Below are 57671 nucleotides of genomic sequence, written 5' to 3'. Positions count from 1 at the left end.
GCCGGGCGGGCCGGTCGGGTGACACAGGCGTCAGTAGATCCGCGTGGACGTGTAGATCAGGGTGAAGCCGGTGTTGGTCAACGCGCCGGCGGAGTCGAAGCACGCGATCCAGACGTGGGTCTCGTCGGCACGGCTGTAGTCGTTGAGCTGCATCACGCTGCAGTGGTTGCCGCGGCCGTGCGCGGTCACGTGGACGGTGCTGCGGATGTGGCCGTTGGTGAAGTACGCCTTGTACTTGCCGGTGGACAGCCGGTCCAGCGTCATCGGGGCGTTGCCCGACGCCCACCTCGTGGTGATCACCGGCGCGCCCGAGGTCGGCGAGTCCTCGGCGACGAGGTAGTCGCCGACCGGCTTGCGCGGGTCGTCCAGCAGGTTGCCCTCGACGGTGAACGCGGCGGTGAACGCGGTGTCCGCCGGCGAGCCGTCCGGCGCCGTGCACGCCAGGTCGGCGAGGTGCCCGCGCCTGCCCACCACCGCGCAGTGGCGCAACGCCGGGCCGACCGCCGTCACCTCGACCGCGCCGCCCGACGAACCGGGGAACTCCGCCGTGTACCGGCCGACACCCGTCCTGGTGACCGCGCCCGCGTTCACGCCGTGCCGCCAGTCGGGGACGAAGGTGGCCGCGGTGGGCTGGTCGTCGAAGACGAACCCGCGCCTGGCCGAGGCGGACCCGGCCAGGTACCGCACGAAGAACGGCACGTCGTCCGGGTTGCCGGCGCGGTCGAAGCACACCACGTCGACCACCTCGTCGGCGCCGTCCTGGAACCACCCCGCCGGCTGGCACGACACCCCTGGCCGGTAGCCGACCGAGCCACCCCAGGCGGCGAAGTCCTGGGTGGTCACCTTCACGCTGCCGCCGGGCGCGCCGACGGCGGGCAGCCGGATCCGCTGCCTGCCGACGGCGACGTGCGTGGCGGTCGGGTGGCCGACGGCCGGCTTGGTCATCTCCCACGGGCCGTAGGTCCAGTTCGCTTCGTCGTTGTCGGGCACGGGCCCGGACAGCCACCGGGTGGTCCCGACCGCGCCGTCGACCGGCCAGACGCGGACGTGACCCCACGTGGCCGGGATCGTCGGGCGGGTCGTGGTGGTGGTCGTGCCGGTCTCGGTCTTGGTCGGCGGGTATCCGGGCCGGCCCGTGTCGTGCCCACCCGGCCCTTCCCGGTCCTCCGGCACGCCACCCGCTGTGGTGCCGTTCGTCGGGGCCGGTGCGGTCACGGGGCCGTCCGGCGCGGTGGTGGTGGGGCCGTCGGTGACGTTCGTGCCCGGCGGCTGACCCACCACCGCGGCGGTCGGTGGCATGGCCGTGGCCTGGTCACGGCTGCCGGACGCCGACATGGTGGCCAGCACGAGCCCCGCCACCGCCACCATCGACACGACCCCGCGCACCACGGCCGGGTTCTCCTGCACCAGCCGTGCCAGCTGGACGCCTCCCGGCGTGCTCGTCAGCACGCCGACGCACGCGTCCCGCGCCGCCTTGGCCGACGCCGCCACCGTGCCGCCCGCCTCGGCGATCCTGGCCAGTAGAGCGTCCACAGTGGACAACGGCTGCCGCGCGGACAGGTGCTGGACCTCCCCGTCCAGCTCCCGCACGCGGGACGCCAGCCGCTCGTCCTGGTCGTCGCCGATCAGGCTCACCGCGCCGGCCAGCAGCTCGGCGGCCTGCCTGGTGTGGCCGTCGTTGAGCCGGCACACGGCCAGCGCGTAGCGGAAGGACAGCTCGTCGCGCACCGAGCCGGCGCCGACCGCGGCGCGCAACCCGAGCCCGAGCACGATCGCCAGCGCGCCCCAGTGCCGGGTCCACGCGAGCGCGGCGGACGCCGTGCGGGCCAAGGCCAGCGCGGTCTCGTGCAGCTCCGCGTCCAGGGTCCGCTCCAGCGCCCGTTCGACGACGTGGATCTCACCGGCGACGGCGGCGGGTCGCGCGCCCGCCACCCACTCCGCGACGCGTTCCACGAGCGGGACGAGGTCGGCTCCGGCGAACGGCGGCACGACGCCGCTGACGCGGTAGCCGCCGTCCTCGAAGTGCGCCAAGCGCTTGCGCGCCAACAAGGCCGCACCTTCGGCCTCGGGCACGCCGCAGACGGCGGTGAGCAGTCCCACGCCCCACCGCACGTCCCCGAGCGCGGCGAGCGTGCGCAGGGCGCGATCGGCCTGATCGGTGAGCGAGTCGAGGACGACGGCGACGCCCTGCGCGAGCACCTCGGCGCTCGACACGCCCTCGGGCACCGTGCCGAGGCGGCGGGCGGAGTCCCGGACCGCGGCGCGCTCGATGACGTCCAAGGGGTTGCCGTCGCACGCCCGCCAGTCCTCTGCCACCTCGTCGGCGTCGACCTGGTCGCCGAGTTCGTCCCGCGCCATGAGGAGCGCGTCGTCGAAGGACAGCCCGCCCAACGGCCGCCGCCGGCCCGCCACCCACAGGTCGTCGCGCCGGGACGTCAGGACGAACACGCTGCGGGGCATCGCGGACAGGAGCAGGAGCGCTTCGTCCGGGGGCAGGTCGACGCCGTCGAGCACCACGAGCGCCCGGACGTCGCCGAGCGCCCGTCTCGCCAGGTCGTCGGGCACGACCGCGTCCGCGTCGACCTCGAAGCACTCGTGCAGGAGTTCCCGGACGGCGTGCGCGGCGGTCCGGAACCGCCCGGTCGACCACACCACGCCCACGTCGGAACCGAGCACGCGCCCGGACAACGCCCCGGTGTTCGCCGCGTGCTGGAGCAGCAGGGTCTTGCCCGAGCCTCTCGGTCCCGTCACCACCACGTGGCTGCCGGCGGCCACGGTGTCGCGCAGGAAGGCCAGGTCGTCCTCACGCCCGCGCAGCGGCGAGCGGGGCGTCTGCTCGACGGTCGCCGGCAGCGCCCGTCGCACGAGGTCGCCGCGCCTGAGCACCGGCCGCCGATCGACCACCTGGTGGACGTGGATGTCCCGCCCGGCCTGCAGGACCTGGGCGGCTCCGAACGCCAGGGCCCGCTGGCCGGGCACCCTCCGCCCGATCCCGGGCCATCGCCGAGTACCCACCGCCAGCCATGGTCCTACGACCTCCCGAAGCGGAGGCCGCAACGATGCGGACCAACCGGGAAATGCTCGGTCCACCGGATCTCAACGGCACGCGCGGTCGGCCGGACGAAGAGGTGTGGCGTCGCGGTCGACCGCGTGCCGGGCCGCGGCGGTCCAGGTGGCCCCGCGCCTCAGCGTGGCGTGGTGGGGCACCAGGACGCGCGGCGGAGGTCGACGTCCTGGCGGTTCGGGTAGTCGCCGCACGACGCCAGCACGGTGGGCGCCTTGCCGTCCGCCACCCGCAGCACGGCCACGAACTTGTCGATCGGCACCTGGCCGTCGCCGAAGTCGATCACCCCGCTCTCGCCGGACAACGCCCGCGCCCCGCCGACGTCGCTCATCTCCTTCCAGATGTGACCGGGCGAGACCGGGATGTTCCCCAGCTGGATCATCGCGTGCACGTACAGGTACAGGGTGTCGTAGGTGAGCGCGGCGTGGCCGTCCAGCGACGGGTTCGCGCCACCCTCGCACTCCTCCGGCATGAGCTCCCGCAGCTTCTGGTGCATCTCGGTGGCCGCCGCGCAGTCCGGCGAGCCGATCGCGAACGACACGTACTCGAACGGGATCTCGGGGTGCTGCCCCCGCAACGTGTCGTTGGCCGCGTAACGGGCGATGTCGTCACCCGCGAGCAGCGCCGGCGGGTCGCTCTTGCACCCGGCGCTCAGCCCGTCCATCAGCTTGCCGAAGTCCGCCGGCCGGCCGGCGAAGAACACCACCTCGTCCTCGCCGACGCCGCACAGGTCCTGGCCGAGCCGCCTGGCGTCGGAGCCCTGCCCGTCCGACGCCGGTCGGTACGACTCCTCGCGCACCCGCAGCCCCTGTTCGGCGAACCGCTCCGCCACGTCGAGGCGCAGGTTGGCCGCGTAGGAGTCCGCCTCGTCGCTGGAGTGCACGATGACCACGCCCCGCTTGGCGGGGTGCGCCGCCCGCACGTGCCGTGCCGCGACCTGCGCCTGGCGGTCGTTGGTCGGCGAGACCTGGAAGTACATCCGGGTCGCGGTGGGCATCGCGTCGTCCGAGAGCGTCGCGGCCACCACCGGCAGCCCGACCTCGCCCAGCTCGGTGATGGTGTTCCTGGTCGGCGTGCTGCTCAACGCCATGCCGAGCACGCCGATGATGCTCTTGTCCTCCGCCAGCATGGGCCGGAGCTTCTCGGCCAGCACCTCACCGTGCTGCATGGCCGAGCCCGCGTTGCTGAGCAGGACCCGGATCAGGGGCTCGTCGGAGTCGGTGCGGTCGAGCAGCCTCGCCTGGCGGGCCGCGACGCCGACCAGCCGGGCGGTGTTGCTGGCCAGCGCGTCGTGGCTCGCGCTCATGGCCGACACGTACACGACGGTCGCGTAGGGACGTCCGGGGTCGCGCTCGTGCGCCTCCACCACCCGCCGGTTCTGGTCCACGATCAGCTGCTGGATCCGGTTGAAGCGCGTGAGGTCGTCGCCGGCGGGCGCTTCGAGCAGCGGCACGAGACCGGTGGTGACGCCGACGCAGTCGTCCCCGATCCGCTGCAGCGTGTGCGCGTCGGGGTTGTCGCGGTCCAGCCCGCAGTGCGCGTGGCGCCAGGACTCGTCCGCCGCGACGATGTCGCGCACGTGCCGGTAGCCGACCGTCGCCACCGACGCGAGCAGCAGCACCACCACGATCGCGAGCACCGACGTGCGCGACCAGACCGGCGCCTGCCGCACGGACAGCGTGGCCGTCGGCGGCACCTCCCCGCGCACGACGCTCACGTCGGGCACCTGCAACGGCAGGAACCACGCGGTGGGCCGGCGGGCCCGGCTGTCGGTGGCCAGCTTGCGCGCCCACGTCTCGTAGGCGTGGCCCGCCTGGCTCACCGACGCCGGTTCGCGCTCGGCGGTGGTCTCCGCGTCCGGCGGCACCTTGGCGCTGCCGGAGATGATGACCAGCGGGTCGAACGCGCCGGTGTCGTTGCGCACGTCGTTGATGATCTTCAGCACGGCGTAGCCGCCGTTGTCGCGGCGGATGCCGTCCAGCAGCACGACCGGGTACACCGTGCGGCGGGCCGACCTGATCCGCCACCACGACCGGCGGTACGCGCGGCGCACGTCCTCCAGGAACGCGTTGACCAGCAGCTTGGCCAGCTGGCCGGTGTCCTCGCGCGGCTCGGCGCTCTCGCCGGGCACGAGCGCGGAGGTCAGCCGCTCGGCGAAGCCGATGAACGTGCCAGGGTCGTGCGGCGCGAGGTAGGGCTGGCGCAGCAGCCACCGGTACTCGCTGCCCGGCACGAGCCCGCGCAGCTTCGCCCGGAACAGGAACGACGGCGCGAGCCGCACCACCAGCCGCACCCACCACGGCGCGGTGCCGGTGGCGTCGTCCAGCACGTCCTTCAGGTCGTCGCCGCTGCGGCGGCCGAGGTCGCGCTCCCGTAATCGGGTCAGCAGGGTGGCGGCCGACTCGGGGTCGGCGCCGTCCATCCGCTGGTTCATCAGCCAGTAGACGAGCTCGAAGCGCCGGAACTCGTGCCGCCCGTAGCGGTCGTTGGCGCCGTGGGCCAGTTCGCGGGCGACGTGCACCAGCACCGAGCCGACCGCTTCCAGCGTGCCGGTCTCGGGCTTGTCGGCGTCGGCGGCCGGTTCGGCGAAGCGGTGGTAGGCGTGCGGCACGCGGCCGGGGTGCGCGCCGCGCAGGTGGGCCTGGAGCGCCTGGAGCAGGCCGTCGGCCGGCTTGCCGCGGACGAGGCAGACCAGCGGGATGCCGCGGTCGCCGCTCGCCCGCGCGCCCGCCCGGCGGCCGGGCAGCTCGCCGAACCGGGGTCGTTCGGTGAGGTCCTGCAGGAGCTTCACCAGCTCGTCCACGACGTCGACCGACGACAAACGCTCCCCTGCACCGTGTTCGGCCACCGGACTCCTCGCGGACCAGCCTCGTCCCACCCTCGGCGGCGTGACGCAGGACTTCCGACTTTAGCCGTCCGGAGGGTCCGGTTCGGGCGGTTCCGCCAGGATCGCCCCACGTCACCGCACTCTTGCGGACCAAGACGGGCCGTGGTCCGGGCATCAACGTCGGCGGCGGAGCCGGGCCGGTTCGACCTCGACCGCGACCTCGACCGCGACCGCGCCGCGCCCGACGTCCGCAACCTGAGCCTCGGGCCGGCGCGACACCTACAACCCGCCGACGGGCACCGATGGCTCCCGTGTTTGCGCCGTTCGAGGCCGGTCCCTCCCACGCCCACTACCCTTCTCACCCGTTAGTGGCACACAGAGCAACAATCGGTAGTGGTTGCTCGCCACAAACGTGACGAGCGTCACCCATTAACGCCCATGCCTTGCCTCCGCAAAACACGAACGGTTACGTTCTCGGCCGCAGATCACGGTTCCATCACCGAAGGGACACGGGCCCGACATCCCCCGATACGGCCCAAGTCCACCTGGATCCCCCGCCAGGTCTCCGGTGACGGAGTTCCCCGACCGCAGGAGGCTGCACCCTTGGCTCGGCACGTCCGTCACAAGAACAAACGTGGGCAGACCACCTTCCAGGTACCCCCGCCGCCGCCCGGCTACAAGGGCGCGCACCGGGCCGAGGCCGAGCGGGTGCTCCCGCGACGCATCGCCGGTGTCGCGGTGGCCGTCGGCATCGTCTCCGGCGCCGGAGCGGCGGCGCACGCGATGACCGGGACGTTCAGCCCGGTGGCCGGTGGCGCGGACCTCGGCGGCGTGCCGGACGAGACGGTGCGCACCGGCAAGGTCGACACGGTGCACGCCGTGGACCTCGGCTCGGAGACCGCCCGGATCATCCGCCAGGAGCAACTGGCCGCGCTGCACACGTTCAACCAGGCCAGCGGCATCGCGCAGGACGGCTACACGGCCCGCAAGGCGGCCGAGGAGCAGGCGGCGCGCGAAGCCCGCGAGGCCGAGGAGGCGCGCAAGCCGCCGAAGCAGCGCCAGGTCGAGGGCTGGATCCGCGAGGCGATCGCCGTCCTGGCCGCCAACGGCACCGCGATCGACGAGAGCAGCGTCGACGAGATCTACACGATCATCATCAAGGAGTCCAACGGCAACCCGAACGCCGTCAACACCTGGGACTCCAACGCCGCCCGCGGCACACCCTCCAAGGGCCTGATGCAGTGCATCGACCCGACGTTCCAGTCCTACAAGCTGGCCGGGTACGACGACATCTACGCGCCGGTCGACAACATCATCGCGGGCGTCCGCTACACCTACGCGCGCTACGGCGGCTTCGCCCGCCACCCCGGGCTCGTCGGCATCAACGCCGGCACCGGGTACGTCGGGTACTGAGCGGGTCGAGCCGGTCGCCGTCCCGGTGGAACGGGTCACGCCGACGCACCGCGACGAACGGGTGCACGAGAGCCGCGGCCGACCGCCGTGCGCGGCGACCGGTTCGACGAACGCCTGGTCCGACGAACGCCCGAGCCGCGGGCCGTCGCGGTGACCGGACGTTCCCGATCGGCTCCCGCGTCGCGCCGGGTCACCCGACCGACCCGGCTCAGGGGCCCTCTGGCCGAGGACCCCTGACCGAACCTCAGCCCAGGCGGAAGTCGGCGACCCGGATCGGCGACGGCGTGGTGCCGCTGGAGCGCTGTTGGTACTGCACCGACAGCACGCCGTCCGCGGCCAGCCTGGACGTGTCGACGTTGACCTCGCCGAACGCGTTCATCGACGACCGGTCGAAGACCAGGGTCCAGTCGGTCCACCCACTGGCCTTGCTCGCCGACACGATCCGGCCGCGCGGCATCACCAGGTAGGCGTTGTCGGCGCGGTCGAAGACGAGCTTCGTCCTCTGGGTGCTGCCCGGCGCCACCGGCACCTCGCGCTTGGTCCACGTGCCGTTCGAGTTGCGCACCACGTGGAACGTCCGCCCGTACTGGGTGCGCTGCTGCGAGTAGTTCGAGACGCACTGCGTGAACCGGCCAGGCACGTAGCTGATCACCACGTGGGGCGTGCCCGCCGAGTCCGCGTTCTGGCCCTCCTGGTTCATCAGGCCGTGGTTCGGGTCCAACGGGTCCGCGACCAGGCCCGGCGAGATCACCGACACCCGCGTGCCGCCCGTCGTGCCGACGACCGCGCCCGCCCCGTTGCGCCAGGTCCGACCGAGGTCGTCGCTGTAGACGTAACCGGTGTCGTGGTTGGTCAGGCCGCCCGGGCTGCACAGCACGCCCGAGTTGCCCTCGCGCCAGGTGAACGCCGCGTGCAGCCGACCGCGCCGGTCGTAGGTCAGGCCGTGCAGGTACATGTTGCGGGTCGTGGACACGACACCGTTCGGCCCCTGGTAGTTGCCGGTGGCCGACGACCACCCGCCCAGCCGCCGCCACGCGCCGCCGGTGTACTCGGCCAGCTCGTTCACGCCGTTGCCCGACCTGCCGGTGCGGAAGCTGAACTGCAACGCGCCCTCGGGCGTGACGACGAACTGCGGGTACGTCATGTTGCCGAGCTCCACCCCGCCCAGGGTCCGCTGCACGGCGCCGAACACCGACGGCGACCAGGCGTGCGAACCGGGCTGCGAGGCGAGCCCGGCGACCGACTTCGAGTAGTACAGCCGCGTGTCGTGGGTGTCCATCGCGACGTGCAGCGTGCCGTCCTGGGGCGAGATGCCCAGCGAGATCACGTTGTGCGAGTCGTCGGCGCTCAGCCGGTGCGGCAGCACCGCCTTCTCCCAACTGCCGCCCAACGCCCGCCGCGCGATCACGGCGTTGCGCGTGGAGGTGTACCAGGCCGCGTACTGGTGGCCGTTGTAGGTGACCAGCGCGTCCTGGAACGCGTTGTTGTTGACCAGGCCGTCGTAGGACACGAAGTACAGCGCCGACTGGTCGAGCAGCGTGTCGGACAGCAGGGTGACGCCCGGCGCGGCCTGCGCCACGCCGGGCTGGACCAGGGACGCGGCCAGCACGATGGCCGCCGCGAGTGGTGCCTTCCTCATTGAAGACCTCGGGGATCGGTTGTCGGTGACGACGGCGGACCACGACTGTGACACAGGGCTGAAACGTTTCACAAGAAGTGGTCCACCGGGTGCCGATCACCCACCCGCGGTCGGGCCGCGCGGAAGCCTGTCGGCGGACGTGTCAGGGGCGCAGGCCGGCGCGCACGACGAGCGCGTCGTGGTCGGTGTGCGTGGTCGGCTCGATCTCCAGCACGGGCGCGGCGAGGGTGCCGTAGGCGTGCTGGATGCCGGGCGCCTGCGTGGCGGCGGCGTCGGTCAGCGTCCAGTGACCCCGCGGCGCGCAGGAGGCACGCCGGTTGACGTCGCCGGCGAAGAGGGTCGGTCGCCCGCGGGAGGCGAGCACCCCGGTCAGCTCGGCGCACTGGACCGCGTTGGGGGTGCCGGGCGCCTCGCCGCCGGTGGACAGGTGGGTGGTGCACACGTCCACGCGGCGGGCGGTCGTCACGCACAGCCAGCGCCGTTGCTCAACCCCGTTGAACACCGAGAACGGCGCGTCCTCGGCGGCGTGGATCGCCTCCTTGGTCAGCACGGCGTTGCCGAACACGCCCCGGCCCTCCGGCGACTTGCAGGCCAGCGGGGCGCCGCGGTAGATCACCGTCGCGAAGCGGTGGTGGTAACCGGTGCGCGCGGCGATCTCGGCCACGTCACCGCTGCACGCCTCGTTGAGGGTGACCGCGTTGACGTCGTTGGCCTCGATGCGGGCGACCACCTCGGCCACGATCTTCGGGTACTCGGTCCTGGCGTAGCAGCCGGCGTACCCGCTGGAGCAGACATTCATGTGCAGCAAGGAGTAGGGCGGGCGCGCGCCCGGCCCGTCGGCCTCGGCCACCCCGGGTGACAGCAGGCCGATGGCCACCAGGCAGGCGAGCAGTGCGGCGCGCGAGCGCGCGGTGCGTCGTGGGATCACAGCGGGATTGTGCGGACCGCGCACCGGGATCCCGAAGGCCCTTCGGCAACTGTTCACCGCGGCGCCCGCCGCCGGTCAGCGCCCGGTCGTCATCGGGGCGCCCACGGACGGGTCCTTGGTGTTGACGAGGTAGTCGGTGGGCGGCAGGGAACCGTCCGGGGCCCGGGGGCCTTCGGCGGTGGTCGCGTCCAGGCTGCGCAGCACGTGGGTGCCCCAGTCGGGCAGGTCCCAGGTGTTGCCGTCGGCGGGGACCCGGCGGGCGGGGACGACCTGCTCGCGGTTGCCGAAGGAGAAGTTGCGGCGCACCGCGGAGTTCGAGGAGCCCAGGGCGAAGCCGTCGCCGGCGTTGCGCAGGGCGCTGTTGCCGGTGAACTCCTTGGGCGGCGAGCCGCCGGCGGCGAAGCCGTCGCCGTTGTTCTTCCACGCGGCGCTGCGGGTGACGACGTGCGCGCCCAGCTCGCCGAGGTCGAAGCCGCGGCCCGAGCCGCCGACCGAGGGCAGGGACCAGCGGTTGACGCCGTTGCCCCAGGACCAGGTCGAGTCCACGGTGACCGGGTCGGTGAAGCCGTCGACCACCAGCCCGTCGTCGACGTTGTGGAACGTCCGGCAGCCGCGCACCACGTTGCCCGCGCCCGAACCGGGACCGAGGACCAGCCCGTCCGCGTCACGGCCCGCCGGGTCGTGGTTGTCGTGGAAGTCGCTGTCGAGCACCTGGTTGTCGGCGGTGCCGGGTCCGTGCAGGTGCAGCCCGGAGCCGAGGTTGCCGTGCACCGACAGGCCCTGGAACACCGTGGCGCGGCACGACCGGCACGAGTACGCGACGCCCGGCGCGCCGGTGATCTCCAGCCCCCGCACGACCCAGTGCGCGGCTTGCTGCGTGACGAACGGCCCGCCGCCGCGCACCAAACCGCCGTCCAGGACGGCGTGCTCCCCCGCCGCGCTCATCAGCGTGATGGGCTGGTCGGGCGTGCCGCTGGTGGTGATCTCCACCGGGGAGGCCGGGCGGTGCGTGCCGCCGCGCAGGTAGATCGTCTGACCGGGCCGCACCACGGACACCGCGTGGCCCAGCGAGGCGAACGGCTCGGCCTCGGTGCCCGCGCCGGCGTCGCTGCCGCCCGGTGCGACGTAGAGCGCCACCGGGACGTCCGTGACCACCGCCGACGTCGTGGTCGCGGTGGCCGGCCCGGTCGTCGCGGCCGCCGTGGTCGAGAGGGTGGGCAGGGCGATCTCCTCGCGCCGCTCGTCCGGCGGCGTCGGCGTGACCCACACCGTCAACGCCACGGCCGTGCCGCCGACGATGGGCACGGCGGCCAGGACCGGTTTCGTCCACACCAGGTCGAAGAACCGCCGCACCGCCTCGACCACGCCGGCGTGCGCGGGCACGTGCGGCAGCACCGACGGCACCGCCAGCAGGCCGATGCCCAGCGCCAGCTGGTCGGACGAGGTCCGCGGGACGCCGACCGCCGCGCACACGGCGCAGCCGCGCACGTGGCGGGCCAGGCGCTTGAGCCACCGCCGCTCGGGGACGCCGGCCCAGCCCCGGCCGGTGTCGGCCAAGCCGGGGCACCGCGGCGTGGCCCGCCACGCGCGCAGCACGGTGCGGGCGGTCAGCAGCCGTTCCTTCACGCGCCGCACCCGCACCGCGGCGTGCGCGGGGCTGACCGACAGCGCCTCGGCCACCTCGGCCCTGGTCAGCTCCCCGTTGACCTCCTGCCACCACAGCGCCAGCACGCGTTGCTCGTCCGGCTCGAGCCACCGGGTCGCGGCGAGCATGTCCCGCCGCTCCTGCTGCGCCATCACCCGGTCGACCGCGTCGTCGGCGACCCGCGCGCCGAGGTCGGAGGGGTCCGCGAGGCCGTCGAGCGGCAGTCGGCGCGCGAGCGCGGCACGGCGGCCCCGGGCGTGGTTGCGGACCTGCCGGATGGCGGTGGTGACGACCCACGCGCGGAACCGCTCCGGGTCGTCGAGCGCGGGCAGGCCCCGCACCACCCGCAGCATCGTCTCCTGCACCACGTCGTCCGCCTCCGGGTCGCCGGGCAGCGCGCGGTGGACCACGTTGGCGACCAGGGGCAGGTAGGCCGCGAGCAGGTCGTCCAGCGCGCGCCGGTCACCGGACCTGGCCGCCGCGACCACCTCGGCGTCGACCGTCGTGCGCACTCGTGGCCTCCCCTCGACCGGCCGCACGCTGCGCGCGCGACGCGGGCGCAAGAGGCTCGCACAGGTGGTGAAACGTTGTAAAGATCGTCGAACCGTTCGACGCCCCGGCCCGTGCCGCTCGTCCGAACGAGTGAACCCGGCCCGTTTCTGTTATCGCTAACAAGCCGCTGTGTCTGTGCACCGGAGCCTCGTCCCCGGTCGGGACGGGGCCTCACCGTCATCGATGCCGGTCCGAGGAAGGAACCCCCTGTGCAGGGCAGCAGAAGTGAAGGAGCCGACGGCGTTCGGCGGACGTGGTGGCCGGTGTGGTCGCCGGTGGTCGCCGTGCTGGCGTTGGCCCTCGGCGCGACGGTCCTGACGTCGCCCTCCGCCACCGCGGCCACCCCCGTGGCCAACACCACCTACACGGTCGCGGTGAAGAACAGCGGCAAGTGCCTCGACGTGCCCTACGGCGAACCCGTCGACGAACTCAAAGTCCAGCAGTGGACCTGCTCCAACGGCACCATGCAGCAATGGACCCTCCGCGACGCCGGGTCCGGCCTGTTCACCATGACCAACGTCGCCAGCGGCAAGTGCCTCGACATCCCCCACGGCGAAGCCACCCTGTTCCTCCAAGCCCAGCAATACACCTGCTGGGACGGCCAGATGCAGAAATGGCGCCTCACCCCCTCCGGCACCGGCACCTACCAGATCATCAACGCCCAAACCGGACTCTGCCTCGCCAACAAAGACGCCGCCCAGGACAACGGCGTCGCCATCGTCCAGGAAACCTGCACCGCCAACAGCAACAAGCAATGGCTCTTCACCCCGGTCGGCTCGACCGCGCAGCCGACCGTGGCCGCGGACGGCACGGGCCGGTACCGGACGGTGCAGGAGGCGGTCAACGCCGCGCCGACCAACAGCTCCGCCCGGACCGTGATCACCATCAAGGCGGGCACGTACCGCCAGGTCGTGACGGTGCCCTCGACCAAGACCAACATCACGTTCCAGGGCCTGGGCTCGTCGCCGTCGCAGACCGTGCTGGTGTTCAACAACAGCGCCTACACGCACGGAACGTTCAACAGCGCCAGTGTGTTCGTGCAAGGCAAGGGCTTCGAGGCTCACAACCTGACGATCTCGAACGACTTCGACGAGAACTCGACGTCGAGCGGTCACCAGGCGGTGGCGCTGCACCTCAACGCCGACCGCGCGGTGTTCAAGAACGTCCGGCTGCTCGGCGACCAGGACACCTTCCTGGTCAACGACAACACCCGCGCCTACATGGCGGACTCCTACGTCGAGGGCACCGTCGACTTCATCTTCGGCGGCGGCACCATGGTCTTCCACCGCACCACCGCGCACGAGAAGCGCACCAGCGGCGGGCCGATCACCGCGGCCAGCACCCCGGCGGCGAAGAAGTACGGCTTCCTGTTCTACCGGTCGACCGTCACCGGCACGGCGAACAACGTCACGCAACTGGGCCGCCCGTGGCGCCCGGACGCGCAGGTGCTGTACCGGGAGTCGACCCTGAACGCGACCGTGAAGACGGCGCAGCCGTGGACCGACATGTCCGGCAACTCGTGGAAGAACGCGCGGTTCCTCGAATACCGCAACACCGGCTCGGGCTCGGGGGTCAACAGCAACCGGCCGCAGCTGTCGGACGCCCAGGCGGCCGAGTACACCCCGCAGAAGTACCTCGCGGGCAGCGACGGCTGGAACCCCGTGAGCTGACGTCGACCACCACCCCTCCGTTCCCCACAGAAGGACTACCGATGCGCAAGAAGATCCTCGCGCTGCTCGCGGCCTCGGTCGCGGTGGCGGGCGCGGTCGTCGTGGGCGGATCGTCCGCCCAGGCCGCCGTGCCGGGCGCGAACACCACCTACACGGTCGCGGTGAAGAACAGCGGCAAGTGCCTCGACGTGCCCTACGGCGAACCCGTCGACGAACTCAAAGTCCAGCAGTGGACCTGCTCCAACGGCACCATGCAGCAATGGACCCTCCGCGACGCCGGGTCCGGCCTGTTCACCATGACCAACGTCGCCAGCGGGAAATGCCTCGACATCCCCCACGGCGAAGCCACCCTGTTCCTCCAAGCCCAGCAATACACCTGCTGGGACGGCCAGATGCAGAAATGGCGCCTCACCCCCTCCGGCACCGGCACCTACCAGATCATCAACGCCCAAACCGGACTCTGCCTCGCCAACAAAGACGCCGCCCAGGACAACGGCGTCGCCATCGTCCAGGAAACCTGCACCGCCAACAGCAACAAGCAATGGCTCTTCACCCCGGTCGGCGGCCGGTCCTGGTCCGACACCGCCGACGGGTTCGCCACCGGGACCACCGGCGGCGCGGGCGGCCAGACGGTGACCGCGACGACCTACGCCGACCTGGTGCGGTACGCCGGGTCGAGCACCGCCCACACCATCCGGGTCGACCGGGCGATCACCGTGACCCCGTACGGCACCGAGATCAAGGTCGCCTCCAACAAGACGATCATCGGCGTCGGCACGGCCGGCCAGATCGTGAACGGCGGGTTCAACCTCAACGGCGTGTCCAACGTGATCATCCGGAACCTGACCATCCGCGACACCCGGATGAGCGATGACGACCCGGGTGACGACGGGTACGACTACGACGGCATCCAGGTCGACGCCTCCCGCAACGTCTGGATCGACCACAACACCATCCTGCGCATGAACGACGGCCTCGTGGACCTGCGCAAGGACAGCACCAACGTGACGGTGTCGTGGAACCGCCTCGGCGAGAACAACAAGGCCTTCGGCATCGGCTGGACGACCAACGTCACCGCGCGCATGACCATCCACCACAACTGGATGCACAACAACAACTCGCGCAACCCCAGCACCGACAACGTGGCCAACGCCCACCTCTACAACAACTACCTGCAGAACGTCACCGGCTACGGCAACTACGCCCGCGGCAGCACGAAGATGGTCATCGAGAACTCCTACTACGACTCGGTGAAGGACCCGTACTACCGCGACGACGCCGCCCAGCTGCGCCAGTCCGGCAGCATCGTGGTCAACTCGACGGGTCAGCGGGAGACCGGCGGCTCCGCCTTCGACCCGCGGTCGTTCTACCCCTACACCCTCGACGCGGCCGGGGACGTGCCGAACCTGGTGCGCACCTACGCCGGTCCGCAGGCCACCATCGGCCGGTGACCCCGCGCCGGGCGGGCCGGCCCTCCGCCCCCGGCCCGCTCGGCGATCGGCCCGCCCGCAGCACCCCTCGCACCGGCGCGCAACCGCCTGTCGGCCGTACCCGAGCGATGCTCAGTCGGCTGAACGATTGATTGCCTGCTGGTCCGCGCGCCACCACGATGGGGTCGAGCCGAACGTGAAGGGGTGTCCTGGTGGGGCGATACCGGTTGCACGTCAACGGCGAGCGGCGGGAGGTGGACGTTCCCGGGCAGACGCCGCTGTTGTGGGCGTTGCGGGAACAGCTGGGCGTGCTCGGACCCAAGTACGGCTGCGGGGTCGGTGCGTGCGGCGCCTGCACGTCCCTTGTGGACGGTCAGGCGGCACGGCCCTGCATCACGCCCGTCAGCGAGGCGCAGGGCAAGCGCGTCACCACCATCGAGGGCCTGTCGGAGGACGGCGACCACCCGGTGCAGCGGGCGTGGCTGGAGCTGAACGTCGCGCAGTGCGGCTACTGCCAGGCCGGCCAGATCATGTCGACGGTCGCGCTGCTGGCCGCCAACCCCGACCCGGACGACGCCGAGATCGACGCCGCCCTGCGCGACAACGTGTGCCGCTGCGGCACCTACACGCGGGTGCGGGCGGCCGTCCGACGTGCCGCCCGACTGGCCTCGGAGCAGCAGCGACCGACCACCGGGGATGAGCGATGAAGATCAGCCGGCGCACGTTCCTGGGTGGCGTGCTGGTCGTCTCCGTCCCGGTCGCGCTGCCCGGTCCGGCCGAGGCGGTCGAGGAGTTCGCGCCCAACGTCTTCGTCCGGTTGGACGACCGCGGCCGGATCACCGCGACCGCGCCCAAGCCCGACTCCGGGCAGGGCGTGCGCACCGTGGTCGCCCTGCTGGTCGCCGAGGAGCTGGCGGTCGGCCTGGACGACGTCCGGCTGGAGCAGGCGCACGGCGACACGGCCCGGTACGGCTCGCAGGGCGTCGGCAACTCCTTCTCCGCCCGGCAGCTCTACGAGCCGATGCGCCGTGCCGCCGCGACCGCCCGTTGCCTGCTGGTCGCGGCCGCCGCGCAACGGTGGGGCGTGCCGGTCGAGGAGTGCACCACCCGGGACGGCGCGGTCCACCACGGGCGGCGCGTGCTGCGGTACGGGAGCCTGGTGCGGGACGCGGCGGCGTTGGACCCGGCGACCGTGCCCGTGACGACGACGCCGCCGGAGCGGTGGCGCCTGCTCGGCCGCACGCGGGCCGGTGGCGTGGACGCGAAGGCGATCGTGACCGGCCGGGCCCGGTACGGCATCGACACCCGGCCACCGGGAGCGCTGGTCGCCGTCGTGCTCCGGCCGCAGTGGATCGGCGCGCTGGTCGACGCGGTGGACGACAGCGCGGCCCGAGCGGTGCCGGGCGTGGTCGCGGTGACGGCGCTGGACCCGGCGACGTCCGGCCAGGGCGGGGTGGCGGTGATCGCCCGGTCGATGCCCGAGGCGCTGCGCGGGCGGGAGGCGCTGCGCGTGACGTGGCGCGGCGGCACGCCGACCGCGGACAGCAGGCAGTGGCTCGCGGACCTGGAGGCCGCGCTGCCCGCCGTGCCGACCGCGCCGGGCCCGGTGGCGTTCGAGGCCACCTACAAGCTGCCGCTGCTGGCGCACGCGCCGATGGAACCGATGAACGCCACCGCGCACCTCACCGACACCGGCCTCACCGTGTGGACGCCGACGCAGGACCCGGGCTCGTTGCGGCAGGCCCTGGCCGGTCAGCTCGGGCTCGACCCGGCGACCGTGCGGGTCGAGCCCACGTTGAGCGGCGGCGCGTTCGGCCGGCGCATCGAGTCCGACCCGGTGCTGGAGGCCGTCGCCTGCTCACGGGTGGCGGGCGCGCCGGTGAGCGTGCTGTGGACCCGTGACGACGACATGCGGCACGACTCGTACCGACCGATGTCGGTGCACCGGCTGTCCGCGGTCCTCGACGCGTCGGGCGTGCCGACGTGGCGGGCGCACGGCGTCGCGACCTGGCCGCTGAACATCCTGCCGTTCTTCAACAACCCCGCCATCGTCAAGGCCAGCGGCGACCACTTCCCGTACTCGGTACCCGGCCGGGTGGACGTGGCCCTGCGGGAAGCGCCGCTGCGCACCGGGTTCTGGCGCGCGGTCTACGCCGGGCACTTCCAGTACGCCGAGGAGAACTTCCTGAGCGAACTCGGCCACCGCGCCGGGCTCGACCAGGTCGACCTGCGACGCCGGCTGCTGCCCGCCGACTCGCGGCTGCGACGGGCGCTGGACGCGGCGGCGGCCCGCGCGGGCGCCGTCCGACCGGGCTCCACCCGGGGAGTCGCGTGCCACGACGACTACGGCTCGGTGATCGCGGTGATCGCCGACGCCGCCGAGGGCAAGGTCCGCCGCGTCACCGCGGCCGTCGACGTGGGCCCGGTGCTGCACCCGTCCGGGGTGCGCGCGCAGGTCGAGGGCGGCGTGATGGACGCGTTGTCCACGGTGTCGGGCGCGCAGATCACCGTGCGGGACGGGCGGGTCGTGCAGTCGTCGTTCCGCGACTACGCGTGGGCGCGCATCGACCAGGCGCCGGACGTCGACGTGGTGCTCGTGCGGTCGGACGCGCCCATCGGCGGCCTGGGCGAACTGGCCTTCCCGCCCGCCGCGGCGGCGATCGCGTCCGCCACGGGGCGGCCCGTCACCGGCATGCCGGTGAACGCGGAGGTGGGCTGAACCGCGGCTCGCCGAAAATCCGGTGGTGCCGCGGGGAGGCCCACCTACTCTCTGCGCCATGGACATGGTGGACCTGTGGCGACCGACCGGACGTGCCGAGCTGGACCTCGTCGCGGCGGCGGGGTGGCGGGCGTGGCCGCCGCGGCTGCCCGACCAGCCGATCTTCTACCCGGTGGCGAACCGCTGGTACGCCACCAAGATCGCGCGCGAGTGGAACGTGCCCGACAAGGGCGTCGGTTTCGTCACGCGGTTCCGCGTGCGGCGCGACTTCCTCGACCGGTACCCCGTGCAGCAGGCCGGCGGGCGTGACGTGCTGGAGCACTGGGTGCCCGCCGAGGACCTGGAGGAGTTCAACGCCAACATCGTCGGCGAGATCGTGTGCGAGGCCGAGTACCGGGGCCCGGTGGCGGACGAGGAGTTCGACCGCGCCGAGGCCGCGCTGGGACGTCCGCTGCCGGCCGCGTGGCGGCGCTACCTCCAGGGCGAGTCGTGGTTCCGAAGTGGGTGGCGTGGCGACACGTTCGTCACCCTCTACCCGCCAAGCGAGACGCTGGCGGCCACCGAGCACGCGGGCGCGGCGGTCATCGGCGACGACGGCGCACGGGGACGGCTCGCGTTCGACCTGACCGCGGACCCCGCTCCCGTGTCGCTGCTGGGGGCCAGGTCGGACGCCGTGCCGGTGGCCCCGGACGCCGACGCGTTCACCGCGCGGGTGGAGTCCGGCGACCTCTCCTGGTGACCGCGCACGAGCCGCCGGTAGTGCATTCGGGTGGCCGAACACCCTTCCAAAAGACGCTGACCGCACCGTGACGGGTGGCTAGCGTCGAGGCGTCGGGGGCTTCGTCACCTTCCGGTTCCACCGCCACCGCGGGTCTGCGACGCCCCCGGACCGCGCGATCCTCGCGCGCGCCGAATCCGGGAGGTACGTGTGTTCAGACCACGAAAGCGCGGTAAAGCCCTGGGAGCCGCCGTCCTGGCGTTGGGGCTCGTCGCCGCACCGACCACGGGGGTGGCCGGTGCGGACACCGCGGGCGCGGAGCCCGCGGCGGGCATCCAGCCGCGGACCGTCACCCTCGTCACCGGCGACCGGGTCGTGGTGACCGGCGAGGCGGTCGGGTCGCTGCGGCCCGGTCCGGGTCGCGACGACGTCACCTTCCACTCGACCTATCGGGACGGTCGGCTCAACGTCGTCCCCGAAGACGCGCTCAAGGGCATCGCCGCGGGCAAGCTCGACCCGCGGCTGTTCGACGTGACGGGCCTGATCGAGGCCGGCTACGACGACGCGGGCAGCGACCACGTGCCGCTCATCGTCACCGGCACGCCGACCACCGGCCTGCGCTCCGCCCGCGCGCTGCCCGGCGCCGTCGCCACCCTGGCGCCCAAGGCGGACGCCGGGGCCGTGTTCCGCGACCTGCTCGCCGACCCCGGCGTCACCAGGGTGTGGCTCGACGGCGTGCTGCGCCCGTCCCTCGACCGCTCGACCGCCCAGATCGGCGCGCCGACCGCGTGGCAGGCGGGCCTGACCGGCAAGGGCGTCCGGGTCGCCGTGCTCGACGGTGGCGTCGACGGCGAGCACCCCGACCTCAGGGGCAAGGAGGTCGCCGAGCGCAACTTCACCGCCGACCCGGACACCACCGACCGCACCGGGCACGGCACGCACGTCGCCGCGACCATCGCCAGTGGCAACCGGACCTACCGCGGTGTCGCGCCGGACGCGCGCATCCTCGACGGCAAGGTCTGCGGTGACAACGGCTGCCCCGAGTCCTCCATCCTGGCCGGCGTGCAGTGGGCCGTCGACGAGGGCGCGGACGTCGTCAACCTCAGCCTCGGCGGCTACGACTCACCGGGCGTCGACCCCCTCGAGGAGGCGATCAACCAGCTGACCGAGAAGACCGGCACCCTGTTCGTCGTCGCCGCGGGCAACGGCGGGCGGTCCAAGTCGATCGACTCGCCGGGCAGCGCCGACGCCGCGCTCACCGTCGGCGCGGTCCGGCACGACGACGACCTCGCCCACTTCTCCAGCCGCGGCCCGCGCAACGGCGACGACGCGGTGAAACCCGACATCACCGCGCCCGGCCTGAACATCGTCGCCGCCAAGGCCGCCGAGGGCACCCTCGGCACCCCCGTCGGCAGGCGGCACGCGGCCCTGTCCGGCACCTCGATGGCCACACCGCACGTCGCGGGGGCGGCCGCCCTGCTCGCCCAGCAGCACCCCGACTGGACCGGCGCGCAGCTCAAGGCCGTCCTGATGGCCTCCGCCAAGCCGAACCCGGGGCTGTCCGTGTTCGACCAGGGCACCGGCCGGGTGGACCTGCCGCGCGCGATCACGGCGAACGTCGGCGCCACGCCGGTGAGCGTCACGTTCGAAGAGCAGCTGTGGCCCCACCACGACGACACCCCCGTCACCAAGACCGTCACCTACCGCAACAGCGGTTCCGAGGCCGTCACGTTCGACCTCACCGCCGAGCTCCGCGGCCCGAACGGCGCCGCCGCGCCCGCCGGCCTGCTCACCGTGGCCCCGGCGAAGGTCACCGTGCCCGCGGGCGGCACGACCGCCGTGGCCGTCACGGCGGACACCAGGGTCGGCACGCTCGACGGCGTCTACTCCGGCGCGCTGGTCGGCGGACCGACCCGCGTCCCGGTCAGCCTCGCCCGCGAGGTCGAGAGCTACGACATCGCGATCGAGAACATCGACGCCGACGGCAACCCGGCCCTGGACAACTCGACCGCGCTCGTCGGCATGGACAACGACGTCTACGAGACCTTGTACGGCCCCGACGGCACCGCTACCGCACGCGTGCCCAAGGGCGAATACATGGCGCGGGCGGTCATCCGCTCCTGGCCCAAGACCTGGGTGCTCGCCCGGCCGACCCTGACCGTCGACGCCGAGCGCACCCGCTACACCTTCGACGCCCGCGTCGCGAAACCGGTGCAGGTCACCGCGCCCGATCCCACCGCGGCGCCGATGATCGGCGACATCAACGTGTCCCGGCTCCTCAACGGCAGGCGCGTCGTGCTCAACACGGCTTTCCTCGGCGGTTTCGGGGACATGGCGCTCGGTCACGTCGGCCCGACCCTGACCGACCAGGAGCTGACCGTCTCGATCGGCGCGCAGTTCCAGAGCCCGCCGGTCGACGGCACGCCGACGCACCACCGGTTCCGCTGGATGGAGCAGGGCGCGGTGCCCACCGGGTACACCCGCGCGCCGACCAAGGCCGAGCTGGCCGAGGTGCGGACCACGTTCGCGCCCGGCCCGGCCGACCGCCAGTACCTGCACAGCGGCAACGCCAGCCCGCCGGACGGCTCGGGCGGCTGGTCGGTGGGCCTGCCCGTGCCCTCGGGCGGCGCGGTGGTCGACCTGGTCACGCCCGACCGGCTCACCTGGAGCTGGGGCTTCCAGCGGCTGTCGCCGCAGTACCGGACCGAGGCCGACTACTCCTCGTTCAACCGCACCTACCGGCTGGGCGAGAAGCACTCGGAGCGGTTCGGGCACCCGGTGCTCGGGCCCGGCCTGTCCGGCTACTCGGCCACCTACCTCGGCGTGCACGAGGACCGCGTCACGGCGCAGGTCCCGCTGATCAACGACCGCGACGGCAACCTCGGCCGCGGCAGCCACGAGTCCGCGCGCACCTCGGTGTACCGGGACGGGCGGCTGGTCGGCCAGATCCGCGACCAGTGGGGCGAGTTCACCGTGCCGGAGGGCGAGGGCCGGTACCGGGTGGAGCACGACGTGGTCCGCGATCCGACGGCGCACGAGCTGACCACGCGGGTCAGCGGCGCGTGGACGTTCCGGATGGCGACCCTGCCCGACGGGCACGGCCGCCGGCTGCCGATGTCGGTGGTGCGGTTCAACCCGGAGCTGGACGCGGCCGGCGGCACGCCCGCCGGACGGCTGCTGAGCGTGCCGCTGGTGGTGGAGCAGCAGGACGGCGCGGACAACGGCGAGGTGGGCCAGGTCCGGGTGGACGTGTCGTTCGACGACGGCAAGACCTGGCGGCGCGTGCCGGTGGCAGGAGGGGCGGCCCTCGTGCGGCACCCCGACGCGGCCGGGTACGTCTCGCTCAAGGCGTCCGGCGCCGACAGCGACGGCAACACGTTCGAGCACACCGTGATCCGCGCTTACAAGATCACCCGCGGGTAGCGCCCCGCGCTGACGCCCCGGGTCGGTCGACCACCGGCCCGGGGCGTCGGCCAGGCGGGAGCCTCAGCCCCAGACCGGGAGCCACGCCTGCCAGCGGTCCTCCTCGCAGGAGTTGCGGCGGTTGAACTCGGCGGCCACCTCGACCCCGAACAGCAGGCCGCTCACCTTGGCGTACTCCGGCCCGAAGACGCGGTCGTAGCAGTGCGCCGTCGGCGGTGGCGGCTTGATCGTGCCCGGCGACTTCCGGATCGCCTCGCACGCCGCCTTGGGCTGCGGGTGCGTGCCGCCGTCCGGGTCGCAGGTGAGGCGGAACTCCCGGACGACCGGCGTCAACCGGCCGTACACGGAGATCGTGAGGTGGGTGGTCGGGTCGGCGGTCGGGGCCGCGGTCGCGGCGGGTGCGAGCACCGCGGCGAGAGCGGTCACGACGGACAGCAGGGACAGCGCCCCGCGGAGCGGGCTGATGACGGACACGTCGGTCTCCTCCAACTGATCTGCGTTGACCAAGGTGGAACCCGGTACGGGCGGCGGCGGTGTCCGCACCAGTAAACCACCTGTCCACTGTGGACGGACTTCGGCAGGCCGCAGGGCCCCGCCCACCCCCGCCGGCCCGCGTGCCGCCGCCGCCGGGCACCATCTGGGTCGACCCCGGACGACGATCGAGGACGACCGACGATGACCCTGGCGCACGCGACGCTGACCGAGAGCTGGCGGAAGACCGGCGTCACCGAGGGCATGACGCTGATCGTGCACTCGTCGCTGTCCGCGCTGGGCCCGGTGGACGGCGGCGCGCCCGCCGTGGTCGACAGCCTGCTCACGGCCGTCGGACCCGCCGGCACGGTCGTCGTCCCGGCGTTCACGCCGCAGGTCGCCGACCCGGAACCGCACCGCCGTGGCGTGCCCGACGAGGACCTGCGGGCCCGGCGCGCCGCCGTGCCGCTGTTCCACCCCGGTCTGCCCAGCCCGATGGGCGCGATCGCGGAGGCGCTGCGCACCCGCCCGGACAGCGCGCGCAGCACGCACCCGCAGGCGTCGGTCGCCGCCGTCGGCAGGCACGCGCGGGACGTCGTGGCGCACCAGCCGCTGAACTTCGCGCTGGGCGCGGACTCGCCGTTCGGCCGGCTGCACGACCTCGACGCGCGCATCCTGCTGATCGGCGTGCGGCACAACCGCGACAGCTTCCTGCACCACGCCGAGACCCTGACCCCTCGGCCGAGGCTGAAGCTGCGCCGGTTCCCGACCCTGGTGGCCGGCGAGCGGGTGTGGCTGGAGGCGTTGGACGTGGGCGACGACAACAACACCCACTTCCCCACCGTCGGCGACGAGTTCGAGCGGCGGGCGGGCGTCGAGCGGACCGAGGTGGGCCGGGCGTCCTGCGTGCTGATCCCCGCGCGGCCGTTCGTGGAGTTCGCGGTCGGACGGCTCACCGAACTGCTGGCCGGCGTGCCGGCCGCCCGGTAGCGCCGCACGGCACGGTCAGGCGCGGTCGAGGACCACGGTGTGGTCGACCCGGTCCGGCGGTGGCGCGCCAAGCCGCCACCGCGCGGACGTGGCGGTCAGGTTCACCGTCACCGAGTCCGCCGACACCCGGTCCACCGCGCCGACCCAGTGCGCGTTGCGCGTGACCAGGTCCGCCACGAGCGCGCCGTCGGGTTCCGCCACGGCGTCGTCCAGCGCGGTGCCGGCCAGGAGCGCGAGGAGCCGGCCCAGCACCGCGGCGGGCAGGGCCGGATCGGTCGACTCCAGGGCCACGTAGCAGTCGTCGTGGCCGGAGAACCACACGCGCGAACCGACGAGCGCGGGCAGCACCGGTTCGTGGTGGGCGGCGGTGCCGAGGGCGAGGGCGATCTCGTCCAGCCGCTCGGCGCTCGGCGGGGCGGGCAGGTCGACCAGGGTCAGCTCGTACGGCGACCACCCGGCGAGGAAGCGGGGCAGGTCGTCACGCCGCAGCACGAGGACCTCCTCGCTGAGGCCGACCACGCCCGACGCCAGAGTCCCCAACTGGTGCGCCCGCCCGTCGACGCCCTGCTCGGCCGCGATGCGCGACGGCGGCCACTGCCGGTACTCATCGTCCAGGAAGCTGGTAGTCGCCAGGTCGACGACCACGATCGTCTCGTTCGCCGCGGCCACGACGAGGTCGGCAAGCTCGGCGGCCGTCGCCGCGGTCGCGTCGAGGCGCCAGGAGCCGTCGACCTCGCGAGCGCTGAAGCTCAACGGGAACGGCGTGCCGCCGAACCCGAGGCGGTTCACCCCGAACGCGCTGTCACGCACGATCACCGCCCGGCAGGGACCCCGCCAGCGCGGTGACGGCCGGGTGCCACTCGCGCCCCGGCGGGCCGCTGACCACCAGCCGGCGCACCACCCGCGGCCGCAACGGCACCAGCGCCAGCCCCGGCACCAGCATCGACGCCACCAGGCCGGGCACGATCGAGACGCCGACACCGGCCCGCACCATGGCCAGCAGCGTCCCCAGCTCGCGCACCCGGTGCAGCGGGTCGAACGGCAGGCCCGCGTGCACCTGCCGCACGTGCCGCTCGCACCCGCCGCACGAGAGCAGGAACGGGTCGTCCGCCAGGTCCGCCACGTGCACCTCGCCGACACCGGCCAACGGGTGGTCGGTGCGCAGCAGGGCGTGGAACGCGTCCTCGCCCACCGGCACGCCGTGACCGGGCGGCGGGTCGACCACGACGGCCATCTCCACCGTGCCGTTGGCCAGCCACTCGGCCACCTCGTCGTCCTCGCCCTCGAACACCCGCACCCGCACGTGCGGGAACTCCGCCTCCCACCGGGACATCAGGTCCGGCAGCAGCCCCTGGCACACGGTCGGCGGCGCGGCCAGCTTGATCGTGCCGCGAGCCGCCCCACCGTGCCGCGCGGCCAGGTCCGTGATCGCCACCGAGGCGGCCACCGCGGCACGGGCGTGCGCCACGACCTCCGCGCCGAACGCCGTCGGCCGCGGCCTGCCGCGCCGGACCAGCACCGGGTGGCCGAGGGTGCGTTCCAGCGCGGCCACGGCGTGCGACACAGCGGACTGCGTGAGGCCCAACGCGTCGGCGGCCGTGCCGAAACCGCCCTCGTCCACGACGGCGAGGAACGCGCGGAGCTGCGCGAGGTTCAGGGCCATGAACAACTCTCATGGGTTGGCGGACGTGACTTGTTGGACTCATCATCGCAGGTGCGGAGATCCTCACCCGGTGCAGACGTCCGGGAAGTTCGTGCTGCTGTCCGTGATCTGGGGCGGCAGCTTCGCGTTGATCAAGGTGGCGGTGGACGCGGGCGTGCCCGCGGTGTGGGTGGCGTTGTCCCGCTGCCTGTTCGGCGCGCTCACGCTGTGGGCGATCTGCCTGGCGCAGGGCGCGGCCGTGCCGCGGGACCGGCGCACGTGGGGCCACGCGGCGGTGGTCGCGCTGCTGCTCAACGCGGTGCCGTTCACGCTGCTGGCGCACGGCGAGACGCAGGTCAGCTCGGTGCTGGCCGGTGTCTTCAACGCCACCACGCCGTTGATGACGCTGGTGTTCGTGCTGCTGATCGTGCCGGGCGAGCGGACGACGGGGACGCGGGTCGCCGGGCTGCTGGTCGGCTTCACGGGCGTGCTCGTGGTGCTGGGCGCGTGGCGCGGGTTGGCGGGCGGTGTGCTCGAAGGCAGCCTCGCCTGCCTGGCCGCGACCGCGTGCTACGGCGCGGGTTTCGCCTACACCCGCCGGTTCTTCTCCGGTGGCGACCACAGCGCGAGCGCGTTGTCGGCCGTGCAGATCACCTGCGCGACGCTGCAACTGGCGCTGGTCGCACCCGCGTCGGGCGGCTTGCCGTCGTGGCCGGGGATGTCGGCGGCGGTGGCGCTGGTCGTGCTCGGCGCGGCGGGGACGGGCCTGGCGTACGTGCTCAACCTGGACGTGATCCGGGCGGCCGGGCCGGCGGTGGCGTCGACCGTCACCTACGTCGCGCCGCTGTGGTCGACGGCGATCGGCGCGGTGCTGCTCGGCGAGCCGGTGGGGTGGACCACGCTGGTCGGCGGCGTGGTCGTGATCGGTGGTGTGCTGCTGGCCCGATCCCGGCCGAATGTGAGGATCACTGCATGAACGCGATCTACGTCTTCGTGCCGGGCTCCAACAGCAACTCGTTCCACTGGTCACCCCTGCTCCGCGAACTCACCCTGCTCGGCCGCCGCGCGCTCGCCGTCGACCTGCCCGGACACGGCTTCGACGCCCCGTTCTCCCCGTCGTACCAAGCACCTCAGGACCTGGCCGCGCTGGCCACCGCGCCGTCCGGGCTCGCCGGCGCGAGCCACGCCGACAACGTCGCGCACGTGATCGACGTGGTGCGGCGCGCGGGCGAGCACGGCCCGGTGGTCCTCGTCGGGCACAGCCGGGGCGGGATGACCGTGACCGGCGTGGCGAACGCCGTGCCCGACCTGCTGCACCGGGTCGTGTACGTGTCCGCGTGGTGCTGCGTCGACGTGACCGCGGGCGGGTACATGGAGGGGCCGGAGTGGGCGTCGAGCGCGCTCAACGACCTCCCGGGCCTGCTCGCGGGCAACCCGGCCGACCTCGGCGCGCTCCGGATGAACTGGCGCACCTCCGACCCGGACCTGCTGGCCAAGCTCAAGGCCGCGATGCTGGCCGACGGCACGGACGCGGAGTTCCTGGCGGCGCTGAACACCCTGGAGCCGGACGAGAGCCTGGACGGCGGCAGCGACCGCGTCGACCCGGCGGCCTGGGCCCGCCTGCCGCACACCTACGTCCGGCTCGCCGACGACCGCTCGGTCCCGGTCGGGCTGCAGGACCGGTTCATCCGCGAGGCCGACGCGCTGCTCCCGGACAACCCGTTCGACGTGCACACCCTCGACACCAGCCACATGGGCTTCCTGGTCCGCCCCCGGCGCGCGGCGGAACTGCTCGCCGGACTCGCGTAGTCCCGGTCCGCCGCCAGAATCCCGGTTTGTCGAGTTATTGCGTGACGCTGCTCACTTCTTGCATGCTGATGCCGTCCCTCCAACGAAGGAGCGTGCGGTGCCCCTGTCACGCAGGACATTCCTCGGGTCGGCCCTGGCCGCCTCCGCCCTGACCACCACCACGTCGACCCCGGCGGGCGCGGCCAGCCCGCCGGGCGACGTGGTCGGCAAGATCACCGTCGGCTACCAGGGCTGGTTCGCCGCCCGGGGCGACAACTCGCCGATCGACGGCTGGTGGCACTGGAGCGACAACTGGGGTCAGCCGCCGTCGCCGACCAACCACGCGCTCATGTCGTGGCCGGACATGACGGACTACGCGAACAAGTACCCGACGGCGTTCGGCGCCCTGGGGAACGGTCAACCGGCGACCGTGTTCTCCAACCACGACTACCAGACCGTGGACGTGCACTTCCGCTGGATGCGCGAGTACGGCTGCGACACCGCCGCCCTCCAGCGGTTCAACCCGACCGGCGGCGAGGGCCCGATCCGCGACGCCGTCACCGCGCACGTCCGGCGGGCCGCCGAGGCGCACGGCGTGAAGTTCTACCTCATGTACGACGTCACGAACTGGACGAACATGCAGTCGGAGATCAAGGCCGACTGGACGGCGAAGATGCGCGCGTACACCTCGTCCCCCATGTACGCGCGCCAGAACGGCAAGCCGGTGGTCTGCGTCTGGGGCTTCGGCTTCAACGACCCCGGCCGCCCGTTCACCCCGCAGCAGTGCCAGGACGTGGTCGACTGGTTCAAGGGCCAGGGCGTGTACCTGATCGGCGGCGTGCCGACGCACTGGCGGCGCGAGATCGAGGACTCCCGCCCCGGGTTCGCGCAGGTCTACCGCAGCTTCGACATGCTCTCGCCGTGGATGGTCGGCCGGATCGGGACCGTGGCCGACGCCGACCACTTCCACGCCAACGTGAACTCGCCGGACCTGGCGGAGTGCGCCCGGCTCGGCATCGACTACCAGCCGTGCGTGCTGCCCGGCGACCTGTCCCGGCGGCACCGGGCGCACGGCGACTTCATGTGGCGGCAGTTCTACAACATGTGCCGCCTCGGCGTGCAGGGCATCTACATCTCGATGTTCGACGAGTACAACGAGGCCAACCAGATCGCCAAGACGCCGGAGACGCAGGCGGGCATCCCGGTCGGCTCGGGCTTCCTCGCCCTGGACGAGGACGGCACGCGGTGCTCGTCGGACTACTACCTGCGGCTCACCGGCGACGGCGGCCGGATGCTGAAGGGCCAACTCGCGTTGACGTCCGTGCGCCCGACCAAGCCGATGCTCACCGACACACCGCCCGTCGAGCGCGACCTGGCGGCGGGCAGGCCGACCACGCAGAGCAGCCAGACCCAGCACTACGGCAGCCACTTCGCGGTGGACGCCGACCCGCACAGCTACTGGGAGAGCGCGAACGGCGCGTTCCCGCAGTGGATCGGGGTCGACCTGGGCGCGGTGGCCGCGCCGCGCCGGATGGTGCTGAGCCTGCCGCCGAACCCGGCTTGGGGACGCCGCACGCAGACCATCGCGGTGGAGGCGAGCACGGACGGCTCGGCGTTCACGACGGTGGTCGGCGCGGCCGGCCACGTGTTCGACCCGGCCACCGGCAACGCGGTCACCCTCGCGCTGCCCGCCGGGGTGAGCGCCCGGCACGTGCGGCTGCGGTTCAGCGGCAACACGGGCTGGCCGGCCGGGCAGCTGGCCCGGTGGCAGGTCTTCGGCTGAGCGCCTGGGAGCGCTCCCACGGTACGCTGCCGCGCATGACGAGCGTTCTGGTCACGGGTTCGGCGGACGGCATCGGTCGGGAGACGGCGGCGACGCTGGTCTCGCTCGGGCACCGGGTGGTGCTGCACGCGCGCGACGAGGCGCGGGCCGGGCAGGCGCTGGCCGCCGTGCCGGGCGCGGCCGGCGTGCTGGTGGGCGACCTCGCGTCGCTGGCCCGGACCAGGGAGCTGGCGGCGGCGGCCTCCGCCGAGCCCTTCGACGTGGTGATCCACAACGCGGGGCTGGGCGGCGGCCTGCCCGAGCGGACGGTCACCGAGGACGGCCTGGAGCTGTTGTTCCAGGTCAACGTGCTGGCGCCGTACCTGCTCACGGCCCTGATGCCCCGGCCGCGGCGGCTGGTCTACCTGACGTCGGGCCTGGAGTCGCAGGGCGTGGCGGACCTGGACGACCTCCAGCACGAGCGCGGCCCGTGGCACGGCATGCAGGCCTACTCGGACTCCAAGCTGCTGGACGTGGTGCTGGCGTTCGCGGTGGCCCGGCGGTGGCCGGACGTGCTCAGCAACGCCGTCGACCCGGGCTGGATCAAGACCAAGCTGGGCGGCCCGAACGCCACCGACGACCTGCCGACGGGCGCCGACACCCAGGTGTGGCTCGCGACGAGCGACGAGCCGGCCGCCACCGTCACCGGCCGCTACTTCAAGTGGCGCGAGGACCTGCGGGCCAACCCCGCCGCCTACGACGTGGCGATCCAGGAACGCCTGCTCGGCGCCTGCGCGGAGCTCACCGGCGTCGCGCTGACCTGATCACGGCGTCGCCACGACCGGGGTGAAGCCTCCTCGACCAGGTCCGCGAGTCGTGCGGCAGCCAGTCCACTCGCGCACCACCGCCGTGCCGAGCAGCCACGGCGAGAGCACCGGGTGGTGGCCGGGGCGCCGATCGCCCAGCCCTGCCCACGCCGCGCGGTAGTGGTTGGCCCGGTCGTGCGGCCCTTCCGCGGAGCCTGCCGAAAAGGACCCGTCACCGCCGGGCCGGGTTGCCTACGATCCCGGCGTGCCAAGACCGCCGCGGACCGTGCTGTCCGCGTTCGGCGTGACGGCCGAGCCCGTCGTGCTGCCCGGCGGTCGGGGCGGCACGTGGCGCGCCGGCGGGGTGGTGCTCAAGCCGGTGGACTTCGAGCCCGAGACGCGGTGGCGGTCCGACGTGCTCGCCGCCCTGCCGCCGTCGCCCGCGTTCCGGGTCGCCCCTCCCGTGCGGTCCGCGTCCGGCGACTGGGTGGTCGACGGGTGGGAGGCGTGCCGCTTCGTGGCGGGTGAGCCGGACGTCGGCAGGCCGGACGACGTGCTGCGGGCCGGGATCGCGTTCCACGAGGCCGTGCGCGACGTGTCCCGACCCGCGTACCTCGACCTCCGCGACGACCCCTGGTCGGTCGGCGACCGGGTCGCCTGGGAGGAGTCGCCGGCCGACGTCGGCCCCGCGGCGCTCGACCTGCTGGAACCGCTGCTCGCGGCGCGGGCTCCGGTGGACCTGCCGGCCCAGGTCGTGCACGGCGACCTGGCGGGCAACGTGCTGTTCGCCGCCGGCCTACCGCCCGCGGTGATCGACTGGCCGCCGTACTGGCGGCCCGCGTCGTGGGCGGCGGCGGTCGCGGTGGTGGACTGCCTGTGCTGGCACGGCGCCCCGCCCGACCTCGCCGACCGGTGGTCGCACCTGCCGGCGTGGGACCAGGTGCTGCTCCGGGCGTTGATCTACCGGATCGTGACCCGGGACCGGGCCGCGGGGGACTGGCCGGCGGACCAGGTCCGCGCCTACCGGCCCGTGATCGACCTGGTGGCGGCCCGGGTCAGCGGGCGAGCATCTCCTCGGTGACCTGCCACAGCCGGGTGGCCGCCTCCGGGTCGAGCGCGTAGGCCGCGACACCGCGGACCAGCGTGTCGCCCCGGCTCGGCAGGGCTTCGGCGCAGTCCTCGAAGTACCGGCCGCCGACGCCCTCCAGCAGCGGTGACGTCGCCAGCAGCACCGAGGTGGCCGCGCCCTGCTCCGGCGTCTTCAGCTGGTAGCCATCCGCGGCGGCCCGGTCCCTCATCGCCCGCAACTGCTCGCCGTCGACGTGGCGCTGCAGGTTGGTGTCGATCCCGCCGGGCATCAGGGCGTTCACCGTGATGCCGTCGGCCGCCCAGCGCTTGTTCGCCTCCACGGCGAACAGGATGTTCGCGGTCTTCGACTGGCCGTACGCCGTCCACGGGTCGTAGGGGCGCTCGGTGTAGTGGATGTCGTCGAAGACGACCGGCGACATGAGGTGCGCGCTGGAGCTGACGGACACGACCCGTGCGCCCTCCAGGGCCAGGAACCGGTGCAGGCCAGTGGTCAGCGCGAAGTGGCCGAGGTGGTTGGTGGCGAACTGGAGTTCCCAGCCCTCCGGCGTGCGGGTCTCCGGCGCGGCCATCACGCCCGCGTTGGCGACCAGGATGTGGAGGGGGCCGTCCCAGCCGGCGACGAACGCCGCCACGGACGCCTGGTCGGCCAGGTCGAGTCGGGCGACCCGGACGTCGCCGCCGATCTCGTCGGCCACCCGCCGCCCCGCCTCGGTGTCGCGGACCGCCAGCGTGACCTCGGCCCCGGCCGACGCCAGCGCCCGCGCGGTCTCGACGCCGATGCCGGACGCGCCGCCGGTGACCACCGCGCGCTTGCCGGTCAGGTCGATGCCCGCGACGACCTGCGCCGCGGTGGACTCCGCGCCGAACGGCGTGGTGATGTGCTCGCTCATGCCCTGCTCCCCTGTCGTACACTGAAGCGGAGGTTCCTCCGTTACGTTCGACATTAACCGGAGGACCCTCCGCTTGGCATCGAGAGCCGCGTCACACCCGTATGGAGGCACCGTGTCCCGCCCGCTGCGCGCGGACGCCCAGCGCAACCGCGACCGCTTGATCGAGACCGCGCTGGAGGCGTTCACCAACGAGGGCGCGGACGCCACGCTGGACGCAATCGCCAAGCGCGCCGGCGTCGGCATCGGCACCCTCTACCGGCACTTCCCCACCCGCGAGGCGCTGGTGGAGGCGGTCTACCGCAACGAACTGGCCAAGCTGTGCGACGCCGTGCCCGAGTTGTTGCGCACGCTGCCGCCGCACGAGGCGACCAGGGCGTGGATGGACCGGTTCGTCGAGTACATGGCCACCAAGCAGGGCATGGGTGACGCGTTGCGCGCGGTGATCGCGTCCGGCGGCAACCCGTACGCGCAGAGCAAGGACCGGCTGACCGAGGCGATGGCCACGCTGCTGGAGGCCGTCGGCCGCCCCGACGTCGCGCCGCTGGACGTGGTCGCCACGCTCGCCGGCATCGCGCACACGGTGCCCGACGTCGGCCCGGCGGACGGCATGCTCGACCTGGTGATGGACGGCCTGCGCTACCGGCGGCCCTGACACCGCCCGCTCGTGAACGTCGCTCGTTCGCGAACGCTGCCCGCTCGCGTACGTCGCCCGAACGGGCTACGTGCCGTAACGCACCCGCCCCGCCCGGCGAGTCCCGAACAGGTGGAGCCGAGCGGAGTGGAGCGGGAGATGGTGAACCGTCGGGTGTTCCTCGGTGCGGCGGGCGGCGCGGTGGTGGCGACCGCCGCGGGTCAGCTCGTCGCCCCGGCCACGGCGCACGCCGCCCAGGGCGGGTGGTCGAGGTGCCGGAAGTGCCGGAGCCTGTACTTCCCCAACGTGGCGGCGGTGTCGCTGTGCGCCGGGGGCGGGGTCCACGAGCGCGACCCGTTCGACGGCCTGGTGTACAAGGTGCTGCTGGAGCACGAAGGTGTGGCGGAGCAGGTGGGGTGGCGCTCCTGCGCGGCGTGCCAGTGCCTGTGGTGGGCCGGCGGCTTCTCCGGCCACTGCCCCGGCGACCCCAACGGCCACCGGGTGAACAGCCGGACCGTCCGGGCGTCGTTCGCCTACGTCGTCGAGCACGACCTGAGCACCCCCGAGCACTGGCACCACCGGGGCTGGCGCTCGTGCTTCAAGTGCGCCACCATGTTCCGACCCGCCTACGGGACCATCCCGGTGGACAACGGCCGGTGCACGGCCCCCTACAGCTCGGGCCACGACGCCACCAACTCGTTCGACTACGCGTTGCAGGTGCAGTCCCCCTAACCGCGCTACCGGCCCCGCACCGCCGACAGCGCGCCGTCGACGGCGGCCCGCCGCGTGCCGACGAGCTGCCGGCCCAGGTCGCCGCGCAACGTGGACAAGGCGTCGAGCGGGTAGTTCTGCCGCACCCGCCACGGGCCGCGGTCGCCCTGGCGCGGGAACGCGTCGATCGCCCGCTGGATGTAGCCGGACGCGAGGTCGAGCATCGGGCGGCGGGTCAGCGGGCGGTCCGGGGTGGGCACGACGGAGGCGTAGCCGTGCCGGTCCATGTGGTTGACCACCCGGCACACCAGGCGCGAGGTCAGGTCGGCGCGCAACGTCCACGACGCGTTCGTGTAGCCGACGCACACGGCGAAGTTCGGCAGCCCCGTGATCATCGCGCCGCGCCAGACGAACTGCTCGGACAGCTCCACCCGCCGCCCGTCCACGCTCGGCGCGATGCCGCCGAAGGCCAGCAGCCGCAGACCGGTCGCCGTGACCACGACGTCGGCCGGCAGCTCACGCCCGGACCGCAGCCGCACGCCGTCGGGCGTGAACGTGTCGACGTGGTCGGTGACGACCGACGCGCGACCGCGCTTGAGGGCCTTGAACAGGTCGGCGTCCGGGATCGCGCACAGCCGCTGGTCCCAGGGGTCGTAGGTGGGGGTGAAGTGCTCGCGGACCGCGGCCTCGTCCTCCAGCACCTTGGTCGACAGCCCGGTGAGCACCTTGCGCGCGGCCTTCGGCCAGCGGCGGCAGAACTGGTAGAAGGCCACGCCGAACAGGATGTTCTTGGTCCGGATCAGCCGGTGCGCGACGGCGGCGGGCAGCAGCTCCCGGACCTTGTCGGCGAGCTTGTCGCGGCCGGGCACCACGCCGACCCACGTCGGCGAGCGTTGCAGCATGGTGACGTGCGCGGCGGTCTCGGCCATCGCCGGCACCAACGTCACGGCGGTCGCACCGCTGCCGATCACGACCACCCGCTTGCCCGCGTAGTCCAGGTCGTCGGGCCAGAACTGCGGTCGCACCACGTCGCCGCGGAACGACTCGACACCGGGGAACACCGGGTCGTGCCCCTGGTCGTAGTCGTAGTAGCCGGCGCAGGAGTAGAGGAAGTCGCAGGTGATCACGCTGTCCACGACGGCGCCGTGCTCGTCGCGGCGGCTGGTCGTCACCGTCCAGCGGGCGGTCTCGGTGGAGAAGTCGGCGGCGAGCACCTTGGTCCGGTAGCGCACCAGCCGGTCGATGCCGAACTGCGCGGCCGTGGCCCGGATGTAGCGGAGGATCGACGGGCCGTCCGCGATCGACTTCGCCTCGCGCCAGGGCTTGAACGGGTAGCCGAGGGTGAACATGTCCGAGTCCGACCGGATGCCCGGGTACCGGAAGAGGTCCCACGTCCCGCCCATCGTGTCGCGGGCTTCGAGGATCGCGACGGACTTGCCGGGGCACTCGGTGCGCAGCCGGTAGGCCGCGCCGACACCGGACAGTCCGGCGCCCACGATCACGACATCGAGGTGCTCGGGAGTGGTCATGCGCCCAGTGTGCTGGAGGCGCCGGCGGGGTTCTTGACCGGGGACGACAAGTATTTGACCCTGTACGACATGTCGGTGGTCCGGTCTGCGGGGTTGCGGGGGTTCCGGGCGACCGTGGCCGAGCTGGGCGGCCGGGCCGAGGACTACGCGCGCGCGGCGGGCCTGCCGGTGGCCGCGCTGGACGTGGACGACCTGCTGGTGTCCGACCGGGTGCTGGCGGCCGTGCTGGAGGTCGCCGCCGACGGGCTGGGCTGCCCGGACCTCGGCCTGCGGGTGGCCGCGCGGCAGGACTTCGGCATGCTCGGGCCGCTGGCGCTGGCGATCCAGAACTCGCCGACCGTGGCCGACGCGCTGGAGTGCACGTCGCGCTACCTGTTCGTGCACGCGCGGTCGTTGAGCCTGTCGCTGGTGGACGACCCGTACGGCGCGCCGGACCTCGGCGCGCTGCACTACGGCGTGCCGCCGGGCCTGCCGATCTCGGTGCAGGCGATCGACCTGGGCCTCGGGTTCCTGCACCGGTCGATCACCTACCTGGTGGGCGGCTCGTACGGGTTGCGCAGCGTGGAGCTGCCGTACACGCCCGTCGCGCCGCTCGCGGTGTACGAGGAGTTCTTCGGCGCGACCGTCCACACCCGGCAGGACGCGCCCTTGCTGCGGATGCCGCGCGCCCTGCTGGACCGGCGGCTGGCGGGCGGTGACGAGCGGGTGTGGCGGTTGGCGCTGGCGTTCCTGGCCGAGCAGACCGCGGGCGACGGCGCGACCATGACGGCCCGGGTGCGCGGCGTGCTGACCCGGTCGCTGGGCACGGTCCCTCCGGAGATCGGTGCGGTGGCCCGGCTGGTCGACCTGCACCCGCGCACGGTGCAGCGGCGGTTGGCCGCCGAGGGCACCACGTTCGCCACCGTGCTGGACGAGGTGCGGCGTGAGGCGGCCAAGCGCTACCTGACCACGACGGACATCCCGATGAGCCAGGTGGCGGGGATGCTGGGGCTGTCCGAGCAGTCCGCCCTGAGCCGCTGCTGCCGCCGGTGGTGGGGCATCACGCCGAGCGCCGTCCGCCGCGGGGCGTGACGTCGCATGAAGCCGACGCGGGGCGTGAGGTCGAAGAGGTCCGGCCGTCGGGGCGTGAGGTCGACGAGGTCCGGCCACCCCGACCTGGTGTCGTGCCGGGTCAAGTTCCTGTCGCGTCAGGTCAAGCCCGGCCGGGCGGGTCGGGCCAGACTGGTGGGGTCCACCGACGTCCTCCAGGAGGCCTCATGTCCCAGCTCTCGCCCTACCGGTTCGCAGGCGGCACGGCGGTGGTGACCGGCGCGGCCGGCGGGATCGGCGAGCAGGTCGCGTACGGGTTGGCGCGGCGCGGCAGCGACCTCGTGCTGATCGACCGGGACGCCGAGCGGCTCGCCGCCGTGGCCGAGAGGATCCGGGGTGTGCGGGTCGAGGCGATCGTGGCCGACCTGTCCGACATCGCCGGGCTGGCAGACGTCGCGGCACGCGTGCTGGCCGCGGCACCGCGGACCACCCTGCTGGTCAACAACGCGGGCGTGGCGCTCGGCGGCACGTTCGACCAGGTCAGCGCGGACGAGTTCGACTGGGTCATGGACATCAACTTCCGCGCGCCGGTGGCGTTGACCCGGCTGCTGCTGCCGACGTTGCTGGCCTCGCCCGGCAGCCACGTGGTCAACGTGTCGAGCCTGTTCGGGCTCATCGGGCCACCCGGCCAGACGGCGTACTCGGCCAGCAAGTTCGCCCTGCGCGGGTTCAGCGAGTCGTTGCGCCACGAGCTGGCCGACCGGGGCGTCGGCGTGACCTGCGTCCACCCGGGCGGCATCCGCACCAGGATCGCGGAGAACGCGCGGGTGGCGGCCGGGGTCGACGAAGCCGAGGCGGCGGAGGGCAAGGCGAACTTCGCGAAGCTCCTCACCTACCCCGCGGACAAGGCGGCCGAGCGCATCCTGGCCGGCGTGGCGAAGCGCAAGGGCCGGGTGCTGATCGCGTGGACCGCCGTCGCGCCCGACGTCCTGGCCCGCCTCTTCCCCACCTCGTACCTGGCCGTGATGAACCGCCTCAGCCCGGCCACCACCCGCAACGCCGCTCAGCGCAACACGACCTCCACCGGCAACTGAGTCACCTGGTCGTGCGAGGTGATCACCGGCGACACGCGGTAGGCGTCGGTGTCGAAGAGCGCCCCCAGGTCGGCGCCGGGGTCCTGCATCGAGGCCGCCAGCTCGTCCGCGGCCTCGACGTCCTCTTCGGACAGTTCGGGTTCGTCGCTCAGCAGGCCCCAAAGGTCCCACAGGATCATCTCGTGCTTGTTCAACGACGCCAGGTCCTGCACGAGGTCGTGCCGCACCTGCGTGAGACCGCGCGTGCCGGGGATCATCAGCTCGGGCGAGACCACGAACCGCTCGGGCTCGACCGCACCCGAACGGCACGCCCGCCACGCGTCCGCGCCGACCAGGAACCGGTCCCTCGGCACGTCCATCAGGTCGACCCCGCCGTCGAGGAACTGCGGGTCGACCAACCGCCACCGCCACCCGTCCCACACCTCGGCGACCACGTGGTCCAGGTACCAGCCGTCCGCGAGGTACCCGGCGAACCCGACCCGCGACCGCGCCGGGACGCCGTGGTGCCGCGCCATCGACACGAACAGCAGCGTGAAGTCGCGGCAACAGCCCACGATCCGCTCCGTCGGCGCACGCTCCTCGCCCAGCGGCGCGGGGTTGAGCTCGCGCAGCCGGGCGAACATGTCCGCCGCGTACCGCAGGTCGACCTCCGCCAGCCGCTCCGCCGGGAACCCGTGGTCGGTGATGTCCCCGTTGCCCCAGTAGTGGAACACCAGCCCCGCGGCGGCCCGCCGCAGCTGCGCCAGGTCCGGCCCGACGCCGTCCAGCCACCCGGCCGCCGGACCGGGATCGGTGAACCGGCTGTGCGTGGTGTAGTCGATCATGTGGCTCCCCTCGGCCTGTGTGCCGCCCTGTCTAGGGCCTGCCCCAGGGGCACGGTCAAGCGGTCACGGTGAACAGGACGTAGCCGTAGCTCAACTCCCGCCGACCGGGGTTGGCGCGGACCCAGCCGTCCACGACGTCGCCGGGGAACTCGATGCGCAGCACGGCTTCCAGCTCCGCCGCGTCACGGCACCGCCAGGACGCCATCACCTCGGTCCGCTCGGCGCCCCGCTCCCGCCACCACGCGTCGGTCGTGTCGGCGGTCCCCTGCGCGGACGCCCAGGGCGAGGCGGCGAGCAGGTCGGCGAACTCGCCGTGCCGCCAGTCGTTGTCGATCACGACCAGCGTGCCGCCGGGCCGCAGCACGCGCCGCACCTCGGCGAGCCCCGGTGCGCAGTCCGGCGGGAAGAAGTAGGCGAACCGGGCGTGCGCCACGTCCACGCTCGCGTCGGGCAGCGGGACGTGCTCCGCCGAACCGTGCCGCACGTCCCCGCGCTCCCGGGCCCTGACGAGCAGCTCCGGGTCGGGCTCGACACCGATCACCGCGCCCGCGTCGACCGCGTAGCGGGGCAGCCAGAAGCCCGTGCCGCAGCCGAGGTCGAGCACCGTGCGCCCGGCCCAGTCGGCCTGCTCGCGCAGCGCGCGCCACAGCCGTCCGTCGGGGTCGATCGCCTCGTTCTCCCGCTCGTACAGGTCGGGGTGGTCGGCGATGTTGGGCGCGCGGTGGAAGTCGGGGAACACGCCGTCACCGTAGGCGGGGCGGTGTCGGCATTCCACCCGTTTGTGCGGTGACCACGGCCATGATCACGCGTACAACACAGGCATGGCGGACTGGCACAACGAGATCAGCGGCGGTCACATCACCGGTCCGGTCGTGCAGGCGGGCACCATCGACCAGCTGACCGTGCAGCTCGGCGCCGCCCCCGCCGACCCGATCCCGCCGTTGACCTCCTGGTCGGGACGCCCCGAGCTGACACCTGAGCTGCGGGACCTGCTGGAAGCGCAACGCCGGGCGACCGAGTCGATGCCGTACAAGCTGCTCGGCGTGAAGCAGCCCGAGCTGACCCAGGTCTACGTCGAGCAGACCATGCGCCCGCAGGCGCCGGAGCGCTCCCCCGAGCCGGACCGCAAGCCGTCGGCGGAGTCGACCGAGCGCACCCTCGCCGTGGCCGCGGCGCTCGACCGCAACGGGCACCTGCTGATCACCGGTGAGCCGGGCAGCGGCAAGTCCACCGTCGGCTACCTGTACGTGCAGCAGATCGCCGAGTTCTGGCTCAGCGGGGGCACCGGCCCACCGCCCCTCTCCGAACCGGTGCTGCCGCTGCGGGTGCCGGCCCGCGCGTTGGCCGCCAACAAGGCGTGGGCCGACCTGCTCGCCGCGGGCGCGGCCGAAGCGCTGGGCCGGTTGCTCGGCGAACGCCCGCCGTCCGCGCTGCTCGCCCGCCGCGCCCTCGGCGCCCGGTGGCTGGTGTTCGTCGACGGCCTGGACGAGATCATCGAGCCGGACACCAGGGCGCAGGTCATCGACGCGATAGCGCACCAGGTGCGCCGGGACTCGGACCACCGGCTGGTGATCACCACCCGGCCGCTGCCCGGCGACGAGCTCAAGCCGCTGGAGCAGGCGGGCGTCGACGGCTACGCGATCCAGCCGTTCGGCCGGGTCGAGCTCGAGGAGTTCGCGCGGGCGTGGTTCCGGGCGCAGTCCCTGATGACCGCGAAGAGCGCCGCCGAGGCGTTCGTCCGCCAGGTGCGGGACGGCCGGTTGCGCGAGTTGGTGCGCAACCCCCTGCTGGCCACGATCGCGGCCATCGCCAAGACCCTCGAACCGGACCGCCCGCTGCCCAACAGCCGGGTCGACCTCTACGGCCGGTTCATGGAGTACCTGCTGGACGACGGCGCGAGCCGGCGCACCACCATCGCCGAACTGCGCCGCTCGGTGCACGGCGACCCGGAGCGGGAGGCGTTGGTCGAGTGGATGCGCCGGCACCGGACCGGGATCGTGGAGCGGCTGGCGACCCACCGGTTGGAGAGCGAGTCGCCGCTGTTCGAGGCCGCGTGCGCGTGGGTGGAGGAGAACCACTCGCCCCTGCCCGACCAGTGGCAGGACGACCTGCACGCGCTCCTGTCCGGCACCGGGGTCTTCGTCCAGACCGACGACGACCTCCGGTTCCGGCACCACTCGTTCGCGGAGTTCCTGGCCGCCCGCCGGCGTGCGGGCGAGATCCCGGCGGACTTCCCGGACCTGGACGAGTGGATCGAACACGGCCTGACCGAGAGCAAGCGGGCGTTCGCGCTGTTCACCTTCGCCCTGTGGGGACGGGACGACCGCGATCTCGGCCGGGTGCTGTCGGTGCTGCTCGCGGGCACGAAACCGGAGGTGCTCCTGGCGGGTCGGCTCCTCGCGGAGGGCGTGGCGGTCGACGAGTCGCTGACCGCCGCGGTCGTGGACCGCGTCGTGGAGCTGATCCTGGCCAACGGCGTGCTGCCAGACCCGTGGAAGGACGTCGAGGAAGCGGGCGACGTGCTGGTGTCCCTTCCGCCTGAAGCGGTGCCGCCTCCCGTGATGGACCGACTGCGCGCCCTGCGCGACCGCCCGGAGCTCGCCGAGGCCGTGCGCGTCGAGGCGGCGATCGTGCTCGGCAAGCTCGAAGACCCGGACTCGGCGGCCCGGTGGCTGGAGGAGTTCGCCGACCGGGCCAGTCCCGCCGGGCTCAAGCGGGCCGTCGTGGCGTTGAAGGACCTCGTCCCGGAAGGAGCGGATCGCGCGGAACACCTCCTCGTCCGGCTGGCCGCGGCCGGACAGAGCCACGCTCGGGCGATGACGATCGTCTCGATCATGGTGGACACCGGGATGACCGAGGCCGCGGGCCCCCTGGTGCGCGGGCTCGTCCGGCGGCTGCGGGACGACCCCGCGCTGACGGGCGACGGGGCGCTCCCCCTGCAGTCGGTCGGCTGGGCCACCGCGGACGTGTCCGGCGCGAGCCCGGCCGGCTGGGCTGCGCTGGCGACGCTCGCCGCCACGGCCAAGTGCCGGGACGAGGCGCTGTGGGCCGCCGACCGGGCGTTCACCGCGGAGGTGTCGAGTGTGGACGAGTTCGGCGAAGCCGTCTCGGCGGTCCTGTCGGTGCTCGATTCCGCGGGAGTGCCGATCGTGCTGGCCGCCGCGGCGGGGAAACCGGTCAGGTACCTGGCCAAGGCGGCGGAGGCTCTCCAAGAGGCACTGCACCTCGACGCGGCGCTCGATGCGGCCCGGGAGGTGCTGTCGGAGCCACGTGACAACGCCCACGCGGTCTACCTGGCCGCCCGCGTCTTCGTCAACTCCAACGCCATCCCCGACCTGGTGCGGGTCTTGGACGAGAAGTCGTGGCGGAGCGACCGGCACTGGGGACAGCTCGCTGCCGCGCTGTCGGATTCGAAGAACCCGGAGGTCATCCGCCGGTTCACCCGGCCCGCGTTGACCGACCCCTCGGTCGACAGCTGGGACTTCGAGAGGGTCGTCCGCGCGTTGTTCGACCCCGAGGACCCGACGACCGCGGCCGACATCTACGCCGCGGCCCGTTCGCGCAGCCCTGAACACCAGGCAGCGGCTATCAAGGTGTTCAGCGGTGCGGACCACGACGAACCCGTCCGGAGGTTGGTCGAAGGTCTGCTCGACCGCGACACGGAGCCCGGCGTGCTGGCGGCGATCGCGCTGGACCTGATCCACCTCCGGAAGTTCGACTTCACGGACGCGCTGTTGACGGCCGCGGCGGAGAGGTCGCCCTACAGCGACGAGTACCAGCACCACCGAGTCGTCAAAGCGCTCGCCGCCGGCGGGCGCAAGGCGGAAGCCGTCGCCGTGGCGCGGCGCGTAGCGGGCATGTCCGACGGCTACTGGCTCGACGATCTCGTCCAAGCGTGGACGGCCGCAGGTGGCGCCGCCTGCGCCGACGGGATCGTGGCCGCGACGTTGGCGCGAGGCCTCCCGGCGGCTCGCCTGATGGCGGTGGCGGACGCGCTCGCCTCGGCGGGGTTGCTGCACGCTGCGGCGACCCTGTGGTCGGCGGTGGTCCGGCATCACGGTGAGGCGATCGACCAGGGTGTGTCGGCGGCGTCGCGCCTGATCCGCTGCGGCCGTCGCGACGACGTGCTCGCCGTGCTCGACCGCGCGCTGGAGGAGCAGCGGACGGAACCCGAGAACGCCCGGTTGCGGGCGTTGCGGGCGTGGGCGGCGGTGTGACGGTCACGACGAAAACGGTGTGGCGCGGGATTCACAGGCTTTCTCAGGAAGCGTCCTACCTGCCGGTTGCCCGCCCACTTGGACTAGCGCAACCGGACCAGCGGATTGGGCCACGTATCTGATCGACAAGTGCTGGTACATGTGTAGTTGAGGGCGGCCACAGGGGGTGCGTTCGTCCCACCCGGGTTTTCCCGGGCCACACCAGACCTGGGGGGGTCTATGAAGCAGCACGGCACGAACAGCTTCTTCGTCGTGGGCGAGGGAGTGCTGGAGTTCGACCGCGACGGCCAGGCCACGACCCGTCGGCCGCTCACGGTGGAGGAGTTGCGGCGGTTCCGGTTCTCGCGGCTGGGGCCGGAGGGGACGCCGCTGGACGAGGAGACCAGGGTCGCCCTGGCCACCGCCATGACCGCGGACGTGCCGCAGCCCGACTCGGCGGACCCGTCGATCCCGGCGGGCTTCACCTACCTCGGTCAGTTCGTCGACCACGACCTGACCATGGACCGCACCGAGTCGCAGCTCGGCGAGGACGTCACGCTCGACGAGCTGGTGCAAGGCCGCTCGCCCGCGCTGGACCTCGACTCGGTGTACGGACGGGGTCCCCGCGACCGCAACGACCGGATCTTCTACGCCGCGGACGGCGTGAAGCTGAAGGTCGGCACCACCTCGCCGACGCCGTTCCCCGACGAGCGGGTCAACGTCGCGTTGGAGGGGTTCGACCTGCCGAGGTTCGGCGCGGCGGGCACGACCGGGGCGGACCGGCGCAGACCGCTGATCCCGGACGCACGCAACGACGAGAACCTGGTCGTCGCCCAGACCCACCTGGCGTTCATCAGGTTCCACAACAGGGTCGTGGACGAGCTGGCGCTGCGCGGGCTGACCGGGCAGCGGCTGTTCGCCGCGGCGCGCGAGCAGGTGGTGCGCCACTACCAGTGGATGCTGCGCACCGACTTCCTGCCGCGGATCGTGGACCCGGCGATCGTGGACGACGTGTTCGCCAACGGTCGGCGGTTCTTCGAGGCGCCGGGCCGGGGCAAGTCGCCGCACGGGCTCGAGCCGACCATGCCGCTGGAGTTCTCGGTGGCGGCGTACCGGTTGGGCCACAGCATGATCCGGGGCGCGTACCAGTGGAACCGGGTGTTCGCCTCGACCGGGCCGGGCGGCGCCGCCACCCTGTTCCTGCTGTTCGTCTTCACCGGCACGTCGGGCAACTTCGACCCCGGGTCGCAGCTGCCGGACCTGGACAACCCCAACTCGGGCACGGTCGACACGCTGCCCACCAACTGGATCGCCGACTTCCGCAGGCTGTTCGACTTCACCGAGGCCGACCGGCCGGACCTCGCGCCGCCGACCGCCGACGGCGGGAACGTCACCAAGCGGGTCGACAGCCTCTTGGTGAACCCGCTGACGCAGCTCCCGGCGGGCACGTTCGACGGGCGCGGCTCCACGTTCCCGGAGATCGAGCGCAACCTGGCGTTCCGCAACCTGACCCGGGCGAACATGGTCCGGCTGGCGAGCGGTCAGCAGATGGCGGAGTTCCTCGGCGTGGAGCCGTTGACCGACGAGCAGGTCCTGCTCGGCGACGGGGGCGTCACGCTGGACTCGCTGACCGACGCGCAGAAGGCCGCGGTGACCGCCGCGACCCCGTTGTGGTTCTACGTGCTGCGCGAGGCGGAGTTCAACCGCGGCAGGCTGGGGCCGGTGGGTGGCCGGATCGTGGCCGAGGTGTTCCACCGCGCCATCGAGGGCAGCCGCACGTCGATCGTCCGCGAACCGTCGTGGCGGCCGACGTTCGGGCCGGACTCGCAGACGTTCCGGATGACGGACCTGCTGCTGTTCGCGTTCGAGGGCAAGGCGGACCTGCTCAACCCGCTCGGCGACTGACGACCGGTCCGGTCCCCGGTCCTCCCGGGGACCGGGCCGGTCACCTCCTCGACCGCGCTTCGGGCGGACCGCTCAAGCGTGCCGGGCCCACTCGCGGTGGAAGCCCTCGACGTGGCGGGTGACCCTGGTGGCGGCCAGCTCGCCGTTCCCCGCCTGGACGGCGCGCAGGATCGACCGGTGCTCGCGGCGCAGCCGCACGGCGGTCCGCGACCAGTCCGGCAACGCCTGCACGGCGTCCAGCACGGTCCGGTGGATGGCGTCGCGCAGCGCCGCCATGATCGCGGTGTTCACGGCGTTGCCGGCCGCGGCGGTCAGGGCGACGTGGAAGTCCGCGTCGAGCAGGTGGAACGTGTCGGCGTCCAGGTCGGGCGCGTCCATGCGGGCCAGCAGGTCGGCGGCCCGCGCGAGGTCGGGGTGGTCGGGGCGGACCGCCGCCGCGCGCACGGAGTGGCTCTCGATCATCACCCTGGTGCCGACGAGGTCGGCCATCGGGAGCCGGCGCGTGGCCAGGTGCAGGCGCAGGGCCGCGCCGAGCCCGCCCGCCGGGTCGGCGATGACGGTGGTGCCCGCGTCCGGACCCGACCCGACGCCGCTGCGCACCACGCCCATCGCCTGCAACACCCGGATCGCCTCGCGCACCGTGGCCCGGCTGACGCCGAGGTCCTCGGCCAGCTTCCGCTCGGCGGGCAGCTGCTGCCCCACCCCGAGCCGACCCGCGCTCAGCTCCGACTCGACGTGCCGCAGCACCGCGCCGTACCCGGACAAAGGAGCACCTCCACTGTGGTCTGACCACAGTCTGGTGTGGTCAGACCACACAGTCTAGAGTCAGCGCGGTGAGAGTCGCGCTGTTCGTCACGTGCCTGGTCGACGGCCTGTTCCCGGACGTCGGCAAGGCCACCGTCCGACTGCTGGAACGGCTCGGCCACGAGGTGGTCGTCCCGTCCGCCCAGACCTGCTGCGGCCAGATGCACGTGAACACCGGCTACCCGGGCCAGGCGATGCCGGTGATCCGCAACCACGTCGACGCGTTCGAGCACGCCGACGTGATCGTCGTGCCTTCCGGGTCGTGCGCGGGATCGGTGCGGCACCAGCACGCCGACGTCGCCCGCGCGCACGGTGACGCGAAGCTGGCCGAGGCCGCCGCGGACACCGCCCGGCGCACGTACGAGCTGTCGGAGTTCCTGGTGGACGTCCTCGGCGTCACCGACGTGGGCGCGTACTTCCCGCACCGGGTCACCTACCACCCCACGTGCCACTCGTTGCGCGTGCTGAAGGTGCGGGACCGGCCGTTGCGGCTGCTCCGCGCGGTCGAGGGCATCGACCTGGTGGAGCTGCCGTCCGCCGAGACGTGCTGCGGCTTCGGCGGCACGTTCGCGCTGAAGAACTCCGACACCTCCACCGCCATGCTCGGCGACAAGATGAGCGCGGTGCTGAGCACGAAGGCGGGCGTGCTCACGGCGGGCGACTCGTCGTGCCTGATGCACATCGGCGGCGGCCTGAGCAGGCTGCGCAGCGGCGTGCGACCGCTGCACCTGGCCCAGATCCTGGAGCACACGCGATGACGACGTTCCTGGGCATGCCCGCCGGCGGCGGGAACCTGACCGGCGAGCCGTTCCCGAAGGCCGCGCGCGAGTCCTTGGGCAACGCCCAGCTGCGCCGCAACCTCGCCAAGGCCACCGGCACGATCCGGGCCAAGCGGGCGAACGTCGTCGGCGAGCTGCCGGACTGGGAGCAGCTGCGCGCGGCGGGCGCGGCGATCAAGGACGAGGTGCTGGCGAACCTCGACGAGTACCTGGTGCGGTTCGAGGAGGCGTTGACGAGCCGCGGCACGCACGTGCACTGGGCGCGGGACGCCGACGAGGCCAACCGCATCGTCACCGACCTGGTGCGGGCGACCGGCACGCGTGAGGTGATCAAGGTCAAGTCGATGGCCACGGTCGAGATCGGGTTGAACGAGGCGCTGGCCGACATCGGCGTGCACGCGGTGGAGACCGACCTGGCCGAGCTGATCGTCCAGCTGGGCAAGGACAAGTCGAGCCACATCCTGGTGCCCGCGATCCACCGCAACCGCACGGAGATCCGGGAGATCTTCCGGCGCGAGATGCCGGGCGTTGACCCGGACCTGACCGACGACCCGAACGCGTTGGCCGAGGCGGCGCGCAAGCACCTGCGGCACAAGTTCATGACGGTGGACGTGGCCGTCTCGGGCGCGAACTTCGGCGTGGCCGAGACCGGGTCGCTGGTGGTGGTCGAGTCCGAGGGCAACGGCCGGATGTGCCTGACGTTGCCGCGCACGCTGATCAGCGTGGTCGGCATCGAGAAGCTGGTGCCGTCGTGGCGCGACCTGGAGGTGTTCCTGCAACTGCTGCCGCGGTCGTCGACCGGTGAGCGGATGAACCCGTACACGTCGGTGTGGACGGGGCCGACCGAGGGGCAGACCAGCCACGTGGTGCTGGTGGACAACGGCCGCACGGCCACGCTCGCCGACCCGGGCGGGCGGGCGGCGTTGCGCTGCATCCGGTGTTCGGCGTGCCTGAACTCGTGCCCGGTGTACGAGCGCACCGGCGGGCACGCGTACGGCTCGACGTACCCCGGCCCGATCGGCGCGGTGCTGTCGCCGCAGCTGACCGGTGTCGACCGCAACCCGACGCTGCCGTTCGCGTCGTCGCTGTGCGGTGTCTGCTACGACGTGTGCCCGGTGGCGATCGACATCCCGTCGATGCTGGTGCACCTGCGGGAGCGGGTCACCTCGGCGAAGCCGACCACGCCGGAGTCGACGGCGATGCGCGCGTTGGCGTGGGCCATGTCGGACGCGCGGCGGTGGCGGCGGCTGGTGCGGTTGGGCAGGTTCGGGCGGGTGGCGAGCCGGCACGTGCCGCTGCCGGGCTGGTCGACGGCGCGCGACCTGCCGGAACCGCCGAAGCAGACGTTCCGCGACTGGTGGGAGACCCGGTGAGCGCTCGTGACGAGGTCCTGGCGAGGGTGCGGCGCGCGAAGGGCCCGCGCGAGGTGGCGCCCGTGCCGCGCGACTACCGGGCGGCCGGCACGCGGGGACCGGGTGACCTGGAGCTGTTCGCCGAACGCCTGCGCGACTACCGGGCGCTGGTCCGCGTGGTGGCCGCCGACGAGGTGGCCGGAGCGATCGCCGCCGCCCTGACCGAGCGGGGCGCGCACCACGTCGTGACCGCGCCCGGCACGCCGCCCGAGTGGACGGCGGCGTGGGTCGGGTCGGCGGTGCAATCGGACCCGGTGGCCGGGGGCACCGAACCGGCCGGAACCGGGGCTGAACCGGCGGCGGGAGCGGGACCGGGAGCCGGAACCGGAGCGCAATCGGCGGGTGGACTCAGGGCGGAATCGGCGGCGGGACCGGGAGCGGAACGAGCCGCCGGACCGGGCGCGGAACGGGCCGGCACCGGGATCCCACCAGCGGCCGAGCCCGGTGCCGAACCGGGCGGACCTGGGGCGGAACCCGGCGGGCGGCCGTGGGAGCACCAGGAATTGTCGGACCCCGTCGGTAGAATCGAATCAAGGGCTCCCCTTGGCGGGGACGCTCGCGAAGCGCTTCGCGGAATCGTCGAAGCGGCCGATGCCGTCGTCACGGCCTGTCACGTGGCGGTCGCGGAAACCGGCACGATCGTGCTCGACCACGACGCCGCCGACCAAGGCCCCCGGGCCCTCACCCTCGTGCCGGACTACCACCTGGTGGTCGTGCGGGCCGACCAGGTCGTGGCCGGCGTGCCGGACGCGGTCGCGGCGTTGGCCGGGGTGCGCACCCAGACGTGGATCAGCGGACCGTCCGCGACCAGCGACATCGAGCTGGAACGCGTCGAAGGCGTGCACGGGCCGCGCACGCTGGAGGTCGTGATCACGCGCTGAAACACCGGTGATCGTGTTCTCACCCTTTGGGCGGATCCGCCCACGATCGCGTGGTTCGCTAGGATCGGACTCCCGATCGAGAGGCGCTGCAACGGGCGACGAGCCCGCCACGCTCGGCCGGGGCTCGACGATCCGAAGGGCGCCTCCCAGCCTGGGAGGCCGCGTGTCGGAAAACGCCCTGCGAGAGCTGCTGGACCAGCGCGTCGCGGTGCTGGACGGCGCTTGGGGCACGATGCTCCAAGCCGCCGGGCTCACCCCGGCCGACTACCGCGGCGACCTGCTCGGCGACCACGCGCACGACGTCACCGGCGACCCGGACCTGCTCAACCTGACCCGCCCGGACGTCGTCCTCGACGTCCACCGGCAGTACCTGGCCGCGGGCGCGGACATCACCACCACCAACACGTTCACCGCGACGAGCATCGCGCAGGCCGACTACGGCCTGGAGAAGCTCGTGCGCGAGATGAACGTGCGCGGCGCGCAGCTCGCCCGCCAGGCCGCCGACGAGGCGGGCGGCCGGTTCGTGGCGGGCTCGGTCGGCCCGCTCAACGTCACCCTGTCCCTGTCGCCGCGGGTCGAGGACCCGGCGTACCGGACGGTCACGTTCGACCAGGTCAAGGACGCCTACGCGGAGCAGATCAGCGCGCTCGCCGAGGGCGGCGTCGACCTGCTGCTCATCGAGACGATCTTCGACACGCTCAACGCCAAGGCCGCCGTCGCCGCGGCCCGCGAGGTTGCGCCCCACCTGCCGCTGTGGATCTCGGTCACCATCGTGGACCTGAGCGGGCGGACGCTGTCCGGGCAGACGGTCGAGGCGTTCTGGAACTCCGTCGCGCACGCCGAGCCGCTGGTCGTGGGCGTGAACTGCTCACTGGGCGCGGCCGAGATGCGACCGCACGTCACCGAGATGTCCCGGATCGCCGGCACGTACACCGCGAGCCACCCCAACGCCGGGCTGCCCAACGCGTTCGGCGGCTACGACGAGACCCCGGAGCAGACGGCCGCGCTGCTGCACGGCTTCGCCGAGGAGGGCGTGGTCAACATCGTCGGCGGCTGCTGCGGCACGACGCCCGCGCACATCGCGCGGATCGCGGCGGCGGTCAAGGACCTGCCGCCGCGGTCGGTGGCGCGGGTGCCGGACCGGACCAGGTTCAGCGGCCTGGAGCCGTTCGAGATCAGCGCGGACACCGGGTTCGTGATGATCGGCGAGCGCACCAACGTGACCGGGTCGGCGAAGTTCCGCCGGCTGATCGAGGGCGACAACTACCAGGCGGCGGTGGACGTCGCGCTGGAGCAGGTGCGCGGCGGCGCGAACCTGCTCGACGTGAACATGGACGCCGACCTGCTCGACAGCGAGCGGGCGATGACCACGTTCCTCAACCTGGTCGCCACCGAGCCGGAGATCGCCCGCGTCCCGATCATGGTCGACAGCTCGCGGTGGAGCGTGCTGGAGGCCGGGCTGAAGTGCGTGCAGGGCAAGGGCGTGGTCAACTCGATCAGCCTCAAGGAGGGCGAGGAGTCGTTCCTGACCCAGGCCCGCCGCATCCGCGACTTCGGCGCGGGCGTCGTGGTGATGGCGTTCGACGAGCTCGGCCAGGCCGACACCGCCGAGCGCAAGGTCGAGATCTGCGCCCGCGCGTACGACCTGCTGACGCAGAAGGCGGACTTCCCGGCCGAGGACATCATCTTCGACCCGAACGTGCTCGCGGTCGCGACCGGCATCGCCGAGCACAACGGGTACGCCAAGGCGTTCCTGGACGCGATCCCGCTGATCAAGCAGCGCTGTCCGGGCGTGCGGATCAGCGGCGGCATCTCGAACCTGTCATTCTCGTTCCGCGGCAACGACACGGTGCGCGAGGCGATGCACTCCTCGTTCCTCTACCACGCCGTGCGCGCGGGCCTGGACATGGGCATCGTCAACGCAGGCCAGCTCGCGGTCTACGAGGACATCCCCAAGGACCTGCTGGAACTGGTCGAGGACGTGCTGTTCGACCGCCGCCCGGACGCCACGGACCGGCTGGTGTCCTTCGCCGAGACGGTGGCGAGCTCCGGCACCAAGCGCGTGGTCGACCTGGCGTGGCGCGAGGGCCCGGTGGCCAAGCGGCTCGAGCACGCGCTGGTGCACGGCATCGTCGACTTCATCATCGAGGACACCGAAGAGGCGCGGCTGGAGGCCGAGCGCCCGCTCGACGTGATCGAGGGTCCGCTGATGGACGGCATGAAGGTCGTCGGCGACCTGTTCGGCGCGGGCAAGATGTTCCTGCCGCAGGTGGTGAAGAGCGCGCGGGTGATGAAGCGCGCGGTGGCGCACCTGGAGCCGTACATGGACGCGGAGAAGGAAGCCTCCGGCTCCACCCGCGGCAACGGCAAGGTCGTGCTGGCCACGGTGAAGGGCGACGTGCACGACATCGGCAAGAACATCGTCGGCGTGGTGCTGGGCTGCAACAACTACGACGTGGTCGACCTGGGCGTGATGGTGCCCGCGGCGAAGATCCTGGACACCGCGATCGCCGAGGGCGCGGACGCGGTCGGCCTGTCCGGGCTGATCACGCCGTCGCTGGACGAGATGGTGTCGGTGGCGGCGGAGATGCAGCGGCGCGGGATGAAGCTGCCGCTGCTGATCGGCGGCGCGACCACGTCCCGCCAGCACACGGCGGTCCGGATCGCGCCCGTGTACGACCAGACCACCGTGCACGTGCTGGACGCGTCACGGGTGGCGGGCGTGGTGTCGGCGCTGCTGGACGAGGACCGCGCCGAGGAGCTGGCCGCGGCGACGCGGGTCGAGCAGCAGCGGTTGCGCGAGGAGCACGAGAACCGGCAGAGCACGCCGCTGCTGACGGTGGAGCAGGCGCGGGCGAACGCCGAGGTGGTGTCGTTCGAGGAGCTGCCGACGCCCGCGTTCACCGGGCTGCGGGTCGTGGAGCCGTCACTGGCCGAGCTGCGCGAGATGATCGACTGGACGTTCTTCTTCCTGGCCTGGGAGCTGAAGGGCAAGTTCCCGAAGATCCTGGAGACCAACCCGGCCGCGCAGGAGCTGTTCGACGACGCGAACGCGATGCTCGACCAGGTGATCGCGGACGGCTCGTTGCGGGCGAAGGGCGTGTACGGCTTCTGGCCCGCGCACTCCGAGGGCGACGACATCGTGGTGGACGGGCGGCGGCTGCCGATGCTGCGCCAGCAGACGCAGAAGCCGGCGAGCAGGCCCAACCGGAGCCTGGCCGACTACATCGCGCCCGCGGGCGATCACCTCGGCGGGTTCGCGGTGGCCATCCACGGCGCCGAGGAGCTGTCGGCGCGGTACGAGCGGGAGCAGGACGACTACAAGTCGATCATGGTGAAGGCGTTGGCGGACCGGCTGGCGGAGGCGTTCGCCGAGCACGTCCACCTGCGGGCGCGGCGGGACTGGTTCGAGCCGGACGCCGACCCGGAGTTGGCGGACCTGCACGCCGAGCGGTTCCGCGGCATCCGGCCCGCGTTCGGGTACCCGGCCAGCCCCGACCACAGCGAGAAGCAGGACCTGTTCGCGATGCTGGAGGCCGAGCAGGTGGGCCTGGCGTTGACCGACTCGTTCGCCATGACGCCGGCGGCGGCGGTGAGCGGCGTGATCTTCGCGCACCCGGAGGCCCGCTACTTCACCGTGGGTCGGATCGGCCGCGACCAGGTGGTCGACTACGCGCGCCGGCGCGGGATGCCGGTCGCGGAGGTCGAGCGCTGGCTCCGGCCGAACCTGGCCTACGAGCCTGAAGCCTGATGGCCTGACAAAGTCGGCGCGAATGCGCGAATAATGGATCAACAGTCCCTCGTCGGAGTGCCGTCGCATTCACACCGACGAGGGACTGCCAAACTCCGGCGGCCTGGCTATCGTCACCTTCGGGACCGTGAAAGGATCCCGAAGGGGGAGCTGTGAATAAGAATTCTCTGGCCGCGTGCCTCGGCGCGCTGATCGTTCTCGTCATGATGGCGCTGGCGCCGTCCTCCGCGTCGGCGGCGTCGATCGCCGCGCCGGCGCCGGCCGCGCACGCGGTGGACCGGTCGGACGTGCCCGCCTGTTACGTCACACCCAAATCCGGCGTGAGCGGCGTGAACGTCCGCTTGCGCACCAACGAGGACTCCACCCGCCTCGGCATCATCCAGCCCGGCCAACGCGCCGCGGCGTCGTGCGACGCCACCTCGGGCAGCAGCTACACCGCGTGCGGCGGAACGAGCAGCTGGTGGATCCAGGTGCAGTGGGACGGCCGCACGGGTTACGTCGCCCACCTCTGCGTGAACTGGTACGAAGAAGTCTGATCCCGGTCACCGGCAATCGACGGTCCCGCACGTGAAGAATGGTGCCGCCCCCTTCTCCGCGGAAGAGGGCGGCACCATCGCGGGAATGAATCGGAAATCGCCGTGAAAAAGGCTTCTGGTCAGGCGGCGGAGCGTTCCTCGACCAGGCGGCGGCGCAGGCGGGCCTGCTGCACGGCGGGCGTGCGGTAGTCCATGTCGAGCGCCCCGACGCCGGTGCCGGGCGGCACGATGGCGTCGATCCGGTCGAGCACGTCGTCGTCCAGCACGGCGTCCACGCCGGCGAGCAGGTCGTCCAGCTGGGCCTCCGTGCGCGGGCCGATGATCGCGGACGTGACGCCGGGGTGGGCGATCGCGAAGGCCATCGCCAGGTGCGTCAGGGACATCCCGGCGTCCTGGGCGACGGGGATGAGCTGCTCGACGGCGTCGAGGCGGCGTTCGTCGGTCATGTGCTTGAAGCCGTAGCTCGCGCGCTTGCCCTCGGCCTGCACGCCCTTGCGGTAGCGACCGGTGAGCAGGCCCTGCGCGAGCGGGCTCCAGACGAGCGTGCCCATGCCGTAGCGCTCGCAGACGGGCAGCACCTCGTTCTCGATGCGCCGGTCGAGGATCGAGTACGGCGGCTGCTCGGTGCGGAACCGCGCGAGGCCGCGCCGTTCGGCGACCCACTGCGCCTCGACGATCTCCGAGGCGGGGAAGGTGGAGGAGCCGATGGCCCGGACCTTCCCGGCCCGCACGAGGTCGGTGAGCGCCGACAGCGTCTCCTCCACGTCGGTGTCGGGCGCGGGCCGGTGGACCTGGTAGAGGTCGACGTGATCGGTCCGGAGGCGGCGCAGGGAGTCGTCCAGGGCGCGGACCAGCCAGCGCCGCGAGTTGCCCTGGTGGTTCGGGTCCTCGCCCATCGGCAGGTGGGCCTTGGTGGCCAGCACGACGTCGTCGCGACGGCCCTCGATGGCCTTGCCGACGATCTCCTCGGACTCGCCGTGCGAGTAGATGTCGGCGGTGTCGATGAAGTTGACGCCCGCGTCCAGCGCCTTGTGGATCATGCGGGCGGCGTCGTCGTGGTCGGGGTTGCCCGCGGCGCCGAACATCATCGCGCCCAGGGCGTAGGGGCTGACCTTGATGCCGGTGCGGCCCAGCGTGCGGTACTTCATGGTGCTCCTCGTGCATTGGCGGGTGCCCGGCGCAGCGCTACGCTCGACACAAACGGAACAACGTTCGACTTCGACAATACGGAACGACGTTCCGCTTAGCAAGGAGGGGTGCCGTGAGCGAGCAAGTCGACGCGGGCGAGACCGAGGAGCGGCCGGGCAAGCGCGTGCGGGCGGACGCGCAGCGCAACACCGACGCGCTGCTCAGCGCCGCCGCGGAGGTCTTCGCCACCTCGGGCGTGGACGCGCCCGTGCGCCAGATCACCGCCAAGGCCGGGGTGGGCGCGGGCACGCTGTACCGCCACTTCCCGCAACGCTCGGACCTCATCGCCGCGGTGTTCCGCCACGAGGTGGACGCCTGCGCCGACGCCGCCCCCGTCCTCGCCGCCCAGCACGAACCGCTCGAAGCGCTGATCAGGTGGTTGCGGCGCTTCACGGGCTTCATCGGCACGAAGCACGGGCTCAGCGCCGCCCTGCACTCCGGCGACCCGGCCTACGCCGCCCTGCCCGCCTACTTCCAGCAGCGCTTCGTGCCGGTCCTGCGCGGCCTGCTCGACCGCGCCGCGGAGGCCGGCGAGGTCCGCGCCGACGTCGACCCCTACGACCTGCTGCGCGCCACCGCCAACCTGACCCTGCCCGCCCGGGAGGACGACGGCCACACGGAGCGGATGGTCGCGCTGCTCGTCGACGGCCTCCGCTTCGGGGCGCGCCCACCGGTCAGAGGGGCGGGCTGATCCCCAACCGCCGGTCCACGGCCGCGACGAACCGGTCGGCCCGGTCGGGCACGGTGGAGCACGCCCACGTGCCCAGCGCGTCGAGGAACCCGACCAGGTCCGCCCGGACCTCCCGGAGGTGCCCGAGCAGGGCGTCACGGGCGATGTCGACGTGCGGACCGGTGAACCGGGGGTTCGCCAGGTCCTCGTTCGGCCAGATCCGGACCACCTCGCCCCGGTGCTGCACCACGGTGTCGGGGCTGTGGCCGAGCCAGATCGCCTCGCCGTCGAGGACCTCCAGCCAGGTGCGCCACTCGTCCAGCCCGAAGCAGCACCCCGGGTCGGCCACGACGTCGCCCGCCACGATCCGCAGACCGCCGGGCACGTGCCGCTCGTCCTCGGCGGCCAGGAAGGCGTCGACGGCCCCGACCGCGTCCGACACGTCGGCGTGCAGGTCGACGTCGTCGACGCCGTGCGCGACCAGCGCCCACGCCAGGACGGCGACGCGGCTCGGCGTGGGCGAGCGCGGAACCTCCACGTGGTACTCCCCCGGCTCGACCGACCAGAACGGGCAGTCACCGACCGGTCGCTCCACCACCGGGGTCATCGTGATCACCCGGCCATTGTGGGACCCGCGGCCGGCGGGACGAAGCGGTTTCCCGTCCCGACGGACGCCGACCGGATCCAGTCGCACGGGGCGAGCGGTGGGTCGGGGGCCGGTGGTACCGCACGACAGAAGGTGCAGCCGGTCGCCGCACCGGTCGAGGATGGCCGTGGAAATCCGATCGGCGGCGACTGGAGTGAATTCGTGCACAACAGCGGTGCGACAAATCCTTCCGACAGGGAATTGGCCGGTATTCGCCTGTTCGACGAGATGTTGGGCTACGTCTACTCCGCGGCGCTGCGTGCGGCCGCCATCGCCGGCGTGGCCGACCACCTGGTCGACGGTCCGAAGACGCCGGCCGAGCTGGCGGCGGACACCGGGACCAAGGCGGACCACCTGTTCCGCGTGCTCCGGTTGCTGGCCATGCGGGGTGTGTTCCGCGAGGACGACCACGGCCGGTTCGAGCTGACCCCGGAAGCGCACCTGCTGCGCACGGACGCGGAGGGGTCGCTGCGGGCGGCCGTCGTGACGTTCACGGACAAGGCGTTCTGGGCCTCGCACGGCGAACTGGTCGAGAGCCTGCGCAGCGGGAGTCCCAGCTTCGACCACGTTTTCGGCACGTCGTTCTTCGAGTACTTCCGGGACGTGGCCTCCCCGGAGGTCTTCTACTCCGGGATGCAGGCGAAATCCGACTCCGAGAACCCGTCCATCATGCGCAACTACCGGTTCCCGCCGGGCGCCACGGTCGTCGACGTCGGCGGCGGGTACGGCGGGTTGCTGCTGGACGTCCTGCGGCAGGACCCCAGCCTGCGCGGCATCCTGCTCGACCTGGGCGAGCACGTCGTGTCCGACCACCGGCTGGGCGAGCTGGGCGACGACAGCCGCTGGGAGCTGGTCGCGGGCGACTTCTTCGAGGAGTGCCCGCCCGCGGACGTGTACCTGCTCAAGCACATCATCCACGACTGGAACGACGAGCAGTGCGTGCGCATCCTCCGCAACTGCCGCAAGGCCATGTCCCCCGGTGGCCGGGTGCTGGTGCTGGACGCGGTGATCCCGCCGAAGAACGCCCCGCACACGGGCAAGCTGTACGACATCGTCGTCATGTCCCTGCTGCCCGGCCGCGAGCGGACCGAGGAGGAGTTCAGGGCGCTGCTCGCCAAGGCCGACCTGGAGGTGACGAGGGTCATCGACACCGGCTTCGTCGCCTCGATCGTGGAAGCCGTCGCCCGCTGACGGGCCGAACGGCCTCGTCGGAGTCACCGAACGCCCCGCCGCCCACCCACGGGCGGCGGGGCGTCCGACCCCCCGGGCTCAGACGCCGACCGGCTCCCGGGCCTCGACGGTCCGCTCGGCCTTGCGCGCCCGGCGGCGTTCCTTGCGGCCCTCCACCATCGAGTACAGCGTGGGCACCAGCACCAAGGTCAGCAGCGTCGAGCTGATCAGGCCGCCGATCACCACGATCGCCAGCGGCTTGCCGATGAACGCGCCCTCGCCGGTGATGCCCAGCGCCATCGGCAGCAGCGCGAAGATCGTGGCCGCGGCGGTCATCAGAATCGGTCGCAGCCGCCGCCTGCCGCCCTCGACCACGGCCTCCCGCACCGGCATGCCGTCCCGCCGGTACTGGTTGACCAGGTCGATCAGCACGATCGCGTTGGTCACCACGATCCCGACGAGCATCAGCATGCCGATCAACGCGGGCAGGCCGAGCGGGGTCCCGGTGAGCAGCAGCAGGCCGATCGCGCCGGTCGCGGCGAACGGGATGGACACCAGCAGGATCAGCGGCTGCACCAGGCTGCGGAACGTCGCCACCATGATCAGGAACACGATCGCGATGGCCGCGAGCATGGCCAGGCCCAGGTCGGCGAACGTCTCGGCCTGGTCGGCGCTGACGCCGCCGATGCTGTGCGCGGCGCCCGCGGGCAGGTCCAGCGCGTCCAGCCGCGACGTCAGGTCGGCCGTCACCGCGCCCAGGTCGGACCCGGTGGCCTTCGCCGACACGGTGGCGCTGCGCGCGCCGTCGGTGCGCCGCACCTGAACCGGACCGTCCACCACGGCCACGTCGGCGACCTGGCCGAGCGTGACGCCACCCGGCAGCGGCAACGCGCGCAGCGCGGCCACGTCGGTCGGCGTCGTGCCCGTGCGCAGCAGGACCTGCTGCGACCGGCCGTCGATCGGCAGCTGCGCCACCGGCACGCCGCGCAGCGCCTGCGCGGCGAACTGGCCGATGGTCTGGCCGGTGAGCCCGCGCGCCGCCGCGGCGGCCTGGTTCACCGTCACCTGCACGCGCGGCGCGCTCACCGACAGGTCGTCGGAGACCTCGCCGACGCCGGGCGTGCCGGACACGACCTGCCGCACGCGGTCGGCGGCGTCGCGCAGCGTGGCCGCGTCGGGCGCGGTGACCAGCACGTCGATGGTGTCCGAGCCGAAGCCGGACGCCGCCGCGCCGAACGCCACCTCGCCCGCGCCGGGCGTGTTCGCCAACCGCTCGGTCAGCCGGTCCTGCAACGCCTCCAGGTCCGTGCCCTCGCGGACGGTGGCGCGCACGCTGGTGTCGCCGTCACCGCCGAAGCCGAACGCGGCCAGGCTGTTGTCCGTGCCGACGGTGACCTGGTAGGTCTCCACCTCCTCGGTCTCCGCCAGCACGCCTTCGAGCTTGCGCGCCGCGTCGTCCCGGGCGGTGAGGCTGCTGCCCGGCGGCAGCTTCTGGGTGCCCTGCAACGCGGTGCCGCCCGCGTTGTCGATGAAGTTGGTCTCCAGCGAGCCGGCCAGGCCGAGCGTGCCGCCGAAGATGAGCGCGGCGATCAGCAACGTCACCCAACGGCGCGTGGTCGCGAACTTGAGCACGGGCACGTATGCGCGCTGCAACGGGCTGCGCTTCTCCTTCTCCAGCGCCGCTTCGCGCGCCTTCGCCGCCTCGTCCGGGTCGGTCGGCACGGCCGGGCGCTTGAGGAACCAGTACGCCAGCACCGGCACGATCGTCAGCGACACCAACAGCGAGGCCAGCAGCGCCACCGTGACCGTGATGGAGAACGGCCCGAACAGCTCGCCCGCGATGCCGCCGACGAACGCGATCGGCAGGAACACCGCGACCGTGGTCAACGTGGACGCGGTCACCGCGCCCGCCACCTCGCGCACGCCGTCCAGCACGGCGCGTTGCTTCTCCTCGCCGTACCCGAGGTGCCGCTTGATGTTCTCCAGCACCACGATCGAGTCGTCCACCACCCGGCCGACCGCGATGGTGAGCGCGCCGAGGGTGAGCAGGTTCAACGACAGGTCGCCGGTGTAGAGCGCGATCAGCGCGACCACCACCGACAGCGGGATCGACACCGCCGTCACCAGCGTGGACCGCACCGACAGCAGGAACAGCAGGATCACGACCACCGCGAACAGCAGGCCGAGCAGGCCCTCCGTGGTCAGGCCGCTGATCGCCTTCTCCACCTGCGGGCCCTGGTCGAACGCGACGGTGAGGGTGGAGCCCGCCGCCTCGCCCCACTCGCCGAGCTTGTCGCGGACCTGCCGGGAGATCTCGACCGCGTTGCCGTCGGCGGCCATGGTGACGCTGACGCCCAGCGTCGCCTCGCCGTTGGTGCGGGTGAGCACGGTCGCCGCCGCCGGCGCGGACTCGACCTTGGCCACGTCGCCGAGCTTCACCGGGCCCGCG

At 72.8% G+C, this 57671-nt stretch carries 41 protein-coding genes and 1 pseudogene (1 of these 42 cut by a window edge); 26 read left to right on the top strand and 16 right to left on the bottom strand.

Annotated elements, in window-relative coordinates:
• Positions 1-30 precede the first annotated feature (30 nt).
• Both ACZ7GX_RS05265 and ACZ7GX_RS05260 read right to left on the bottom strand, forming a co-directional pair.
• The gene (locus ACZ7GX_RS05265; protein ID WP_498773078.1) at positions 31-3015 is read right to left on the bottom strand and encodes a hypothetical protein; all 2985 of its coding nucleotides are present in this window, start codon (positions 3013-3015) and stop codon (positions 31-33) included.
• Positions 3016-3185: 170 nt separating this feature from the next.
• Positions 3186-5912, bottom strand: a complete 2727-nt coding sequence (locus ACZ7GX_RS05260; RefSeq protein WP_498773076.1) for an ABC transporter substrate-binding protein — start codon at positions 5910-5912, stop codon at positions 3186-3188.
• Between the two features lie 582 nt (positions 5913-6494).
• Between ACZ7GX_RS05260 and ACZ7GX_RS05255 the strand changes: the two genes are divergently transcribed.
• Complete coding sequence (locus tag ACZ7GX_RS05255; RefSeq protein ID WP_498773074.1) at positions 6495-7304, top strand: transglycosylase SLT domain-containing protein; 810 nt, start codon at positions 6495-6497, stop codon at positions 7302-7304.
• A gap of 244 nt (positions 7305-7548) precedes the next feature.
• Here the strand turns inward: ACZ7GX_RS05255 and ACZ7GX_RS05250 are convergent, their stop codons facing one another.
• The 3 genes from ACZ7GX_RS05250 to ACZ7GX_RS05240 all read right to left on the bottom strand — a co-directional run bounded on the left by ACZ7GX_RS05250 (position 7549) and on the right by ACZ7GX_RS05240 (position 12028).
• Positions 7549-8943, bottom strand: coding sequence for a BNR repeat-containing protein (locus ACZ7GX_RS05250; protein WP_498773072.1), 1395 nt, complete (start codon positions 8941-8943; stop codon positions 7549-7551).
• A gap of 142 nt (positions 8944-9085) precedes the next feature.
• Complete coding sequence (locus tag ACZ7GX_RS05245) at positions 9086-9871, bottom strand: endonuclease/exonuclease/phosphatase family protein (RefSeq protein ID WP_498773070.1); 786 nt, start codon at positions 9869-9871, stop codon at positions 9086-9088.
• 75 nt (positions 9872-9946) lie between these two features.
• Positions 9947-12028, bottom strand: a complete 2082-nt coding sequence (locus ACZ7GX_RS05240) for a sigma-70 family RNA polymerase sigma factor (RefSeq protein WP_498773068.1) — start codon at positions 12026-12028, stop codon at positions 9947-9949.
• A 249-nt stretch (positions 12029-12277) separates the two neighbouring features.
• On the opposite strand from ACZ7GX_RS05240, the gene ACZ7GX_RS05235 reads away from it, so the two are divergent.
• From ACZ7GX_RS05235 to ACZ7GX_RS05210, 6 genes are all read left to right on the top strand, one after another.
• Positions 12278-13738 (top strand): pectinesterase family protein, encoded by a 1461-nt coding sequence (locus tag ACZ7GX_RS05235; RefSeq protein ID WP_498773066.1) that lies wholly within the window; start codon positions 12278-12280, stop codon positions 13736-13738.
• A 41-nt stretch (positions 13739-13779) separates the two neighbouring features.
• Positions 13780-15189 carry an RICIN domain-containing protein gene (locus ACZ7GX_RS05230; protein WP_498773064.1) on the top strand — a complete coding sequence of 470 codons (1410 nt, stop codon included), beginning with the start codon at positions 13780-13782 and terminating at the stop codon, positions 15187-15189.
• Between the two features lie 191 nt (positions 15190-15380).
• The gene (locus tag ACZ7GX_RS05225; RefSeq protein WP_498773062.1) at positions 15381-15875 is read left to right on the top strand and encodes a (2Fe-2S)-binding protein; all 495 of its coding nucleotides are present in this window, start codon (positions 15381-15383) and stop codon (positions 15873-15875) included.
• Positions 15872-17887, top strand: coding sequence for a xanthine dehydrogenase family protein molybdopterin-binding subunit (locus tag ACZ7GX_RS05220; protein ID WP_498773060.1), 2016 nt, complete (start codon positions 15872-15874; stop codon positions 17885-17887). Before ACZ7GX_RS05225 ends, ACZ7GX_RS05220 begins: the two co-directional genes overlap by 4 nt.
• A 58-nt stretch (positions 17888-17945) precedes the next feature.
• Positions 17946-18626, top strand: a complete 681-nt coding sequence (locus tag ACZ7GX_RS05215) for a hypothetical protein (protein WP_498773058.1) — start codon at positions 17946-17948, stop codon at positions 18624-18626.
• 189 nt (positions 18627-18815) lie between these two features.
• A complete protein-coding gene (locus tag ACZ7GX_RS05210) occupies positions 18816-22028 on the top strand; it encodes a S8 family serine peptidase (RefSeq protein ID WP_498773056.1) in 3213 nt (1070 codons plus the stop codon).
• 63 nt (positions 22029-22091) lie between these two features.
• Here the strand turns inward: ACZ7GX_RS05210 and ACZ7GX_RS05205 are convergent, their stop codons facing one another.
• Positions 22092-22502 (bottom strand): SSI family serine proteinase inhibitor, encoded by a 411-nt coding sequence (locus ACZ7GX_RS05205; protein ID WP_498773054.1) that lies wholly within the window; start codon positions 22500-22502, stop codon positions 22092-22094.
• A 201-nt stretch (positions 22503-22703) separates the two neighbouring features.
• On the opposite strand from ACZ7GX_RS05205, the gene ACZ7GX_RS05200 reads away from it, so the two are divergent.
• Positions 22704-23489, top strand: coding sequence for an AAC(3) family N-acetyltransferase (locus ACZ7GX_RS05200; RefSeq protein ID WP_498773052.1), 786 nt, complete (start codon positions 22704-22706; stop codon positions 23487-23489).
• 15 nt (positions 23490-23504) lie between these two features.
• On the opposite strand, the gene ACZ7GX_RS05195 is transcribed toward ACZ7GX_RS05200, so the two are convergent.
• Positions 23505-24299 carry a hypothetical protein gene (locus tag ACZ7GX_RS05195; RefSeq protein WP_498773050.1) on the bottom strand — a complete coding sequence of 265 codons (795 nt, stop codon included), beginning with the start codon at positions 24297-24299 and terminating at the stop codon, positions 23505-23507.
• Positions 24292-25152 carry a LysR family transcriptional regulator gene (locus tag ACZ7GX_RS05190; protein ID WP_498773048.1) on the bottom strand — a complete coding sequence of 287 codons (861 nt, stop codon included), beginning with the start codon at positions 25150-25152 and terminating at the stop codon, positions 24292-24294. Before ACZ7GX_RS05190 ends, ACZ7GX_RS05195 begins: the two co-directional genes overlap by 8 nt.
• Before the next feature lie 70 nt (positions 25153-25222).
• Between ACZ7GX_RS05190 and ACZ7GX_RS05185 the strand changes: the two genes are divergently transcribed.
• From ACZ7GX_RS05185 to ACZ7GX_RS05165, 5 genes are all read left to right on the top strand, one after another.
• The gene (locus tag ACZ7GX_RS05185) at positions 25223-26107 is read left to right on the top strand and encodes a DMT family transporter (protein ID WP_498773046.1); all 885 of its coding nucleotides are present in this window, start codon (positions 25223-25225) and stop codon (positions 26105-26107) included.
• Positions 26104-26940, top strand: coding sequence for an alpha/beta hydrolase (locus ACZ7GX_RS05180; RefSeq protein ID WP_498773044.1), 837 nt, complete (start codon positions 26104-26106; stop codon positions 26938-26940). Before ACZ7GX_RS05185 ends, ACZ7GX_RS05180 begins: the two co-directional genes overlap by 4 nt.
• A gap of 97 nt (positions 26941-27037) precedes the next feature.
• Positions 27038-28702: a glycoside hydrolase family 99 protein gene (locus ACZ7GX_RS05175; protein WP_498773042.1), complete on the top strand. Its 1665-nt coding sequence runs from the start codon at positions 27038-27040 to the stop codon at positions 28700-28702.
• A gap of 35 nt (positions 28703-28737) precedes the next feature.
• On the top strand, positions 28738-29505 hold the full coding sequence (locus ACZ7GX_RS05170; protein ID WP_498773040.1) for an SDR family NAD(P)-dependent oxidoreductase: 768 nt from the start codon (positions 28738-28740) through the stop codon (positions 29503-29505).
• 247 nt (positions 29506-29752) lie between these two features.
• Complete coding sequence (locus tag ACZ7GX_RS05165; RefSeq protein WP_498773038.1) at positions 29753-30568, top strand: TIGR02569 family protein; 816 nt, start codon at positions 29753-29755, stop codon at positions 30566-30568.
• Here ACZ7GX_RS05165 and ACZ7GX_RS05160 read toward each other — a convergent pair.
• Positions 30543-31466 (bottom strand): SDR family NAD(P)-dependent oxidoreductase, encoded by a 924-nt coding sequence (locus tag ACZ7GX_RS05160; RefSeq protein WP_498773036.1) that lies wholly within the window; start codon positions 31464-31466, stop codon positions 30543-30545. The genes ACZ7GX_RS05165 and ACZ7GX_RS05160 overlap by 26 nt on opposite strands.
• 112 nt (positions 31467-31578) lie before the next feature.
• Between ACZ7GX_RS05160 and ACZ7GX_RS05155 the strand changes: the two genes are divergently transcribed.
• Together ACZ7GX_RS05155 and ACZ7GX_RS05150 are read left to right on the top strand one after the other, a co-directional pair.
• Positions 31579-32118 (top strand): TetR/AcrR family transcriptional regulator, encoded by a 540-nt coding sequence (locus tag ACZ7GX_RS05155; RefSeq protein WP_498773034.1) that lies wholly within the window; start codon positions 31579-31581, stop codon positions 32116-32118.
• Positions 32119-32256: 138 nt separating this feature from the next.
• Complete coding sequence (locus tag ACZ7GX_RS05150) at positions 32257-32829, top strand: hypothetical protein (RefSeq protein WP_498773032.1); 573 nt, start codon at positions 32257-32259, stop codon at positions 32827-32829.
• A 5-nt stretch (positions 32830-32834) separates the two neighbouring features.
• Here ACZ7GX_RS05150 and ACZ7GX_RS05145 read toward each other — a convergent pair whose 3' ends face one another.
• Positions 32835-34337: a flavin-containing monooxygenase gene (locus ACZ7GX_RS05145; RefSeq protein WP_498773030.1), complete on the bottom strand. Its 1503-nt coding sequence runs from the start codon at positions 34335-34337 to the stop codon at positions 32835-32837.
• A gap of 69 nt (positions 34338-34406) precedes the next feature.
• Here ACZ7GX_RS05145 and ACZ7GX_RS05140 point away from each other — a divergent pair, with 69 nt between their 5' ends.
• Positions 34407-35408: an AraC family transcriptional regulator gene (locus ACZ7GX_RS05140; RefSeq protein ID WP_498773028.1), complete on the top strand. Its 1002-nt coding sequence runs from the start codon at positions 34407-34409 to the stop codon at positions 35406-35408.
• 185 nt (positions 35409-35593) lie between these two features.
• Entirely contained in the window at positions 35594-36460 is an 867-nt protein-coding gene (locus ACZ7GX_RS05135) for an SDR family NAD(P)-dependent oxidoreductase (RefSeq protein ID WP_498773026.1), read from the top strand.
• Here the strand turns inward: ACZ7GX_RS05135 and ACZ7GX_RS05130 are convergent.
• Positions 36430-37284 (bottom strand): transglutaminase-like domain-containing protein, encoded by an 855-nt coding sequence (locus tag ACZ7GX_RS05130; RefSeq protein WP_498773024.1) that lies wholly within the window; start codon positions 37282-37284, stop codon positions 36430-36432. The two genes, ACZ7GX_RS05135 and ACZ7GX_RS05130, sit on opposite strands and share 31 nt — an antisense overlap.
• Positions 37285-37339: 55 nt before the next feature.
• Positions 37340-38023 (bottom strand): class I SAM-dependent methyltransferase, encoded by a 684-nt coding sequence (locus ACZ7GX_RS05125; protein WP_498773022.1) that lies wholly within the window; start codon positions 38021-38023, stop codon positions 37340-37342.
• A gap of 82 nt (positions 38024-38105) precedes the next feature.
• On the opposite strand from ACZ7GX_RS05125, the gene ACZ7GX_RS05120 reads away from it, so the two are divergent.
• Together ACZ7GX_RS05120 and ACZ7GX_RS05115 are read left to right on the top strand one after the other, a co-directional pair.
• The gene (locus tag ACZ7GX_RS05120) at positions 38106-41501 is read left to right on the top strand and encodes an NACHT domain-containing protein (RefSeq protein ID WP_498773020.1); all 3396 of its coding nucleotides are present in this window, start codon (positions 38106-38108) and stop codon (positions 41499-41501) included.
• Positions 41502-41720: 219 nt separating this feature from the next.
• Positions 41721-43385, top strand: coding sequence for a peroxidase family protein (locus ACZ7GX_RS05115; RefSeq protein ID WP_498773018.1), 1665 nt, complete (start codon positions 41721-41723; stop codon positions 43383-43385).
• Positions 43386-43457: 72 nt separating this feature from the next.
• Here ACZ7GX_RS05115 and ACZ7GX_RS05110 read toward each other — a convergent pair whose 3' ends face one another.
• Positions 43458-44150, bottom strand: coding sequence for a FadR/GntR family transcriptional regulator (locus ACZ7GX_RS05110; RefSeq protein ID WP_498773016.1), 693 nt, complete (start codon positions 44148-44150; stop codon positions 43458-43460).
• Positions 44151-44218: 68 nt separating this feature from the next.
• Between ACZ7GX_RS05110 and ACZ7GX_RS05105 the strand changes: the two genes are divergently transcribed.
• From ACZ7GX_RS05105 to ACZ7GX_RS05085, 5 genes and pseudogenes are all read left to right on the top strand, one after another.
• Positions 44219-44947 carry a (Fe-S)-binding protein gene (locus ACZ7GX_RS05105; RefSeq protein WP_498773014.1) on the top strand — a complete coding sequence of 243 codons (729 nt, stop codon included), beginning with the start codon at positions 44219-44221 and terminating at the stop codon, positions 44945-44947.
• Complete coding sequence (locus tag ACZ7GX_RS05100; protein WP_498773012.1) at positions 44944-46341, top strand: LutB/LldF family L-lactate oxidation iron-sulfur protein; 1398 nt, start codon at positions 44944-44946, stop codon at positions 46339-46341. The genes ACZ7GX_RS05105 and ACZ7GX_RS05100 overlap by 4 nt, the downstream gene beginning before the upstream one ends.
• A gap of 512 nt (positions 46342-46853) precedes the next feature.
• A pseudogene (locus ACZ7GX_RS05095) lies at positions 46854-47261 on the top strand (LutC/YkgG family protein); the annotation flags it as partial.
• Between the two features lie 163 nt (positions 47262-47424).
• A complete protein-coding gene (gene metH, locus ACZ7GX_RS05090; protein WP_498773010.1) occupies positions 47425-51012 on the top strand; it encodes a methionine synthase in 3588 nt (1195 codons plus the stop codon).
• Between the two features lie 152 nt (positions 51013-51164).
• Positions 51165-51548, top strand: a complete 384-nt coding sequence (locus tag ACZ7GX_RS05085; RefSeq protein WP_498773008.1) for a hypothetical protein — start codon at positions 51165-51167, stop codon at positions 51546-51548.
• Positions 51549-51667: 119 nt separating this feature from the next.
• On the opposite strand, the gene ACZ7GX_RS05080 is transcribed toward ACZ7GX_RS05085, so the two are convergent.
• The gene (locus ACZ7GX_RS05080) at positions 51668-52696 is read right to left on the bottom strand and encodes an aldo/keto reductase (protein ID WP_498773006.1); all 1029 of its coding nucleotides are present in this window, start codon (positions 52694-52696) and stop codon (positions 51668-51670) included.
• A 113-nt stretch (positions 52697-52809) separates the two neighbouring features.
• On the opposite strand from ACZ7GX_RS05080, the gene ACZ7GX_RS05075 reads away from it, so the two are divergent.
• A complete protein-coding gene (locus ACZ7GX_RS05075; RefSeq protein WP_498773004.1) occupies positions 52810-53427 on the top strand; it encodes a TetR/AcrR family transcriptional regulator in 618 nt (205 codons plus the stop codon).
• Here ACZ7GX_RS05075 and ACZ7GX_RS05070 read toward each other — a convergent pair.
• Positions 53411-54022, bottom strand: coding sequence for a hypothetical protein (locus tag ACZ7GX_RS05070; RefSeq protein ID WP_498773002.1), 612 nt, complete (start codon positions 54020-54022; stop codon positions 53411-53413). The genes ACZ7GX_RS05075 and ACZ7GX_RS05070 overlap by 17 nt on opposite strands.
• Before the next feature lie 231 nt (positions 54023-54253).
• Between ACZ7GX_RS05070 and ACZ7GX_RS05065 the strand changes: the two genes are divergently transcribed.
• Positions 54254-55243, top strand: a complete 990-nt coding sequence (locus ACZ7GX_RS05065; RefSeq protein ID WP_498773000.1) for a methyltransferase — start codon at positions 54254-54256, stop codon at positions 55241-55243.
• A 78-nt stretch (positions 55244-55321) separates the two neighbouring features.
• Here the strand turns inward: ACZ7GX_RS05065 and ACZ7GX_RS05060 are convergent, their stop codons facing one another.
• A protein-coding gene (locus ACZ7GX_RS05060) for an efflux RND transporter permease subunit (protein WP_498772998.1) crosses the window boundary here: on the bottom strand, positions 55322-57671 show its 3' portion. The gene runs 740 nt beyond the window's last position; 2350 of the gene's 3090 nt are visible here — the last part of the coding sequence; the start codon falls outside the window, past its right edge; its stop codon occupies positions 55322-55324.

The sequence above is a fragment of the Actinosynnema sp. NPDC037264 genome (assembly GCF_055603705.1).
The sequence above is the reverse complement of the archived record's forward strand: the minus strand, read 5'-3'. Positions and strand labels throughout refer to the sequence as shown.

Bases quoted from the DNA above. Each gene is read 5' to 3' on its own strand.
- ACZ7GX_RS05250 (WP_498773072.1), bottom strand. From the start codon at position 8,943: ATGAGGAAGGCACCACTCGCGGCGGCCATCGTGCTGGCCGCGTCCCTG.
- ACZ7GX_RS05230 (WP_498773064.1), top strand. From the start codon at position 13,780: ATGCGCAAGAAGATCCTCGCGCTGCTCGCGGCCTCGGTCGCGGTGGCG.
- ACZ7GX_RS05220 (WP_498773060.1), top strand. From the start codon at position 15,872: ATGAAGATCAGCCGGCGCACGTTCCTGGGTGGCGTGCTGGTCGTCTCC.
- ACZ7GX_RS05215 (WP_498773058.1), top strand. From the start codon at position 17,946: ATGGACATGGTGGACCTGTGGCGACCGACCGGACGTGCCGAGCTGGAC.
- ACZ7GX_RS05200 (WP_498773052.1), top strand. From the start codon at position 22,704: ATGACCCTGGCGCACGCGACGCTGACCGAGAGCTGGCGGAAGACCGGC.
- ACZ7GX_RS05190 (WP_498773048.1), bottom strand. From the start codon at position 25,152: ATGGCCCTGAACCTCGCGCAGCTCCGCGCGTTCCTCGCCGTCGTGGAC.
- ACZ7GX_RS05180 (WP_498773044.1), top strand. From the start codon at position 26,104: ATGAACGCGATCTACGTCTTCGTGCCGGGCTCCAACAGCAACTCGTTC.
- ACZ7GX_RS05170 (WP_498773040.1), top strand. From the start codon at position 28,738: ATGACGAGCGTTCTGGTCACGGGTTCGGCGGACGGCATCGGTCGGGAG.
- ACZ7GX_RS05160 (WP_498773036.1), bottom strand. From the start codon at position 31,466: ATGAGCGAGCACATCACCACGCCGTTCGGCGCGGAGTCCACCGCGGCG.
- ACZ7GX_RS05150 (WP_498773032.1), top strand. From the start codon at position 32,257: ATGGTGAACCGTCGGGTGTTCCTCGGTGCGGCGGGCGGCGCGGTGGTG.
- ACZ7GX_RS05145 (WP_498773030.1), bottom strand. From the start codon at position 34,337: ATGACCACTCCCGAGCACCTCGATGTCGTGATCGTGGGCGCCGGACTG.
- ACZ7GX_RS05140 (WP_498773028.1), top strand. From the start codon at position 34,407: ATGTCGGTGGTCCGGTCTGCGGGGTTGCGGGGGTTCCGGGCGACCGTG.
- ACZ7GX_RS05135 (WP_498773026.1), top strand. From the start codon at position 35,594: ATGTCCCAGCTCTCGCCCTACCGGTTCGCAGGCGGCACGGCGGTGGTG.
- ACZ7GX_RS05130 (WP_498773024.1), bottom strand. From the start codon at position 37,284: ATGATCGACTACACCACGCACAGCCGGTTCACCGATCCCGGTCCGGCG.
- ACZ7GX_RS05120 (WP_498773020.1), top strand. From the start codon at position 38,106: ATGGCGGACTGGCACAACGAGATCAGCGGCGGTCACATCACCGGTCCG.
- ACZ7GX_RS05115 (WP_498773018.1), top strand. From the start codon at position 41,721: ATGAAGCAGCACGGCACGAACAGCTTCTTCGTCGTGGGCGAGGGAGTG.
- ACZ7GX_RS05100 (WP_498773012.1), top strand. From the start codon at position 44,944: ATGACGACGTTCCTGGGCATGCCCGCCGGCGGCGGGAACCTGACCGGC.
- ACZ7GX_RS05080 (WP_498773006.1), bottom strand. From the start codon at position 52,696: ATGAAGTACCGCACGCTGGGCCGCACCGGCATCAAGGTCAGCCCCTAC.